58 protein-coding genes and 1 pseudogene (2 of these 59 running past the window's edge) are annotated in these 57,671 nt (G+C 43.8%); 7 read left to right on the top strand and 52 right to left on the bottom strand.

What is annotated here, in order from left to right; all coding sequences use genetic code 11:
* The 46 genes and pseudogenes from AC08OG_RS02920 to flgB form a co-directional block, all read right to left on the bottom strand.
* On the bottom strand, positions 1–123 hold the start of the coding sequence (locus AC08OG_RS02920) for a ParA family protein (protein WP_292411633.1). 501 nt of this gene lie to the left of the window's left edge; only the first 123 of its 624 coding nucleotides appear in the window; the start codon lies at positions 121–123; the stop codon falls past the left edge of the window.
* Positions 124–218: 95 nt separating this feature from the next.
* A complete protein-coding gene (locus AC08OG_RS02915) occupies positions 219–683 on the bottom strand; it encodes a chemotaxis protein CheW (RefSeq protein WP_292356285.1) in 465 nt (154 codons plus the stop codon).
* Positions 680–2,572, bottom strand: a complete 1,893-nt coding sequence (locus tag AC08OG_RS02910; protein ID WP_292356283.1) for a chemotaxis protein CheA — start codon at positions 2,570–2,572, stop codon at positions 680–682. Before AC08OG_RS02910 ends, AC08OG_RS02915 begins: the two co-directional genes overlap by 4 nt.
* 68 nt (positions 2,573–2,640) lie before the next feature.
* Positions 2,641–2,946: a response regulator gene (locus AC08OG_RS02905; RefSeq protein WP_482930035.1), complete on the bottom strand. Its 306-nt coding sequence runs from the start codon at positions 2,944–2,946 to the stop codon at positions 2,641–2,643.
* Between the two features lies 1 nt (position 2,947).
* Complete coding sequence (locus AC08OG_RS02900) at positions 2,948–3,265, bottom strand: STAS domain-containing protein (protein ID WP_292356279.1); 318 nt, start codon at positions 3,263–3,265, stop codon at positions 2,948–2,950.
* A 136-nt stretch (positions 3,266–3,401) separates the two neighbouring features.
* A complete protein-coding gene (fliJ, locus tag AC08OG_RS02895) occupies positions 3,402–3,845 on the bottom strand; it encodes a flagellar export protein FliJ (protein ID WP_292356277.1) in 444 nt (147 codons plus the stop codon).
* A gap of 37 nt (positions 3,846–3,882) precedes the next feature.
* The gene (gene fliI, locus AC08OG_RS02890) at positions 3,883–5,301 is read right to left on the bottom strand and encodes a flagellar protein export ATPase FliI (RefSeq protein ID WP_292356275.1); all 1,419 of its coding nucleotides are present in this window, start codon (positions 5,299–5,301) and stop codon (positions 3,883–3,885) included.
* On the bottom strand, positions 5,288–5,974 hold the full coding sequence (locus tag AC08OG_RS02885; protein WP_292356273.1) for a flagellar assembly protein FliH: 687 nt from the start codon (positions 5,972–5,974) through the stop codon (positions 5,288–5,290). The genes fliI and AC08OG_RS02885 overlap by 14 nt, the downstream gene beginning before the upstream one ends.
* Entirely contained in the window at positions 5,961–6,971 is a 1,011-nt protein-coding gene (gene fliG / locus AC08OG_RS02880; protein WP_292356271.1) for a flagellar motor switch protein FliG, read from the bottom strand. Before fliG ends, AC08OG_RS02885 begins: the two co-directional genes overlap by 14 nt.
* Positions 6,971–8,662 carry a flagellar basal-body MS-ring/collar protein FliF gene (fliF, locus tag AC08OG_RS02875; protein WP_292356269.1) on the bottom strand — a complete coding sequence of 564 codons (1,692 nt, stop codon included), beginning with the start codon at positions 8,660–8,662 and terminating at the stop codon, positions 6,971–6,973. The genes fliG and fliF overlap by 1 nt, the downstream gene beginning before the upstream one ends.
* 29 nt (positions 8,663–8,691) lie before the next feature.
* Positions 8,692–9,024, bottom strand: coding sequence for a flagellar hook-basal body complex protein FliE (gene fliE / locus AC08OG_RS02870; RefSeq protein ID WP_292356267.1), 333 nt, complete (start codon positions 9,022–9,024; stop codon positions 8,692–8,694).
* A 41-nt stretch (positions 9,025–9,065) separates the two neighbouring features.
* Positions 9,066–10,450: pseudogene (locus tag AC08OG_RS02865) on the bottom strand (sigma-54-dependent transcriptional regulator).
* On the bottom strand, positions 10,447–11,634 hold the full coding sequence (locus AC08OG_RS02860; protein ID WP_292356263.1) for a sensor histidine kinase: 1,188 nt from the start codon (positions 11,632–11,634) through the stop codon (positions 10,447–10,449). Before AC08OG_RS02860 ends, AC08OG_RS02865 begins: the two are co-directional and overlap by 4 nt.
* A 127-nt stretch (positions 11,635–11,761) precedes the next feature.
* Positions 11,762–13,249 carry a sigma-54 dependent transcriptional regulator gene (locus AC08OG_RS02855; RefSeq protein WP_292356261.1) on the bottom strand — a complete coding sequence of 496 codons (1,488 nt, stop codon included), beginning with the start codon at positions 13,247–13,249 and terminating at the stop codon, positions 11,762–11,764.
* Positions 13,250–13,389: 140 nt separating this feature from the next.
* A complete protein-coding gene (locus tag AC08OG_RS02850; protein WP_292356259.1) occupies positions 13,390–13,707 on the bottom strand; it encodes a flagellar protein FliT in 318 nt (105 codons plus the stop codon).
* 6 nt (positions 13,708–13,713) lie between these two features.
* Positions 13,714–14,103 (bottom strand): flagellar export chaperone FliS, encoded by a 390-nt coding sequence (fliS, locus tag AC08OG_RS02845; protein WP_292356257.1) that lies wholly within the window; start codon positions 14,101–14,103, stop codon positions 13,714–13,716.
* A 29-nt stretch (positions 14,104–14,132) separates the two neighbouring features.
* On the bottom strand, positions 14,133–15,494 hold the full coding sequence (gene fliD, locus AC08OG_RS02840; RefSeq protein ID WP_292356255.1) for a flagellar filament capping protein FliD: 1,362 nt from the start codon (positions 15,492–15,494) through the stop codon (positions 14,133–14,135).
* Between the two features lie 47 nt (positions 15,495–15,541).
* Positions 15,542–15,943, bottom strand: a complete 402-nt coding sequence (locus AC08OG_RS02835; protein WP_292356253.1) for a flagellar protein FlaG — start codon at positions 15,941–15,943, stop codon at positions 15,542–15,544.
* Positions 15,944–16,010: 67 nt separating this feature from the next.
* Entirely contained in the window at positions 16,011–16,844 is an 834-nt protein-coding gene (locus AC08OG_RS02830) for a flagellin N-terminal helical domain-containing protein (protein ID WP_292356252.1), read from the bottom strand.
* Between the two features lie 186 nt (positions 16,845–17,030).
* Positions 17,031–17,867: a flagellin N-terminal helical domain-containing protein gene (locus AC08OG_RS02825; protein ID WP_014707546.1), complete on the bottom strand. Its 837-nt coding sequence runs from the start codon at positions 17,865–17,867 to the stop codon at positions 17,031–17,033.
* Positions 17,868–18,028: 161 nt separating this feature from the next.
* Complete coding sequence (locus tag AC08OG_RS02820; protein ID WP_292356248.1) at positions 18,029–22,204, bottom strand: glycosyltransferase; 4,176 nt, start codon at positions 22,202–22,204, stop codon at positions 18,029–18,031.
* A gap of 42 nt (positions 22,205–22,246) precedes the next feature.
* Complete coding sequence (locus tag AC08OG_RS02815; protein ID WP_292356246.1) at positions 22,247–23,041, bottom strand: cephalosporin hydroxylase family protein; 795 nt, start codon at positions 23,039–23,041, stop codon at positions 22,247–22,249.
* A gap of 34 nt (positions 23,042–23,075) precedes the next feature.
* Complete coding sequence (locus AC08OG_RS02810) at positions 23,076–24,179, bottom strand: FkbM family methyltransferase (RefSeq protein WP_292356244.1); 1,104 nt, start codon at positions 24,177–24,179, stop codon at positions 23,076–23,078.
* Positions 24,180–24,207: 28 nt separating this feature from the next.
* On the bottom strand, positions 24,208–25,371 hold the full coding sequence (locus AC08OG_RS02805) for a class I SAM-dependent methyltransferase (protein WP_292356242.1): 1,164 nt from the start codon (positions 25,369–25,371) through the stop codon (positions 24,208–24,210).
* A gap of 5 nt (positions 25,372–25,376) precedes the next feature.
* Positions 25,377–26,396: a radical SAM/SPASM domain-containing protein gene (locus tag AC08OG_RS02800; protein WP_292356241.1), complete on the bottom strand. Its 1,020-nt coding sequence runs from the start codon at positions 26,394–26,396 to the stop codon at positions 25,377–25,379.
* Positions 26,386–27,591, bottom strand: coding sequence for an FkbM family methyltransferase (locus AC08OG_RS02795; protein WP_292356239.1), 1,206 nt, complete (start codon positions 27,589–27,591; stop codon positions 26,386–26,388). The genes AC08OG_RS02800 and AC08OG_RS02795 overlap by 11 nt, the downstream gene beginning before the upstream one ends.
* 91 nt (positions 27,592–27,682) lie before the next feature.
* A complete protein-coding gene (locus tag AC08OG_RS02790; RefSeq protein WP_482930034.1) occupies positions 27,683–28,870 on the bottom strand; it encodes a glycosyltransferase family 4 protein in 1,188 nt (395 codons plus the stop codon).
* Entirely contained in the window at positions 28,870–29,892 is a 1,023-nt protein-coding gene (locus AC08OG_RS02785; protein ID WP_292356237.1) for a radical SAM/SPASM domain-containing protein, read from the bottom strand. The genes AC08OG_RS02790 and AC08OG_RS02785 overlap by 1 nt, the downstream gene beginning before the upstream one ends.
* 24 nt (positions 29,893–29,916) lie before the next feature.
* A complete protein-coding gene (locus tag AC08OG_RS02780; RefSeq protein ID WP_292356236.1) occupies positions 29,917–30,762 on the bottom strand; it encodes an NAD-dependent epimerase/dehydratase family protein in 846 nt (281 codons plus the stop codon).
* Positions 30,759–31,985, bottom strand: coding sequence for a class I SAM-dependent methyltransferase (locus AC08OG_RS02775; RefSeq protein ID WP_292356234.1), 1,227 nt, complete (start codon positions 31,983–31,985; stop codon positions 30,759–30,761). The genes AC08OG_RS02780 and AC08OG_RS02775 overlap by 4 nt, the downstream gene beginning before the upstream one ends.
* The gene (locus AC08OG_RS02770; RefSeq protein ID WP_292740786.1) at positions 31,982–32,539 is read right to left on the bottom strand and encodes a dTDP-4-dehydrorhamnose 3,5-epimerase family protein; all 558 of its coding nucleotides are present in this window, start codon (positions 32,537–32,539) and stop codon (positions 31,982–31,984) included. The genes AC08OG_RS02775 and AC08OG_RS02770 overlap by 4 nt, the downstream gene beginning before the upstream one ends.
* Positions 32,536–33,159 carry an NAD-dependent epimerase/dehydratase family protein gene (locus tag AC08OG_RS02765; RefSeq protein ID WP_482930518.1) on the bottom strand — a complete coding sequence of 208 codons (624 nt, stop codon included), beginning with the start codon at positions 33,157–33,159 and terminating at the stop codon, positions 32,536–32,538. The genes AC08OG_RS02770 and AC08OG_RS02765 overlap by 4 nt, the downstream gene beginning before the upstream one ends.
* On the bottom strand, positions 33,060–33,599 hold the full coding sequence (locus AC08OG_RS02760) for a GDP-mannose 4,6-dehydratase (protein ID WP_482930033.1): 540 nt from the start codon (positions 33,597–33,599) through the stop codon (positions 33,060–33,062). The genes AC08OG_RS02765 and AC08OG_RS02760 overlap by 100 nt, the downstream gene beginning before the upstream one ends.
* Positions 33,599–34,366 carry a glucose-1-phosphate cytidylyltransferase gene (gene rfbF / locus AC08OG_RS02755; protein WP_292356229.1) on the bottom strand — a complete coding sequence of 256 codons (768 nt, stop codon included), beginning with the start codon at positions 34,364–34,366 and terminating at the stop codon, positions 33,599–33,601. Before rfbF ends, AC08OG_RS02760 begins: the two co-directional genes overlap by 1 nt.
* Positions 34,367–34,402: 36 nt before the next feature.
* Positions 34,403–35,308 (bottom strand): flagellar hook-associated protein FlgL, encoded by a 906-nt coding sequence (gene flgL / locus AC08OG_RS02750; protein ID WP_292356227.1) that lies wholly within the window; start codon positions 35,306–35,308, stop codon positions 34,403–34,405.
* A gap of 14 nt (positions 35,309–35,322) precedes the next feature.
* Positions 35,323–35,895: a FlgK family flagellar hook-associated protein gene (locus AC08OG_RS02745; RefSeq protein ID WP_482930517.1), complete on the bottom strand. Its 573-nt coding sequence runs from the start codon at positions 35,893–35,895 to the stop codon at positions 35,323–35,325.
* A complete protein-coding gene (flgK, locus tag AC08OG_RS02740) occupies positions 35,892–36,713 on the bottom strand; it encodes a flagellar hook-associated protein FlgK (protein WP_482930032.1) in 822 nt (273 codons plus the stop codon). The genes AC08OG_RS02745 and flgK overlap by 4 nt, the downstream gene beginning before the upstream one ends.
* Positions 36,714–36,744: 31 nt before the next feature.
* Positions 36,745–37,716 (bottom strand): flagellar assembly peptidoglycan hydrolase FlgJ, encoded by a 972-nt coding sequence (flgJ, locus tag AC08OG_RS02735; protein WP_292356223.1) that lies wholly within the window; start codon positions 37,714–37,716, stop codon positions 36,745–36,747.
* Between the two features lie 6 nt (positions 37,717–37,722).
* A complete protein-coding gene (locus AC08OG_RS02730; protein WP_292356221.1) occupies positions 37,723–38,820 on the bottom strand; it encodes a flagellar basal body P-ring protein FlgI in 1,098 nt (365 codons plus the stop codon).
* Positions 38,821–38,830: 10 nt separating this feature from the next.
* Entirely contained in the window at positions 38,831–39,538 is a 708-nt protein-coding gene (flgH, locus tag AC08OG_RS02725; RefSeq protein ID WP_292356219.1) for a flagellar basal body L-ring protein FlgH, read from the bottom strand.
* Between the two features lie 150 nt (positions 39,539–39,688).
* On the bottom strand, positions 39,689–40,474 hold the full coding sequence (gene flgG / locus AC08OG_RS02720) for a flagellar basal-body rod protein FlgG (RefSeq protein ID WP_292356217.1): 786 nt from the start codon (positions 40,472–40,474) through the stop codon (positions 39,689–39,691).
* A 33-nt stretch (positions 40,475–40,507) separates the two neighbouring features.
* Positions 40,508–41,251 (bottom strand): flagellar basal-body rod protein FlgF, encoded by a 744-nt coding sequence (gene flgF / locus AC08OG_RS02715; RefSeq protein ID WP_292356215.1) that lies wholly within the window; start codon positions 41,249–41,251, stop codon positions 40,508–40,510.
* A 45-nt stretch (positions 41,252–41,296) separates the two neighbouring features.
* Positions 41,297–42,580, bottom strand: coding sequence for a flagellar hook protein FlgE (gene flgE, locus AC08OG_RS02710; protein WP_292356213.1), 1,284 nt, complete (start codon positions 42,578–42,580; stop codon positions 41,297–41,299).
* A gap of 12 nt (positions 42,581–42,592) precedes the next feature.
* A complete protein-coding gene (locus tag AC08OG_RS02705) occupies positions 42,593–43,276 on the bottom strand; it encodes a flagellar hook assembly protein FlgD (protein ID WP_292356210.1) in 684 nt (227 codons plus the stop codon).
* An 18-nt stretch (positions 43,277–43,294) separates the two neighbouring features.
* Positions 43,295–43,708, bottom strand: a complete 414-nt coding sequence (gene flgC / locus AC08OG_RS02700; protein ID WP_292356208.1) for a flagellar basal body rod protein FlgC — start codon at positions 43,706–43,708, stop codon at positions 43,295–43,297.
* Between the two features lie 6 nt (positions 43,709–43,714).
* The gene (flgB, locus tag AC08OG_RS02695) at positions 43,715–44,116 is read right to left on the bottom strand and encodes a flagellar basal body rod protein FlgB (protein ID WP_292356206.1); all 402 of its coding nucleotides are present in this window, start codon (positions 44,114–44,116) and stop codon (positions 43,715–43,717) included.
* 329 nt (positions 44,117–44,445) lie between these two features.
* Here flgB and AC08OG_RS02690 point away from each other — a divergent pair, with 329 nt between their 5' ends.
* From AC08OG_RS02690 to AC08OG_RS02660, 7 genes are read left to right on the top strand one after another with little or no spacing between them, the layout of a single operon-like run.
* Positions 44,446–44,997: a GspH/FimT family pseudopilin gene (locus AC08OG_RS02690; protein ID WP_292356204.1), complete on the top strand. Its 552-nt coding sequence runs from the start codon at positions 44,446–44,448 to the stop codon at positions 44,995–44,997.
* Positions 44,991–45,461: a type IV pilus modification protein PilV gene (gene pilV / locus AC08OG_RS02685; protein WP_292356202.1), complete on the top strand. Its 471-nt coding sequence runs from the start codon at positions 44,991–44,993 to the stop codon at positions 45,459–45,461. The genes AC08OG_RS02690 and pilV overlap by 7 nt, the downstream gene beginning before the upstream one ends.
* A complete protein-coding gene (locus AC08OG_RS02680; protein WP_292356200.1) occupies positions 45,458–46,522 on the top strand; it encodes a PilW family protein in 1,065 nt (354 codons plus the stop codon). Before pilV ends, AC08OG_RS02680 begins: the two co-directional genes overlap by 4 nt.
* An 8-nt stretch (positions 46,523–46,530) precedes the next feature.
* Positions 46,531–47,058 (top strand): pilus assembly PilX family protein, encoded by a 528-nt coding sequence (locus AC08OG_RS02675; protein ID WP_292400911.1) that lies wholly within the window; start codon positions 46,531–46,533, stop codon positions 47,056–47,058.
* A gap of 2 nt (positions 47,059–47,060) precedes the next feature.
* Positions 47,061–50,600 (top strand): pilus assembly protein, encoded by a 3,540-nt coding sequence (locus tag AC08OG_RS02670; protein ID WP_292356196.1) that lies wholly within the window; start codon positions 47,061–47,063, stop codon positions 50,598–50,600.
* Positions 50,601–50,618: 18 nt separating this feature from the next.
* Positions 50,619–50,915: a hypothetical protein gene (locus AC08OG_RS02665; protein ID WP_292356194.1), complete on the top strand. Its 297-nt coding sequence runs from the start codon at positions 50,619–50,621 to the stop codon at positions 50,913–50,915.
* A gap of 14 nt (positions 50,916–50,929) precedes the next feature.
* Positions 50,930–51,319 carry a type IV pilin protein gene (locus AC08OG_RS02660; protein ID WP_292356192.1) on the top strand — a complete coding sequence of 130 codons (390 nt, stop codon included), beginning with the start codon at positions 50,930–50,932 and terminating at the stop codon, positions 51,317–51,319.
* Between the two features lie 77 nt (positions 51,320–51,396).
* On the opposite strand, the gene AC08OG_RS02655 is transcribed toward AC08OG_RS02660, so the two are convergent.
* The 6 genes from AC08OG_RS02655 to AC08OG_RS02630 all read right to left on the bottom strand — a co-directional run.
* Positions 51,397–52,668, bottom strand: a complete 1,272-nt coding sequence (locus AC08OG_RS02655; RefSeq protein WP_482930031.1) for a type I secretion C-terminal target domain-containing protein — start codon at positions 52,666–52,668, stop codon at positions 51,397–51,399.
* Positions 52,644–53,429, bottom strand: coding sequence for a retention module-containing protein (locus AC08OG_RS02650; protein ID WP_482930030.1), 786 nt, complete (start codon positions 53,427–53,429; stop codon positions 52,644–52,646). The genes AC08OG_RS02655 and AC08OG_RS02650 overlap by 25 nt, the downstream gene beginning before the upstream one ends.
* 195 nt (positions 53,430–53,624) lie before the next feature.
* Positions 53,625–54,083, bottom strand: coding sequence for a hypothetical protein (locus tag AC08OG_RS02645; protein WP_292356187.1), 459 nt, complete (start codon positions 54,081–54,083; stop codon positions 53,625–53,627).
* The gene (gene slmA, locus AC08OG_RS02640; protein WP_292356185.1) at positions 54,044–54,658 is read right to left on the bottom strand and encodes a nucleoid occlusion factor SlmA; all 615 of its coding nucleotides are present in this window, start codon (positions 54,656–54,658) and stop codon (positions 54,044–54,046) included. The genes AC08OG_RS02645 and slmA overlap by 40 nt, the downstream gene beginning before the upstream one ends.
* The gene (gene argB / locus AC08OG_RS02635; RefSeq protein WP_292356183.1) at positions 54,655–55,560 is read right to left on the bottom strand and encodes an acetylglutamate kinase; all 906 of its coding nucleotides are present in this window, start codon (positions 55,558–55,560) and stop codon (positions 54,655–54,657) included. The genes slmA and argB overlap by 4 nt, the downstream gene beginning before the upstream one ends.
* A 114-nt stretch (positions 55,561–55,674) precedes the next feature.
* Positions 55,675–57,671 carry the 3' portion of a phosphomannomutase/phosphoglucomutase gene (locus AC08OG_RS02630; protein ID WP_292356181.1) on the bottom strand. Its footprint extends 313 nt past the window's final position, so 1,997 of the gene's 2,310 nt are visible here — the last part of the coding sequence; its start codon lies off the right edge, out of view; the stop codon is at positions 55,675–55,677.

Raw genomic sequence — 57,671 nt, 5'->3', positions numbered from 1 at the left:
ATCATCTTTAAAAGAAAGTAAAGCATCCATGCCAATTTGAGTTTCAGCTACCCCAAATTGTCGGGTGAGATCAGCCTGGGGATCCAAATCCAGCATCAGCACCCGATAACCCATTTCTGCCAGAACACACCCAGGTTTGCCGTGATGGTGGTTTTACCGACGTCATGGGTCTGATTCATCACAGCAATAATTCGTTTTGTCCCTTGCCCAAGCATGGTTTAATTCTGTCCCTGTAGCAATTGCTCAAATAAATTAGCTATATCAAGTAAATGAATCTTTTGTGAATCATCATTCACACTATTTATCAGACACTGATGTGTGGATGAGCTGGATGCCATTTCAGCAAGCTCTGAGTGGTACATTAGAATCGTCACGTCGGTAACACTAAGCCCCAGTAGTCGTTGTGAATCCAATGGATGATGTAACAAAACCAGTAATGGACAGTTAAATTGATGATGGGTGACGTCAACTTCAATCAATTTATTCATATTAACGACCGGCACAATCGCATTGCGAACATGCACAACACCAGATAACCATGAGTTCGTTCCAGGCAGTCGTAATACATTTTCCAACGCCAGAACAGTCGTAATACAATGGACCGGCAGCGCATATTGCTGATCTTCGATAACGATCAGCTGGTAAAGATCATTGTCCAAAGGCGAATTAGCAGACGATTTCATTGCTCACCGGCAATCGTAAGGGACATCAACAGCTTGCCAGGCTCGAGCAGTAAAGCAATATTTCCATCATTCAGTATTGCGACGCCCTTGACTCCATTTACATGACGATAATGCGGAAGTAAGGACTTAACAAGCAGTTGAGCCTGTTCAGCCAAACTGTCTACCTTCATTGCAAAAACATTGTTTTCAGTAGTCAGTAAAATGATAAAACCGGACTGATCATCTGTTTCCTGTAAAGGCAACTGCAGGAATTGGCGAATATCAATCAATGGTACTTGCCGGTTATCATCTGTGATAAACCACTTTTTGCCTCGATGCCAGACTAACCTGCTGCTATAAGCAGCATAGCTATCCAGCACACTTATTAATGGCAATGCCAGCGTTTGTTGATCAACATTAATGAGTTGTACATCCATTAACGCCTGATGAACAGGTATGTACAGGGTAAAACAGCATCCTCTGCCATGGCTCGAAATTAACTCAATTCGCCCTCCCATATCGGTAATATGTTGCTTCACAACATCCAATCCGATACCTCTTCCGGAGATTGCATCTGCTGATACTGCGGTGGAAAAACCTGGTCGAAATACCCAGTCACTGAGCAGTTGTTGATCAAGCTTACTCCCCTGCAAATTGACCCCGAGCTGTTTTGCTTTGGCCAGGATCTTTTCTTCAGCTAAACCAGCTCCGTCATCACTGAATCGAATGATTAGTTGCTCATCAACTTGTTCAGCAATAATATGGATTTGACCTTTTACAGGTTTGCCGGACTGCTGGCGAAGCTCGGTGGGTTCAATTCCATGAGCGAATGTATTTCGCAAAAGATGGGTTAATGGATCTATCAACGAATTGACGATCATGCTATCCACCTCAATGGGCGCGATATCCATATTCAACTGGATTGGTTTATCGGTTTTATTCGCCAGATCAAATGCCATCCGGGGTAATCTTGCAAAAGCATCGGCCAAGGGACGCATCGAAATATGTAACAGCTGTTGTTGCAATAATTGCTGTTGATGCTTCATCGCCTGATTACGACGCGTTAAACGAATTTTATCCGTTTGATTTAACTGGTTAGTAAGTGCAAACGTCTGCTTTAACTGTGTCTGTAATGTATGCGAAACGGTTAATAATGCTTGCAGATTGGCCTCGCTCATTTTGTATCGATTTGGCTCATTGACTCTTTTGGTCTGCGCTAAAGCCAATACTTCTACCGTGAAATCACAGACATGTTTTACCCAGTCAAACTGCGAAATAATTTGTTGGTAACTCACTTCCGCGGTAAGTGTTATCTGCCAGCGCAGGTAACATTTATACAGGTCAAAATCTGCAAAATCGGGTAATTTATCAGTGAAGACGGAGACCTTTACCGGACCAAACTGGCGTAATACTTTGATAATTCGTAATGGATCATGGCCGTTTTCAAAAAACTGTGGATGTGGGGCAAAATCGATTTGCCAGACCGAACCATTCATTTCCGGCACAATCGGTGGTTTACCATTATTCTGTTTCGGCTTATCCAGACGATTTATCCCAGCAAGGCAATTTGCCAGTTCTTCGTCCTGTAATACTGGATCTGCATCAGCTCCACTTAAGCATTGCCGGCAAAAGTCAATTGCCGCCAGTAGTCCGTCCCTGTCATGGCGGGTAAGTTGGCGGTTTTCCGTCAGAATATTCTCGATGGCATGACAAACTTTTGCTATTGCTTCATTTTCGAAACTGGCGGCAGTCCCCTTGAGAGAGTGCAATAGTCTGAGAGTATCTTGCCAATGGGCATCGCCGCTGGTGGAACTCTCCAATGACGTTAAGAGCCAATCCTCTATTTGGTTTAATGTTTCCAGAGCTTCCTCATGAAAAGCAGCTGTGGCAGAGGATAAAAGCGGATGCATGGCAATCGAAAATTAATTAAGCAGTGAGTTGATAGTGTCGACCAACTGTTCAGGATCAAACGGTTTTTTTAACCATCCACTGGCGCCTGAAACACGGCCAAGATTTTTTTGTCTTCATCTGTTTCCGTTGTTAACAACAGTACCGGAGTAAAGCGGTATTGCGGTAACAGGCGCAGCATCGTTATGAATTCAGGTCCTGTCAGTTGCGGCATATTAAAATCACTTAATACCAGTTCAAATTGCTGCTCAGTTGCCATATCAATGGCCTGTTTACCATCTTCTGCGCACACCACATCATGGCCTGAATTCTGCAAAATAATCTGCAACATCTGTCTGAGCGAGGGTGAATCATCGACGACTAGAATCCGGGCCATGTTAGTTATTCTCCATTGAATCATTTTCGGCAACTGATGGCTGATCGGTCATTTTAAAAGATAGACCGGAAAGACTTACGGCATCCTGAAAGCTATCACTCATCACAGACCAGTGAACCTCAATATCATATTTCTCTGCCTGTTGCTGAAATTGGTAGAGTAATTGTAACGCCGCGGTATCAATACGTTGCAAACGACTGACATCAATAAATACGTTATTTCCTGCCAGCAGAATTTTTAAACAGTGCAAATACCATGACTCCAGCTGAGTAATGTTTAACTGTTCTCCACAATCAAGTTTTTCCGTTGTATTCGTCATATTTATAGCTTTTTTAATTACATTTTTTGCCGCAATACAATAATGACCGGACAAAAATGTCCGCTTGTGAGTTTATACAACCAATGTCGTATGCAAATTACCACATAACAAATCTAAGCAGAGACTATGCCAGGGTTTATTTATGTTTGCGTGCCCAGAGCATAGCGGTATGTTCATCTGCCAGTCGCTGCTCCAGTTTATGCTGACGTTGCTCGTCTTCTTTTTGATAGCGTTCTTTGAGGGATTCAATAGATCGTTGTTTATTTTTGGCTTCCAACCATAACTGCCGTTGTTTTTGGGTCTGCATAAAACACTGTTCGACGTGGCGCTGTTGCATTCGAATAGCGTTATCTAACTGGGCAAGAAATGATCTTAAGTCAATTGCTTTGCGAGCACTCATCTGTAAAGCATCGCCTTGTCGGAATTGCTGCAGGTACTCTTCGCGATAACGCAGTAAATCATTAAGCTGATGTTTTTCTTGCTCAAGCACGTTGTTGGCCTGAACCAGACTCTGCATGGCTTTATCGGTCTCGCGACCGGCCATTTCAATCACCGGTATCAGTTTGCTTGCCCGTGTCATATTGCTTTAGCACCCGAATCCGTCTTGTTATCCAAAATTAGAATTTACGTTGCTCCGCTGTCATCAGTTGTCCATTTAGTTGCTGTGAATTGCTCATCTGGCCAAAAGCCAGTTTTTGCAATGACTGCAGGCTACTGTTCCAATCATGCGCCACATGCATGTCCTGTTTCAACATTGCTGATAACGCTGGAAAACGATTAATCGCTTCATCAATTTGCTGATCGCTTCCTACCTGATAAGCACCAATGGTAATTAAATCCTGATTCTGCCGGTAAGTGGAATAGATTCGCTTGAATTGCTGGGCCAGCTGCAGTTGTTTGGCATCGACAACCTGTGGCATGACACGACTGATCGACGCTTCAATATCAATCGCCGGATAATGCCCGGCCTCAGCTAATTGTCGGGATAAAACAATGTGTCCATCAAGTATGGCACGAGCAGCATCGGCCACTGGATCCTGCTGATCATCACCTTCGGTAAGCACTGTATAAATTGCGGTTATTGCTCCACCACCGACTTCACCACTGCCAGCACGTTCAACAAGTTGCGGCAATAACGAAAAAACCGACGGAGGATAACCCTTGGTGGCTGGCGGTTCACCAACTGCCAAGGCAATTTCACGCTGAGCCTGGGCAAACCGTGTCAATGAATCCATTAATAACAAAACCTGCTTACCCTGATCGCGAAAGTATTCTGCAATACTGGTTGCCAACATGGCGCCATGCAAACGCATCAAGGGTGAGTGATCGGCTGGTGATGCGACAACCACGGCACGCTTTAAGCCTTCTTCACCCAGAATATCTTCAATAAACTCTTTAACTTCACGTCCCCGTTCACCTATCAGGCCCACCACGATCACATCGGCTTCAGTAAAACGCGTCATCATACCCAGCAATACACTTTTGCCGACGCCGCTCCCGGCAAACAGCCCCATCCTCTGACCACGTCCAACCGTCATTAATGTATTTATTGCTCTGACGCCTACATCCAGATGTTGTCTGACCGGTGCACGGGATAGTGGATTAACTGTTTTGCCATGTAGAGGGACTTTATCTTTTACGTTAAGCGGCCCACGTCCATCAAGCGGTTTTCCGGCACCGTCGACAATTCTACCCAGTAAAGCGTTACCAACGGGTACCTGAGAATCACTACGGATCGGCCTGACCCGGGCATTAGGGACTAAACCACGAATGTTGCCGGTAGGCATTAAATACAGTGTTTCATCATGAAACCCTACCACTTCCGCTTCGACAGGCTCTCTGCCAGGAGCATGAATTTCACAACGACTGCCAATTGAGGCTTGAAATCCAACGGCCTCAAGCGTCAAACCGACCATTCGGGTCAATCGTCCTTCCACGGTAATAGGTGTTTCATGATCGGCTGTGAGTCGCTCCAGCTGATGTTGCAACCTGTCATGCAAAGGTGTTGATTGGTTTGGCGATTCAGCTGGGTTCATGATGGTTGTCTTGACTTAATAACCGTGAAATTAAATTATTGAGTCGGGTTTCAACGGTGGCATCAATGGTGGTATCTGCCGTCACCAACTTGGCTCCCCCACGGCTTACTAGCGGATCCTCGTACCATTGCCAGCCGGTATCTTCATCCAGTTTCAAGCCGTTTTTCACCAGCTCCATATCTTCAGGGTTCAGATAAACTTTTAGCTGGCGATCACTGACGGGTAATACTGCAAGCGCTTCGCGCACAGCAGTCAAAACCAGTTCAGGGTTTTGCTGGAGTTCGTGATAAACCATTTGCCGCACCAGCAGACTGATCATCGACAGCAAATCTTGTTCAACAATTGAATCAACGCTCTTAAGCGGATTATTCAGAGTGTCAATCAAGGCTTTCCATTGTTGAGCCTGTTGCAGAATATCGGCTTCCCCGGCTTTCAATCCTGCTTCATGACCTTGCTGGTAACCTTCATCATAGCCCAGCTTAAAACCTTCTTCCTGTGCGGCCTGCTGAACAGCTTCCAATGCTTCAACAGTTAAAGGGTTGGTATTTTCAGCTTCAACATCCGACACCGATACCACGCGAGGAACTTCCCATCGCTCATAGGCATTGGCGAGTTCTTCGGCGGATAAAACGTTGGCATGTTGGGTGGTATAAAGATCATCAGATGAAGTCATCACCACCACCGCTACCTAATGCAATATCACCTTTATCGGATAACATCCGTGCGGTAGACAAAATGGATTTTTGCGCGGCCTCAACATCACTGATACGCACGGGTCCCATCGCTTCAAGATCATCACGTAGCATTTCTGCTGCACGCTGGGACATATTTTTAAGAAACTTCTCTTTGAGATTATCATCAGCGCCTTTAAGGGCAAGCTGAAGCTGATCGGTTTGAATTTCACGCATTAATGTTTGCATGCCACGATCATCCACATCAATCAGATTATCAAAGACAAACATCAAATCCTCGATATTCTGACCGAGATCCGGTTCGGATTCTTTGATTTTTTCCATAATGGCTGCTTCACGACTACCCTCAACAAAGTTAAGAATATCGGCAGCTGTTTTAGGCCCGCCAACGGTGGCAGTTTGTCCGCCAGCGTTACCGCTGAATTGTTTTTCCAGGATTTCATTCAGTTCATTCAGCGCTGCTGGCTGCACACCATCCAGTGTTGCCACCCGCAGTAAAATCGAGGCCTGATCACGTTCCGGAAACATACCAAGTACCTGAGCAGCCTGATCGGGATCCAGAAACGAACAGACTATCGCGACTATTTGGGGATGTTCCAGTCGTATTACTTCATAGATAGCACGAGCATCCATCCATTTTAACTGTTCCAGACCATTGGTATTACCACCGGAAAGAATCCGGTCAAGCAAACCTCCGGCACGTTCTTCACCCAGGGCTCCAACCAGCATTTTCCGCACATAGTCATGAGAACCAATGCCCAGACCGGTTTCTTGTTCTACCGTGGTGACAAAACTGCCTAAAACAGTCTCCACCTCACTACGCGTTACATTGTTCAAAGTCGCCATGACCTGACCGATTTTCTGAACTTCTTTCGGCCCCATATGCTTAAGCACCTGCGCAGCATCTTCCTCACCTATTGAGCGAAGAAATACTGCGGCTTTTTCAGTACCGGTTAATTTACGGGGTTGTTCGGCCATTATGCATCACTCGCTGCCCAGTTTTTTACGACCTGCGCTACCAGCGCAGGATCCTGCTGTACTAAACTGCGAATATTAGTCAAATGCTGTTCAACACGCTCAGAACCAGTCGTCAGTTTAGCAATATCCTCACCGTTTTTACTACTTGCTGCCAATACTTGCTCTGCTGACATTTCATCAGTATTTTCACCGCTCTGGTTGGCTAACTGTTTACTAGGAGATTTATTCAAATCTCTGAAAGCTGGACGTATCAGACCAAATATCAGGAATAACACGACCAATGCACCCAAGACTTGTTTACCCACGTCCCATACCCATGGTTGCTCCCACAGAGGGATACCTGGAAGCGGCTCGGCCTCAATCGGAGTAACAAATGGTGCGCTGACAACATTTAAACTGTCGCCTCGGGCCATATTGAAACCAATTGCGTCCATGACCAGCGTATTAATACGTGCCATTTGTGCATCGCTCATAGGTGTGGCGACAACATTACCCTCAGCGTCGGTAGTGGTCGGTTCGTCGACCAGTACAGCAACGCTCAGCTTGCGAATGTCGCCAGGTGCCAGACGGCTATGACTGATGGTGCGATCAAGTTCGAAATTACGTGTACTGCGACGAGTACTTGAGCCGGGTGTGACCGTTTCAGCTACCACTTCTCCATCTTCACCAACATTTTCCTGTGCTGCTTGTTCCGGTGCGACCCCACCACCAGGAGGTTGATTGGCCAGTGCTCCCGGCACACCCATAGGACCAAGTCCGCCAACGCGCTCTTCTTCAGCAAGTTGTTCGCTGCGTAATGCCGCCAGATCCGGGTTATAACTTTCCTGTGTTTGCTCTGTGACTGTAAAGTCAACATCTGCAACTACCTGCGCACGCACACCGTTCATCCCCACAATAGGCGTTAGGATATCTTCGATACGGCTGATATATAACTGTTCAAGTTTTTGCGTAAATTCCAGCTGCGTATCACTCAACGCCATACTGCTATCACGCTCTGGCTGACTCAATAAATTACCACGCTGATCAACAACGGTGACATCTGAGCTTTTCATATTGGGTATGCTGGCCGCCACCATATGAGTAACAGCGGCAATATGGCCACGCTCCAATGTTCTGCCTGCATAAAGATTGACCACAACCGAAGCAGTAGGTGGCTTACGTTCACGTACAAATACCGATTGCTTGGGGATCGCCAAATGCACACGGGCGCTGCGGACATTCTGCAACTCGCTCACTGAACGGGCAAGCTCCTGCTCCATTGCACGCTGATAGCGAGCCTGCTCAATAAACTGACTGGTGCCAAATCCCTGTTCCTGACTGAGGATTTCCATGCCTTGTGCGCTACTGCGCGGTAAACCTTCAGCCGCCAACCGTAAGCGTAATCCCTGAACTTCTGAAGCCGGAACCAGCAATGCCCCCGTAGTAGGGTCTAACTTATAATCAATTTGCATCTGTTGCAGCACATTGGCTACTTCAGAGGGTTCTTGAGCTTCCATTCCGGAAAACAACACCTGATAAGAAGGTGTTTGCGACCACATAAACACGTAACCGCCAACAGCAATACTGGCCGCGATCGCCAATAAAAACATGATCTGCTTGGTTATGGGTTGGCGGGAAATATTATTTTGCATAACTGCCAACGGGGTGTTTGCAGCAAATGTGTTCGTTTTTGTAGCAGGTGCATTTTCCATATTCAGGCTCTTCAATTAAACCAACGCCATTAAATCGACATTCTCATGACTTCCTGATAAGCCTCAATCAGCTTATTGCGGACCTGGACCGTGGCATCAAACGCCACACTTGATTTTTGGGAGGCAATCATGACATCGGTTAAATTGACTTTGGGATCACCCAATTCAAAAGCCGTTCGTAACTGACCTGCTGTTTGTTGTGTTTCATTTACTTTATCCACAGCATTTTTCATCAGATCACCAAAATCCACCCTGCCACTAGATAAATTCTGCTCAGCTGGCATTGGCATGGCCTGATTAGCCTGAGTTTGCATGGCCCGCATCTGCGTCAGTAACTGGTTAGGATCAATTGCTTTTATCATAATTATCTTCTCGCTTTGTATTGCTTGGTGGGCTGATTTGTTTATGCAGACTTCTTGCCAAATTTTCCGGGAATGGCAATGCCCTGTTCACGAAAACGTGAGATTTTGTAGCGTAAGGTGCGTTCACTTATACCTAATTCTTTTGCAGTCTCCCGGCGGCTGCCACGATGCTTTGCCAGGATGTCGAGAATATGACGCTGTTCGTGGCTGCGTAAATCATCTGCATTATCGAGGGGGCTAACAATCTCGCTATGCTCTGTAATTGGTGCCGGGGTTACCTCGTTAGTGGTTTGCTGAGTTCCTGACATGGCTTCATATGCCAAATCATCGGCGTTAATTACTGAACCGGTTTGTAAAATTAACGCCCGCTGCAGAACATTATCGAGTTCCCGAACATTTCCCGGCCAGCTGTGTTGCGACAGTTTTCTTTGTGCTTCACTGTCGAAATGCGGTGCGACCCGTCCACCATGCTGACAGTGACGTTCAAGTAACTGTTCGGCAAGTGGCACGATATCCTGAGGTCTTTCTCTCAAAGGCAATAACTGCAACGGAAAAACATTCAATCGGTAAAATAGATCCTCGCGGAAACGGCCGGCTTTGACTTCATCACGTAAAGTGCGGTTGGTAGTCGCCAGCACACGAACATCAAGAGAGAGGGTTTTTCTGCCCCCAGACGCTCCACTTCGCGCTCTTGCAATACGCGCAGTAATTTGGCCTGCAATGAAATATCCATCTCGGTAATTTCATCCAGCAAAATCGTGCCTTGATTAGCCTGCTCAAACTTACCAGCATAGGCTTGAGCTGCCCCAGTAAACGCGCCTTTTTCGTAACCAAACAGAGTGGCTTCAAGCATGGACTCCGGAATAGCTGCACAGTTAATGGCAATGAAAGGGCCGTCCTGACGTGGTGAATGCCGGTGAATAAAGCGTGCTAACACTTCTTTACCCGTACCACTTTCACCATTTATCAGAACGGTTGCGTCAGTCTCAGCAACACGTCTGGCCAATGCCTGTAAATCCACTGATGATTTGGCTGCTGCGACCATGTCATCACTGGCTGGCAGTATTCGCACGTAGCGTTGTACCCGCTGCAATAAATCATCAGCTTCAAACGGTTTCATTAAATAGTCGCAAGCCCCTTCGTGCATGGCTTCTACCGCACTTTGTACAGAACCATAAGCCGTCATCAGAACAACAGGTAATGAAGGCAACATCGCCCGGGCTTTTTTCAATAATGTATGACCATCCATCGGTTGCATCTGCAAGTCGCTGAGCAATAAGCCGATCGGTTCATTAGCCAGTTTATCCAAGGCCTTTTGCCCGTGATCGGTCGACGTAACTTTATAGCCCGCAAGTTCCAGCGTGTCACATAAAGCGGTACGTAAATTGGCATCATCTTCCACTACCATAATCATCGACTGATTCATGATTTCACTCCTGCTTGCATTTGTTCCTGAGAGGTATTAGATGGACGGTAAACAGGCAATCGCAGACAGAATGTGCTGCCTACACCCTGCTCGCTATCGAGCCAGAGCATACCTTTGTGAGCTCTGGCAACAGACTGCACCACAGCGAGTCCTAACCCGGTTCCTGAAGAACGCGTGGTATAGAAAGGCTGCAGTATCTTGTCGTAATCAGCTTCGGCGATGCCCGCACCATTATCTTCAATACTGATTTCAATAAACTGTTGTTGACCTTCTTCAGCATAATCAGCATGAATGGTTATTTTTCCTGTTTCCCCACAGGCCTGCCGGGCATTGTTGAGTAAATTATTCAGTGCACTGACCAAGGCTGGCTGACAGCCATAAATATAACCATCGTTCACCAGATTAATGACATGAACATTGAGCGATTCACTTTCCGGTTGTGCCACAAATTGCTGTACCAGTTCATCAATTAATGCATTCACACTTACCGGCGCAGTGCTATTCATATCACCCCGTGAAAATGCCAGCATATTGCGAACCAGCTGTTCCATATGGCTCAGGCTGTCATGTAAACGACGGGCAAATTTTAATTGTGTAGTTTGTTCAGTCTCAGGTTTGAGAAGAGGCGCCAGATATAAAGTGGCAGACGATAAAGGCGTACGAATTTGATGCGCCAGACGTGCCGCCATTTCCCCCATAGCTGATAATCGTTGCAGATGCGCAACCTTACGTTGTAATTGACGAGTCTCAGTAACCTCCTGCAGCAGGATAATCTGTCCAGGCTCTTTATCCAGCGGGCTGGTTGAAATATGTACCAGTCGACCATCTGCCAGTGAAACATCATGCCCATCATCTTCTCTGGGCTTGAACGCACGTTTGATAACATCAATCCAGCGTTGACCTGTCAACGGTTCGCCTAATAAATTAATCGCTACCTGGTTACAATCCTGAACCACACCCATTCCATCAATGACCACGACACCGCCAGGAATGACGGCAAGCAAACTGCTGAGACGATCTGCAATGCGGCTCTCTGAAGCGGATGTTTTTTGGGAATTTACCGGTGGTGTCCACAAAGGCTTATGTTCAGCGATATCAACCACATTACGTTTTGTTGGTTGTATTGCCTTTAACGCAACTTTATTTTCACTGTAAGGTGAGGATTCAGGCCATTTGAGGTTCATCTAATTTTGCTCCACTAAAGGGTTTCCAATAGTGAGCTAGCAAAATATATGCCCTATTTTTTATTCTTTATTTTTCAATATGTTATATTAAATAACTTTATTTCAGAGTCAAATTTCAGGCGCTATTTCAGCTGATTTCAATATCCCGTTGAATACCGTATTTTCGCATCTTTTCAACTAACGTCGTTCGGCGCATTTTTAATCTACTGGCTGCATGAGCTACAACCCCAGCCGCTTCATCCAGGGCCTGTTTGATCAGCAGATATTCCAGATTGGCCAGATGTTCCCTTAAATCCAAGCCATCTTCAGGTATGGTATCCATACTTAACAGCGCATCATCAGATTGCTGAAAACCATTCGCTGAAGCTGAAGCATCACTACCATTCGCTTTGGAGGATACTTTAAGCGCAGTGGGTGAGTGTGGCTGGGAATCAATTGCCGATGTAATAACTTCCGGGAGTGGTTCACCCTCAATCTGGTATTTCTCTGGCAGGTCATCAAAGTCTACCGTGCCGTAGGGATATAAAATGACGAGTCTTTCAACCACATTTGCCAGTTCCCGAACATTGCCGGGCCAGGTATAGCGGCATAATGATGCGATGGCCGTCGGAGTAAAGCGTACAGCTCCCCGGTTCTCATGTTCTATTCGCTGTATAAGCTCATGAATCAATAATGGAATGTCTTCAGGCCGCTCGCGTAAGGCAGGCATCTCAATAGGAAAAACGTTTAAGCGGTAAAACAGGTCTTCTCTAAAGCGGCCATCACCTATATGAGTTTCGAGATTACGATGGGTCGCGGCAATCACTCTGACATTGGCTTTTTGGGTTTTATTACTGCCTACGCGTTCAAAGGTTCTTTCCTGTAAAACTCTTAATAACTTAACTTGCATAGGCAGGGGCATATCACCAATTTCATCAAGAAACAGTGTTCCGCCTTCGGCCATTTCAAAACGACCTTTACGAGCAGTTATCGCACCAGTAAACGCACCCTTTTCATGGCCAAATAATTCGCTTTCCAGAAGTTCGCCGGGAATAGCACCGCAGTTTACCGGTACAAAAGGTTTATCGCGACGTGAGGAAAAATAATGCAGGTTGCGGGCAACCACCTCTTTACCCGTTCCAGATTCTCCTAAAATCAATACATTGGCTTCTGAATCAGAAACCTGATGTATCATTTTCTGAACCCGTTTCATCTTTGTACTGTTGCCCACCAGCGAACGAAATAACGGTTCTGTCTCAGCTTGATTATCAGCCTGGTTCCTGTAAACCGAAGCTTGTTGGATTGCATTGTTTAGCTGAAGGTATTTGATGGGATAATTTAAGCTGCCGATGGAGCCGGGAAATTCTCTGATTAAAGCTTCTGGATAATCGAGTGTAAACACCGGGATCCTTGCTTCATGATTAATAAGCTCACGTAATAACTGTTTTGTCGGGCTAACACCACCACAATCACCAACCAGCGCTAAAGCAATATCATTCAAATCATTAACGCTATCAAACCAGTTTTCCATATCATTCACCACGACAGCGTGGCAATTTACGAACGCAATAAGCGTGGAAAGTGTTTCTCGGCGTTGTGGGTCAATATCTATCACCAAGATATTACACGCATTCATAACTGCTCCTGAAGGCAAGCTCTTTCTGAACCTGCTGGTATTACGTTAGGGATTTAGTTAATTCAAGTTAAGCACTTTGCAGTTAGTTGTCAAAAAAATGACACTGTAAATGGGAACTTTTTCAGAAACAAGCGCGCTAACTAATTGGATTGATAAGCCGTTACGGCTTTATGGGTGAATTTTGCATTACGCATTTGAAGTTGTAGAGACTGTTTTCCTTCCTGGCAATGCGCAATCAGTTCATTGTTGGTGTCGATAAGTGTTTGCAGCAATGTTGCCTGGCCTTCAATTTCTGGAGAATCGTCATCTAATGGAAATATCGACTGCAACAGTATTTGCCTTTTTTTATCAATTTCTGGCAATTCATTCCATTGTTTCTGCTTAGCCATAGCCAGCATATTTTGAGTAAGTTGCACCGCTTGGTGCAGGGAGTTAAGTTTATCGCTGAAATGTGTCATAAATGATTAGTGATAATCAGCCGGAATATTATCCCAACCAGCTTTCACTTCCATTAAAAGGCTGCTGACTTCATCCAGAATTGCAACATCATTACTAACATTTGCTTCAAGCAAACGTCGCCCCATATATTCGTACAAGGCATCCAGGTTAGCAGCAACTTCACCACCTTTTTGAGCATCAAGGCTGGTTCGTAAGCCTTGGATAATATTCATGCCCCAAGTAATCTGCCGACTTTTTTCAGCAATATCATTTCGGTCGATACATCCCTTGGCGGTAGCAATTTTAGATAGCGCCCCCTCCATTAACATCTGAATAATACGATGCGGTGAGGCAAAGTTAACTTCTGACTCTACGGCTCCTCGACCATAACCTTCCAGTGCTTTTTTATTGATCATGTTTTGCATCATCCTAATTTCGCTCTGTGTTACTTATTATTATTCAATGAAGCTAATTGTTGCGTTAAAAAGCTCGACGTATTATTAAGGCTGCTCACCAGAGTATCAAGCGCAGTAAATTGAGCTCGGATTCTGGCTTCTACAGAAATCATTCGATCTTCCATTCGTAAAATCTGGTCATCAATTCCCTCGACTTGAGTCTTCAGACCGTCTTCACGAGCATCAATCAATCCATCGCTGGCTAACCAACCATTGGCAAGGGTTGATAGTTTTGCTGCAAACCCACCATTCTCTGAGGCAAATAAATTGGTAAAAGATTCAAAATCGGTATTCATAATTTCAGTAATACGATCCGAATCAACCTCCATAACGCCCTGTTTATTGATTGAGACACCCGCTTCTATCAGATAACTAAAAGAGGAACCGTCAATTGATGAACCAGCATTTAAAACATCAAAAATTTGCCGTTCTAACGATAAAAGAGTGCTATCAGCTTCCAGCTGTCCATCGCGTTGCTTGTTAATTTCTGTTCGTAAAGCATTGAAGGCAGCTGCAAAGGCTTCAACAGATTCGAGAATTTTCTCATCATCCCGAGTTACACTTAACGTTGATGAGCCTATAGAAGCAGCATTGATAGTCACACCATCAATAGCGCCCGTAATTGTATTGGTGCTACTACTGACATTAAAACCGTCTATCCGGATAAGGGCATTTTGAGCTGAAGAAATGGCCGCCCGAAATTCCACTCCGCCTTCTGGATTATAGGCTAAGGCAGATAGACCAGCTTCATCAGTATTGCCACCATCACTGTCTGTTACACTTATCCGCAGAGCATTATCTGTTCCGGTTTCTTTAGAAGAGAGAACCAGACGAGCACCATCGTCACCAGTAACAATTGTCGCAGAGACACCGGTGTTATCAGCTGCATCATTAATTGCATCACGTATACCAGCCAAAGTGTTATTGCTACTATCAATTGTTAACGCAAAACTCTCAGATCCAATATTGATATTAAGCGTACCCTCACCAACGACGGTGTTGGAATCGGTGTAGGCTTGGGTAGCAATTTTATCCCTTTCTGCCAGCCTAACCACCTCAATATTGTAATTTCCAGCAACAGCACCATTTGAAACTGAACTGGTAAAAACAGAATCACTTCCACTAGTGGCTTGATATACCTGAAACTTCTCAGGTGAATTAAGATTAGCCATTGCTGATTGAAAATCAGCAACTTTACTCTTTAGCGAGCCATAAGCACTTATCTGAGCATTAATAAATGACTTTTTAGACGTTAAGTTGTCGATAGGCTGACGCTCAATCTCCATCAACTTAGTGACAATATCGTTTACATCTAAGCCAGACCCGATGCCTGGTGCTTGTATTGTAGCCATGATAACGCTCCCGATTAGTGTGTAATTTTAAGCAAATTACACGCCAATCAAACTCTCATCTCCAGCAACATGCCGCGATATTCTTCCAAAGAGCTACGAACGACTAATAACTCTTCAGCGGGTATTTGTCTGATTAATTCATCCGTTTCAGAATCAATCACTTTAATAACCGTATCGCCACTTTTATCATCTACTGAAAATTGTAAAGAACGATTCAAGTTTTGCATGTAGCTATTAAGCTCAACTACTCTCTCCTGAATCGCTGCTAATTGCTCTTCCGTGGCTTCCAGCTGTTTGGATAGCATCTTCGGTTGAGCCAATGGATTGACTCGTTGTGTTGAAGCAAGCCCTGAAACAACTTCAGCAGGAACATTACTGCCCTGCTGAATATTGCCAGAATTTGGTAATGACAACGAATCAGTTTTAACTGTTAAATCGTTGGTAGTCATTCCTTCATCCTCCAAGAATATCGGGTAAGCTTTTCCCGGCTATTTGCCGGGAAAGCCTCCCGGTAACTTATCCGAGTAATGAAAGTGCTGTCTGAGGCAGGGTATTAGCCTGCGCCAGGATTGAAACACCAGCCTGTTGCAAAATTTGCGAACGCGTCAGGTTAGCTGTTTCAACAGCAAAGTCAGCATCTTGGATACGGCTCCGTGCTGCAGTCAGGTTTTCTGCATAGTTTTGCAGGTTAGAGATAACCGCTTCAAAACGATTTTGCAGAGCACCGTATGTGGCACGTGATTGGTTAACAGTATCCAGAGCGGTACTCAAGTTAGCAAGTGCTCCAGAAGCCGCACCAGCAGTACTTACGTCAATTGTACCTGTTGCCGCCAAATCAGCTGAATAGCCGGCAATAGCAGTCATACTAACAGTTGATACCGACAATTGATTTGTTGCAGCACCACTTGCACCGACTTGGAATGTCAATGAGTTGGCAGCACTCAGCAGACCATTACCGGCAAATTCAGTAGTCTGAATAATACGTGAGATTTCTTGAGTTAACTGGTTAACCTCAGCTTGGATACCTGTACGGTTACCGGTGGTGGCGTTGGCAGACTGTACCGCTAGCTCACGGATACGTTGCAAGTTATTACCAATTTCACCTAATGCACCCTCAGCAGTTTGACCGAGGGAAATACCATCAGATGCATTACGAACTGCTTGGTTGGTACCACGAATATCACGAGTCAGCTGTTCAGCGATGAACAAACCGGCTGCATCGTCTTTCGCGCTGTTGATACGCAGACCAGATGATAAACGTTGCAGTGATTGATTCAGACTGCCTTGTGATGCTTCAAGATTACGCTGTGCATTTAATGATGCCAGATTCGAGTTAACAATAACCGCCATGAGAATTCTCCTAGGCTTTTAAGGGCATTTTGCCCCACTAAACATGGCGGACAGACTGTGGAAAACCCAGTATTTACCGCCTCCGAAATGTTTAGCGACCTGCGATTATTTTTCTTTAATCTTTTTTTCAAATAAACCAGAATCCACCCAAAGCATGTCTTTCCAGGAACTTTGAAGCCATCATAATTAGCCCTGCAATAGGGTTAATGCACTCTGTGGCAAACTGTTGGCCTGTGCCAGAATTGATGTACCTGCCTGCTGCAGTATCTGAGCACGAGTCAATCGGGCTGTTTCAGCCGCAAAATCGGCATCTTCAATCCGACTACGTGCAGCAGTCAAATTCTCGGCATAATTCTGCAGATTAGATATAACGGCTTCAAATCTGTTCTGCAAAGCACCGTAGGTTGCACGAGTCTGGTTAACCGTATCAATATCAGTTGATAATCCTGATAATGCTGCAGAGGCATTTGACGCATCACTAACATTGATTGTTCCGGTTGCAGTTAGGTCTAATGAATAACCACCAATACCGGTAATATTAACCGTATCCAGAGTCACTTGGTTATTTGTTGAACCACTGGCACCAACCTGGAAGACCAGAGAGGTTGCCCCACTTAATAGCTTGGTTCCACTAAACTCAGTGGTTTGAACAATACGCGAAATTTCCTGGGTCAACTGATCTACTTCTTTTTGTAAACCGCTGCGATCACCAACCGTTGCGTTTGACGCCTGGATAGCAATTTCACGAATCCGCTGAAGATTGTTGGCTACCTGGCCTAACGCACCCTCAGCAGTCTGTCCTAATGAAATACCATCTGCTGCATTACGAACAGCTTGGTTTGTTCCCCGAATATCTCGAGTAAGTTGTTGAGCCACAAAAAGACCAGCAGCATCATCTTTGGCGCTGTTAACTCGCAAACCAGAGGATAAACGTTGTAAAGCTGTATTCAGATCATTTTGCGAAGTGCTCAGGTTACGCTGAGCATTCAAAGATGCCAGATTACTATTGACGATTAGTGCCATAACACTCTCCCTAATTGAGCGATTCTATTCAGAACCTGCCGGCGTTCCGAACAGGTATGAATTCAACTAAGCAGTGTTCGTGCCAATAATCTTTATTTTTTCAATATGGTAAGCGTAAACCTAGAAAAATAAAGGGCCAAACTGGCCCTATAGATTTGGTATTAATTTCTTGTCAGAGCCTCAAGCCATTCATCCAGATGATCCTCAAGCATGTAATGCTTGAGAACCCATGCCTTTAACGCTGAACCGGCATCAGCTAATGCCGCTTTATCGGCCAATATTTGCCGGATTGCCGCCACCCATTCATCTACTTGATTTTGCACATAAATAACTGGGGGATTGTTGGTACGATACGGATAAATATCGGTACAGATAACCGGCCAGCCTAATACTCCATACTCTAATAACCGTAGATTACTTTTTGATTCATTAAAAGGATGTAGTTCCAGTGGCGCGATAGCCAGATCCAGATTCAAGCTGGCAAGTTTTGCAGGGTAATCGGCAATTGGTACAAAATGATGATACTCATGGACATAAGGCTTAATATTTTCTGGACACATGCCCATAAATATCCAATCCACCTCATCTGCAGTCGCCTTAACTACTTCAAACATTATGGCCAGATCACCTTGATGCTGCTGCGCGCCAGCCCATCCCACACGTGGCTTGATACCTTGGTTAGATAGTGAACTAAGTGATAGCCATGGTTCTTTTGGTAGTCGATTAGGAACCACTCTTATATCATCAATCATTCCAACACAAAGGTCTGCTAAAGGTTGTGTAGAGACAATTAAACGATCTGAGGATTGTAATGCACGGCGCATCCTAGATTTTGCGTCAGCAAAATGACGCTTTATTTCTTTATAGGCTGAACTCTGCTCCGGCACGTTAGTAAGTAAATCATCAATACTATAAACCCGGAAAACCTCGGGTAAAAATTCTTTAAGCTGGTCTAATTGTTTAAGTTGGAGATCATTTAAAGCGGCATGAAACACCACTGTCTCCGGTGCAATGCGAGCATATTCCGAGATCATAATCGGTTTGGTGAAATTATGATTAAATCGATAATATTCACATTGTGCCAATGCTGCATGACTAAGAGCACTAAAAGGTTGAATCACTCTGTAATCACCACTTCCACCAGCTAATGGCAGCCCAAGCACACGATTTCTATCATGAAAATTGGTATCCCAATTAGTGGGCATTTGGGCTTCGATTTGGATTTCTCTGGTTGCAAGAGTCAAATGACGGTTAAAGTAAGGATCATTGGCTATCTGAGGAAGCCACTTTTTCAACATAAATGTTTTTTCACGCAGAAATCTTCGGGAATTTTCGTCAGCTCTTGGAGAAAATTCGCTTATTTGACTGACACTTCCGTGATGGACTAAGACTGTATAAGGAGTCCAAGTCACTAAGTATCCCTTTTCCCGTACCTCTAGACATAAATCAATATCGTTATAGGAAATAGCCAGATTTTCCTCGTCCATCCCCCCGACATCATCATAAATAGATTTTCGAATCATCAAACAGGCAGCTGTTACAGCAGAAAAGTTTTGATCTAAATGTGCGCGGTCCATATAGCCTGATTCGTGTATATCCCGCACTCCTAAGAAAAGATGATCCGCAACACTATCCATGCCCAAAATAACACCCGCATGCTGCACTAATCCTGACTCGGGGTAAACTAAACGTGCTCCGACAATGCCAACATCCGGCCGTTGTGCATGTCTGACCATTCTATCTAACCATTCGGCGTGCAAAATTTCCGTATCATTATTTAAGAACAGTAAATATTCGCCGTTTGCCTCTTTTGCGGCTAAGTTGCTTATTGCTGCATAATTAAATGGGTAGGGATATTCCAGTCGCCTAACCCGCTCACCGTAGTTTGCTTGAAGCACATTAATATATTCCAAAATATCTGGATCTTCGCTTTGGTTATCGACAATAATCAGCTCAAAGTTTGAATAAGTCGTTTTCAGAAGCAGAGAATCAACGCATGGTCGGAGATACTCAATTTTATCTTTTGTTGGAATAATGATAGAAACTAGAGGTGATACAGGCCACTCATACTCTACTCGAACGCTATTTTGTGCCAGCCCTGGTTCTAGGTATGCATTTATACCCAAACGCTTTAAATGCTGTTCTACAGCCATCTGCATTGTGGGTTGGTTCATTTGCCCTTGAATCGTTTCTGGAAGGTGAATCAACACATCACTAATATGACCTATTGCAGAAGATCCTAACAATTCAAAGGCTTTAAACGTGAGGCCATAATTTTCATGCGCAGGCAACATGTCAAATCCGCCTAAACTTCTGAACAGGTTACTCTCGCACAGCACTAAACCTGCATAATCTTTGCTTCTCAACATATCGAGATTAAAGTCCGGCTTAAACCGTGGAGTGTGCCTTGTTCCATTAGCGGAAATTAAATCATCATCGCTGTAGAATAATTTTTGCTGTGGATATTGATCAATATAGTCTCCCATACTCAAAAATGTATGCGCTTCAAACTGCACACCTGCCGGTACAAACATGGCCCAACCATCTGACTGCTTCATTATCAAATTATTCAGAAAAACGTATGGGTCTTGTTCAGCAGGGAAACTTTGCCACTCCAACACATCCAGCTCATCAAACATCACATCGGGTGCAAGTCCATCAGCAATAACCGTTAGCTTCCAATTGTGATAGAACTGTTTTGCAAGTGAGTCAATGGTATTCGCTAAAAGATTTTCCTCCCCCTCAAACATAAACATATACAAATGGAATGTTGGCTGAACTGACCAACTCATCATTCTTTCTGCATGAAGTTGGGCATCAATTTCTAGTAAGGCATGATTTTTAATCCAACGTTGATAATCAATATTTAACTGCCACTCATAAATTTCTGATCGGAGTTGAAGTGCAAGGGCTTTTTGCTCGACGATCTGTTTGTGATCAAGCAGGGCTTTCATTAAATCATGGAGCTCAACGGCATCCTCAGGACTGATTGCATTTTTATAGCGCTGAACAATTGCATCGAAGGCCGCTTTACACACAGTGATTAAAAACAGTTCTCTATCTTCTGCAGAAGAGAAAATATTTCTCCTCTTTTCCAACATTGACCGTGCAAGTGACAGTAATGGTAGTCCCGTCTGATTCTGTACAGGAAAAAGTTGACTGTTAATCAGGTCACGGATTTTTTCCGCTTGAGGGTTGATATGCTGCGGTTGAATATTTTTAAAACAAAACTGACAAATTTGCTCAATTTCCTTTAGATTCAGCAGCTCCTCACCTTCAGTGGATAAAATATCAAACAGCAATTCTTTCAATGCGGATTCAGTGAATTCATAGCCTAACGATTTCATCCAGTTGACTAAATCAGCCTCTTGAAACAACGTCAACTGAGCATAGGTAGCCACTTTAAGTAAGACCACAAGCACGACGCGTTTAATGTTGTCTCTTTTGGCTTCAATGGGCACCCCAAAGCTCTCTGCATAACGTTGACCTTCTGTATGGGTCAACCAGTCAGCCGTGTTCAATAAGCTCCCCGGAGAAAGTTTGAACATGGAGGTTGCAAGTGCCATAAACACATTTATATAGTTGGGATTGGGGGTTGTTTTGATATACCAATGACGTTCAGCTGGCTCTTCCAAAAAAGCCACACTGTTTTGCACATGTAAGGCTGTCATTTGAGCGTCATGTCGTCGCCAGACACCACCCATTGTGCCGGTATAACAGCCGATACCATATTTATCTTCTAGTAGTTTCAAGACAAATTGTTCACCTACTTGCTTTAATGGTGACGCCACTAAAGCCTCATATCCATATTGCAAGCATTCGGTTCGGAACGCCGCCATATGCAAGGGAACAAAGTTGAATATAGTCAGGAAAGGACCGATAAAAAGAGGGCCGGAACGATCCGGGGAAAACGGAAAACGATTGTGATCGTATCGCGTTTTGGTTTGCTCTATATATTGTTGCCAGTTAAAAAAAACAAACGGACTTTCAGGATGAATTTTAAATTGCTCAAGTGCATCCTCAACAAAGTTATGCTCTAGAAAATCATCAGCCTGAAGGAAGGAAAAATATTGGCTATTCGCTTGTCGAATTGCATAAATGCTATTTGCCGTACCACCAATATTTTTTTCATGGACAAACAATGACACTCGAGGATCTTCAAGATAGGGTTCGATCACCTCAAACGTATTGTCGGTTGAACCATTATCGTAAATCATTAACTTCCAATGCGGGGAAGTTTGATTGATAACCGACTCAAGTGCCTCACCTATAAAATGTCCATAGTTATAACTGGTGATGCCGATGGTTAATATTCCGTCCTGCTTTATTGTTGTCATTGTTTCTTCCTGAGGTGGTATCTGATGTTGGACTATATGAGTTTACTTTCTCAACAGATAACCATCTGGCGATCCTGTCAGCACCACTTTATGTTCTAATTCTTTATCCATTTCAAACATCAGTCTTTCTCCATCTGCTGCTTCAACTGATTCCGTTTCAAGTTTTTTCAGATAGGCCCAAACAGCCGTTTTGGGATTATTTCCCTTTCCCCAGGGGCGTTGAGACGTCATATCGTCTGGAGCATCCTCTATTACCGTATCACCTACCATGCAATAACTGCCCGGACTCACTAAGGGGGCATAAGCTTCAAGCTCGGCTAAAACATGATCATGCGTATGATTACTATCAAGACACACCATGATCCTTTTGTAATCTTTCGCAAACTCTTTTACCTGAGCAATAATGCTCTCATCAATGCTTGAGCCTTCTAGCATGGTAATTTTTTTACTCAAGGGATGACTGGCCAAAGCGACTTTATTATGGGGTCTGATTTCAACATCTATTCCCAGCACATGGCCTTTGTCTATTTCGTCACATGCTTCCAGAATAGCGAGCATTGATGCACTATGGATCAAGGTTCCTCCCCAAGCGATACCGGCTTCGATTATCAAGTCGGGTTTCACCTTCCAGATAATTTCCTGAAGAGCATATAAATCCTGAGGTATCTGGATTATCGGCACACCTAACCAGGTAAAGTTATAAACATAATCTGCTTTTCCAATGCCAATCTGGTTAAAAAACTCTTGAGAGGCTGATTGTAATGGTTGATTGTCAGGATATTGACGGACACGATCGGTAATATCTTGTTTAAATTGTTCTAACGGCGTTTTTTCCATGCTTTTTTTAACCTTTAATTACAATCGCTATCGTCTATACGTGACAGTACAAAACAAAATCACCAAAAAGCGGGGCATGCTGACGTAAACGGAATTGATATTCTGGAACAAGTTGTCTGACATACTCAGCAATCTCATAAAGATCGCTTGGATAGTGATATACACACAATGCCATTTTGGGTTTATATTTCTTGATCGTTTCTTCAGCGCCCCTGAGGAGAGGCATTTCCATCCCTTCAACATCCGCCTTTAAAAATGTAATGGGTTTTCCTGCAAGATAAGCATCTAAGGTCCATACTGCTGAGCTAATACGCTCATCAATTTCTGTAGCCTCATCTGGAGCCTCGGCTAAACCATGGCGAAGCGGATCATCATTTACAAAAGTACAATTCATACGTCCTTGTTCAGAGGAAAGACCGGCTTTTACTAATGAAACCTTGCTTTCATCAATAGCCCATTCCTGCACTAACCTTTCCATTCTTTTGGTCATTGCTACAAACTGTTTATAGCCTGGCTCAAACGCATAAAGATGTCTGAAAGTCCCCAGGTTTTCCCAAATAAACCTTTCTACACTATCGCCAACAAACGCACCTGCATCGACAAATATTTCATCAAAATTGCCAGAAAATTCAGGCAAGCCAAAATACATGTCTTTTTCCATCACTTGCAGGCAACTATCAACCGAACCGGTCAACATGGCGATGAGCAAGGCATTAAAGGTTTCGATGGACTTTTCATCCTGAAAAAAATTATCTCTAACACTCGCTAATCTAGCGTAATTTTTTACCACAAAATACCCATCAAATGACATGACAGGGAAATCATAATTGCTCATTTCATCAGCAACCTGTTTCACTACATGTCTTGCTGCAATAAGCATGGCGGGGACTTTTTCTATTTCTGCTTGCTCAGGGTACTTAACTAAAACGTTATGTATTTTTGAACCTGTTTTTCTAGTATCTCTATCTAAAAAACCGTCCACTTTCACCCCAAGGTTCTGCAGATGCTCACACGCCCATGTGCCTACAAATCCAGCACCATAGATCACACCACCATTGATAAAATTTTGATCTATTTCATCCACTAGAGGGGCCAAGTTTTTAACTAGTTCAAGAACACCTTCCGATTTATATTTCATTTCATATTCCATTCTTGGCTTTTAGCATTTATTGCAATCGATAAATAGACCGAGGGGACCAACCCAGGGACAAAGCAGCATTTTCTATTTTTTCAGCATGTAAATATGGAGCGATAACCAGTAATGCTTCCGGCTGAATCTCATTCGGATCGTATATAGATTGCTGCTGAAAATGACTTTTCTGTTTTTGTTTACTGGCATCACACAACCGGTAGTCAATTCCGTTTAATTTCGGCAATAGACTGAATAATTGCGTTGAAAGCCCCCATATTGTCAGTTGAGAATGCTGCTTCGCTAAACTGATAAGTGTCTCTGCCTGGTCGTTCAGCGCACGCTGTGCAGAAGACACATAGTTTGCAATATTATCGGTTAGCTCAAATACAGCCGGGGAAGGACGCTCAGTTTTTTTGGCTAAAATCATCAGCGAAGGATACTCAAATTCCGGCGTCGGCAACATCGCTCTTTGACAGGAAACAATTTCAAAACCATGCAGGTTTAACGCGGTATTCAATGATTGTGCTGAATAATGGTAGATATGTTCACGAATGCCCATCCAGAATGCTGTGCCTATCGGTTGTTGGGCATAGTTTTCTGCATCTGGAACCTCAATCAATATATGTCCCTGGTCCATTAAAACGTTATGAGCATTTTTAAGAACAGAATCTAAATCATGAATATGTTCCAAGACATGAAAATACGTCAATAAACGCTGACTGCTAACGGTAAATGGCAACGATAAAGCGCCGCCAGTTTGAAAACTAATGGGTGAATTATCACTGTTATCCTGGCTAACAGGCATGCTTTTTAAATCCACATCCACCCCAATGCAGTTGGCTTGCCAACCTTGTTTATTTAGCCATTGCAAAAACCCGCCCCGACCACACCCAATATCCGTAATAGGTGTGTGTTCCAAACCAGCCTTCGCTAAAAAATCATAGTAGTGCTGATATTTAGTCACATTTTCGGGCGAAGTAATATCAAAATGGTCATTTTCAAAATAACTACATTCATTGGCATAAAATTGAGCCAGAGTCTCATCATCAATATTTGCGACATAGACTAATCCGCAGTTATCACAGCTATGCCATTGTGCGGTATAGTTAAAGATTGATGCATCAAGACCACTATATTCCCAATCGGTCAAATGATGGGTCTCTGCCAGGCAAGCTGGACAAATTTCATCTTTTCTCACGTACTTTACCTACTTGCATTTAACTTGGTTAGCAGCACTTCTTTGTAGCGATCGATATTATCCACCTGGGCGTATTTAATATGGCCACAGTTACGACAAATCGGGTTGGTCTTTCGCTGACCTTCCAAATGCAGAACTCTCAGCTCCAGCATTTTTTCAGAATTCCAGATTTGCTTTATGGTTTGCTGCTTTAAGTCGCCAATGACCAGTTTTTGATCCCAATCGGGACAGCACGCACTGATGGTTCCATCGGCATTCACGGCCATGGCGTAGAAAAGATAACTGCACACACTTTTTTCTTCGAGACTTTGCTGATATTGGCCTTGATCCATCTGCACCTCAAAGCCACTTCTTTCTTCAATATCAAATTCAGGCCAAATTGGGGCGATGCTTTCCACAAAAATTCGATCGCAATACTCGCCAAAAGTATCGTAAAACTCGCGTTGCTGCTCAGGGCTAAGGTAGTTACCAGGGACTTTTATGGTTACTTCACAATCACCTTTATTCGCATAAAGCCATTTGATTTTTCTGACGAATTCTGGAAAGTCTATTTTTACTTTTGCGTGTTGCAGATATTGCTCAGCATTAATGCCTTCCAATGAGATATTCAGACGGTCCAAACCCGCTGTAATCATTTTTGTCAGCAATTCTTCCGTAAATAAAGCGCCATTGGTGGCAAGATCAATATGTTGAACCCGTCCACTGTTTTTGGCTAAAGCAATCATTTCTGCAAGTTGTTTATTTAATAAAGGTTCACCGATCTTATTCATCCGCATGACTTTCAGTGGCTGCGAAAATTCGGCGAGCTCATCAATTAATTTTTCGAATAACCCCAACCCCATCAAACTTCGTTTGTAATCTGAGTTTTTAATCAAATCAATGTGACCAGTCGGACAAAACTGACAACGAAAGTTACAGGCACTGGAAGGATCGACATACAGCAGGAAAGGTGTTTCTAACGGAATCACATTCTGCAATTCAACCCTGTCTTCTGGATTGAGTTTTGATTTAACTTCAGCTTTCATTATTGACTCCAGCATTATTGGTTCGCTGATAACGTTCCGATGGTATCGCGTAAATTACAGCGCCTGTGCCACAACCACTATGTAGACGAAAAAAGAACTGGTAATTGTCTAATGTTTTAATTAACCACGCTGCCATTTTGTATAGTCCTAAACGGTTGTGATACGCCGTGCTTGTCACAATGGGTCGATGTTTACGCAATGTTTTTTCAGCCCCTTGCAACACATTCAACTCTTCCCCTTCCAAATGTAATTTCATGAAGGTTACCGGCACGTCAAAGGCATCAAATGTCTTAACACTAAGGCTAGTATCACCGATTTCGCTAAGCTGACATGCATATCCCGCGCCAGCAAAAAATTGACGCATCCCTGAAACATTTGACAAGGCTGTACCATACAGATGAACTTGGTCATGGTCTCGACTGATGAGTTTTGCCAGCTTCGACTTTATCAGGGACAGATTTTCAGGATCAGGTTCAAATATCCATAACGACTTATAGTGATAATTGAAAGCATCCAGAAGCAATAAAGACGTTTCTCCCTGGTGAGCACCAATATCAGCAATAACCTCTTGCTGATGCACGACGGACTTCACTTCTGGAATCAAATAGCGGTTCTCTGGTTGCATTTCAGCCCCAGCAAACAACCAATCTTGGCGAAGGTGCCGCCAGGCAATGAACTGAAGGTGGTAAGCACGAGACTGAGGATCATTCCACTGCTCCATCACAGTCGAAATCTGTTCCGCCTCTTCCGTTGATAGCTGAGCGCAAAACCAACCATTACTAAGTGGGTGCTTATCGCGATAAGCTTCGCTAATATCATAGAAGTGCACCACATCTTGCCACCCCTGTTCAGTCAATGTTTCCTGTAAATGAGAAAACACCGCATTAGCAACACATATAGCTAATAAAGATGAGTGTTTTAACTGTAATGGTACGTCTTCGGGAAGAAGTAAGGTTACATCTTGCCAAAAGGGATCCTGCTGATGCTGATCCGCTTGCTGATCCACCACAGCTTCAATTTTAATGCCCAGTCGATCACAATAAACTTTAGCCATCCTGCCCAAATTCCCGGCCCCGTAAAACACAAGTGGCTTATCCACATGACGGCTTGGATCGGCAAGCGTTTGCCTTACCAGTTGTTGCAGCAACTGTTTGACCATTGCCATATCGGGTAATGCATCAAATCGCCTCAGCATAAGGAAGCGACTCCTCCAGCCCATTTCGCAAGCAATTCATCCTGCGGAAAATATCGATGAAAATGTATTGCAGAGCCTTTGGTCTCCTCCATCATACTGGGACGCAAAAAATCATCTTCTGGGCGCTCAACAAAGCCATCATTTTTAAACAATTCTGCTTGCTGTTGACAGGATAAGAACCATTGAGCGGGGGTTTCGCCAAAAACGTTATCAAAAGCAATTGCCTGCTTTTGCATTTGCATTTGCATAGCCAAGTTGTATTGTTCATCAAAGGCTCGTTGCATTTTCCCTGATGCATGTCGGTCACGAACAAACGCCGACGCGTTTCCCCCATTTCTGTTCGTTGTTGAGGATGCTGGTGTAGCCATAGAATGGCTTCAGCAAAACTCGCCTGATCATTGACCACCAGTCCGGTTTTACCGTGTTCCACAATTTCACATTCAGCCGGATTATTTAACACCACTGGCACGATGCCCATTGCCATTGCTTCCAGCAAGGCATTTTCATTCGTTCCATAGTGTCTCGGATTTTGTAGGTACGCCAAAACATTAATTTTATCTAAAGATTTGGCGACATCATGGATGTAACCAGTAAACATTAACAAATCAGTTCGGCCTAAACGCTTCGCTTGTGCCATCAACGTGTCGGCATTAAAGTCGTCGCCAATCATCGTCACTGTGAACGGTGTTAATTCAACCTTAGCCAGATAATAAATGTAGTCTGGATGCAATTTAGCGAAGTTAAAACTTCCAAGATAACCTACTGACAAGTTTTTTTGGGGATGACAGGCCGCCGATATAGGCCAATGTTCCAGACCATTATTACTATGAATAACTGCCAACTTCTTGTTATTTACTTCTAGCAGAGACTGTATTGATTCAGTCTGATAAGTGCAGGCTGACGTCATAATAAAGCGTGAAGATATTTCAACTAGTGCTTCAGGAATAATTTCATTATACAAACCGGAAACATGGCACCAAACCACCAGCCTCATTGGCAGATGACAGCATTTCAATAAAGCCGAAATCGTTTTTGGATGGCGCCACCATTCCAATTGTACAATGTCTGCCTCGGTTATCAGGTGTTTTAGCTGTTGTTCATCAGGTTCAACTATCACCTGATGGCCCGAAGCGATAATCAACTTTATAAAGTGATCTTTTTCAGCCTGCTCTAAACAAACAAACACATGTTCCACATGATGTTCCGATGGTTGGAGCAACCCTGATAATGCCCGTCCAACGCCTCCTCCCAGATGTGGAGTGAGGTGAATTACTTTCACTACCGACTCGCCAAATGTGCCTTGAATCGTTCGAGTAAGACAGGTTGGTAAGGATCAATATTGTCAGGCAGACAGTGCGTCAGCTGACCACAATTATTGCAGACAGGATGTTCGTTGCGTCTTCCTTCCAAGTGCTGAAGCCGTAAATCGTTAAACTCTGTCGAATTCCATATTTCTCTTAAGCTGTGCTCACGCACATCACCGACAATCAAGCGTCGCTCCCAATCAAGGAAACAAGAGCTGACCAATCCATCAGCATTGACTGACATACCATAAAATATGTAAGGGCAAGTATCAGTTCGGGTAATCGGTTGGTTATAAATGCCTTCTGTAATCTTTATTCCGGTTTTTTCTTCGACATCAAATTGTGGCCAACAAGGGGCAAAGTTTTCCAAGGAAATACGATCACAGTAATCGCCAAATACATCAAAAAATTCCTGTTGCTGTGCTTCAGTGATCAACTCTTTGGGAATTTTCATCACAATTTCACAATTGCCTTTATTGGCATATAACCATTTGACGTTTTCAACAAACTGTTCAAAATCAAAATTGAAATTGGTGAATTTTTTGTACTGCTCTTTGTTCATGCCATCAACAGAGATATTAATTTTATCTAAGCCGGCTTCAAGGATTGGCCCCATTCGCTCAGGGGTCATCAAAGAGCCATTGGTGGTGGTATCAATATAATCCACAAACGGGCTTTGTTTGGCGTAAGCGACCATCTTCGCCATTTCTTTATTTAATAATGGTTCGCCATCCTTATACATTCTCAGCACTTTTATCGGCTGACTAAAACCCGCCAGATCATCAATCACTTTTTGAAATACTTCGAACTTCATTCTGCCAACAAAACGGCCAGTATCTTTAATCAGATCTTTGTGGCCTGTTGGACAAAAAGTACATTCAAAATTACAAGCACTGGCAGGATCAACAAATAGGATCATCGGCGTAGCTAAAGGGATGACATCCTGTAAAGGAGTGCGCTCCTCCAGATTAATTCTAGGTTTAACTTCAGCTTTCATTTGTTTCCCCTAATCTCAAATAATTCAAGATATTATCCATTGTTTTAATTTGTCTGCATTACCCCAAAAAGCCATAGCTTCGTAATCTGGATATGGGTAATATCCTAGATTAAGTTCTATATTGCTTTGACGTGCAGTTATAAACCGTTTCACTAGTTCTAAAATAGTTATCGGCTCGCCACTACATATATTGAGGATACCGTTACATTCTTGTCGTTCTATGACTTTAAGCAAATAGTGCGCCACCGTTTCAACCGCCAGATAATCTCTTACCTGTTCACCTCCAGACATGTTAAAAACAGGATCGCCATTTTCAATCGCCTTCTCTAATTGAGATAACAGGCTGTTAGCATGTTGACCTGAGCCATACATATAAAACAAGCGACACCATTGCAGTGTAAAAGGTCGCTGTTTCTGCAAAGAAACCAGCCATTGCCGAAGATTATCTTTAGCCTGAGCATACGGAACATCTGGAAATACCGGCATAGATTCCGTGAGTTCTCCTTCTTTTTTGCCATATTCAAGGCAGGTTCCCGTCACCAGAATATGTTTGATTCCAGCCTCAATCATGGTTTGTAAAAACTGCTTATGTGCCGGTAAAACAACGTCCAGATGAAAGCTTTGTTGATAATTTGACAGACCACTCCACGCTAAATGAATAAGTACATCATGACTGGCTATTGTGTCAGGCCACTTAGTCTCGGGGTTCTCTATGTCAACTTCAATAATACCGACCTGATGCCCCCAATCCCTATTGAGAACATTCGATTTATCTCGTGTAATTACCGTAACCTGATGACCTTGTCCAAGCGCTTGAATGATTAAATGGGTTCCAATAAAACCGGTCGCGCCTGTCACCAGTAATTTCATGATGAAACTTGCAGTTCCGGAATTACCGTCACAAATTGGCCACCCCATTCTCGGATATGTGACTGTTGCTGTATCACCTCTTCAGCAATATTCCAGGGTAAAATCAGTACAAAATCCGGTTTTTTTAAGCTGATTTGGTCGGGAGCTAAAATCGGAATGTGCGAACCAGGAAGATATTTGCCTTGTTTTGATGCTGCAGCATCTACAACCAATGGCAGTAAATCAGTTGAGATACCAGCATAGTTGAGTAATGTATTACCTTTTGCTGCTGCACCGTACGCTATCACCGATTTATTCAATCGCTTTTGTTCGGTTAAAAATTCAATTAACTGTTGTTTAATGTGTTCGGCATACCCTTGGAATCCGGTATAGGTACTCAGGTTGGATAAACCAAACGTTTTTTCTTTTGCTAATAAATTGCTGACAGCCGTCTGTGTACTGCGTTTATCACCTGCATGGCAGGCATAAATTCGTAAGCTACCGCCATGGGTTGGTAGTGTTTCTACGTCAAAAACTCTTAATCCTTCCTTGTCAAAGATCTGACATACAGTGTTAAGAGAGAGGTAGGAAAAATGCTCATGGTAAACCGTATCAAACTGTCGATGCTGAATGAGCTGGAGCAAGTGTGGAAACTCTAGAGTAATGGTTCCATCATTTGTCAGCAGAGTCTTCAATCCCGCTGTGAAATCGTTTATATCCGGTACATGTGCATAAACGTTATTACCAACGATCAGGTCAGCCTGTTTACCTTGTTCAGTGAGTTCTTGTGCCAGTTGCTGACCAAAAAACTCACGAAGGATGGGGATCCCCAATTTTTCGGCATGGTCAGCAGTACTGTCAGTAGGCTCAATACCTAAACAAGGGATCGCTGCAGCCACGAAGTTTTTTAATAAATAACCATCGTTCGCCGCGACCTCGACAATCAAACTATTCTGATCCAGCTGCAGGCGTTGGATAATCTGATGACAGTAGCGTTCAGCATGCGATAACCAGCCCTGAGAAACTGAAGAAAAATAGGCGTAATCATTTGTAAACAATTTATCAGCCGCCGTGACATCTTCTGTCTGAACTAACCAACAGCGATCACACACATACAGTTTTAATGGAAATTTTGTTTCTTGCTGGGTGAGTTGCTCAGCCGTTAAATAGGCGTTCGAGGGTGGGGCAACGCCAAGATCCAGAAATATATGTGTTAATGGTATTTTACAATGCCGGCAATTCATCCAGATAAATCCTTTAACCACTTCGCCACTGTAGGTAATTCGGAATCTCTTACCGACAAGTTATTTACCGGCAGCGGCCAATCGATCGCTAAATCAGGATCTTGAACATGAACCCCCGCTTCAGCCGTTGCGGAATAAAAAGCGGTATGAAAGTAAATCAATTCACTTTCTGCCGCTAATGCCTGAAAACCGTGAGCACACCCTTCCGGAATGACGATCATCGTATCGTTTTCCTGACTTAATTCTTCTGCATGCCATTGGAGAAATGTTGGTGAGTCAGGCCGTAAATCCACCATCACATCCCATACAGCACCTTGAATACAACGGATAAACTTCATTTCCGCTTCAGGAGAGCGCTGATAATGCAGTCCCCTAACAGTCCCTCTAGTGGTTGTCCTGCTGAAGTTCACTTGTTTGATTTCGCGCTGGCCAAGGATAGGGGCCAATATTTTCTGACAAAACAATCTGGAAAACTCACCTCGCTGATCTGTAAAAGACGTTTGTTTGATTACAAAAGCGTCAGCTATATCCAGCGATATCCATTGCATTGTCATAGCCAGCAAACACCAGCTTTGTCGGCATCCTCAATGTAGTGTTGCCATTGAATTGCTGTAGCCACCAAACCTTCTTCAACTAATTTCTTGTACCAAAGCGCTGTATTTTCTGTGGCTTTATTTAAGTCCCAGACGGGTGTCCAACTTAATTGCTTACGTGCTTTGTCACTATTTATCCCCAGACAGATAGTCTCATGCTGTGCGTCTTGCTTTGCAATATGCCATGTAAATGCTGGCCAGTGAACATGAATAGACTCCAACACATCACTCACTGTGGCAATTTGCCCGGAAACCGGACCAAAATTCCAGGCCTGAGCACTAGATTGCTCTCCCTCCCATAATTTTTGTCCTAGTAACAAATAACCACTCAAGGAATCCAAAACATGTTGCCATGGTCTTGAGGATTCTGGAGACCGAACTTCTAACGGAATTTTTTTCGTGACACTTCTGACCGCATCAGGGATCAATCGATCTACCGACCAGTCTCCTCCACCAATAACATTCCCTGCCCGGGCAGAAGCTAATAAAACACCTTGCTGCTCAAAATAAGATTTTCGGTAGCTGTCAACCACCAGTTCTGTCGCCGCTTTGGAAGCACTGTAAGGATCATGACCGCCCAGACGATCGGATTCCGTGTATCCATCTTTTTTTCATGATTCTCATAACACTTATCACTGGTGATAACCACAATGGCTTTCACCGAAGGTACGTGACGACATGCCTCTAACAGGTTAACCGTACCCATTACATTGGTTGACCAAGTATCGAGAGGCTCACTATAAGATATCCTGACAAGGGGTTGAGCCGCCAAGTGAAAAACCATGTCAGGCTGCCAGGCCGAAATAATTTCTGATAAAGTTTGATAATTACGGATATCAGTGAGCTTTTGTTCAATATCGAGCTTTAATAAAGCCCAATGATTGGGCTCAGTATCAGGCTCCAAAGCAATGCCATATAATTTGGCCCCCATTTGGGATAACCAAAATGTCAGCCAACTTCCTTTAAACCCGGTATGACCAGTGATTAATACTTTTTTATTACGATAAATATCAGCAAACATTACTCCCAAACCTTCCATGGAGCCGTGGTTTGCCATAAATTTTCCAGGCTGACTTTATCTCGGAGCGTATCCATTGCTTTCCAAAATCCCGTATGGCGATAGGCCATTAACGCCTGCTGATCTGCCAGTTTTTTTAGCGGTGATTCTTCCCATGCTGTCGTTGGACCTTCAATAAAATCCATAACTTCTGGTTCGAGCACAAAGAAGCCGCCATTGATCCATGAACCATCACCTGCTGGCTTTTCTTGAAACTGTTCAACTCTCTCACTATTCAAATTAAGTGCGCCGTATCGACCCGGCGGTTGAATAGCTGTAACTGTGGCTAATTTGCCGTGTGATTGATGAAACTCAATCAATTTTTGAATATTAATATTGGAAACGCCATCACCGTAAGTGAAGCAAAAGGTCTCATTGCCAATATAATCTCTTACTTTCTTCAAACGTCCACCCGTTTGGGTGTCTTCCCCTGTTTCAATCAACGTGATTTTCCAGGGTTCTACATGCTTTTCATGGACTTGCATTTCATTATTGGCCATATCAAAGGTCACATCTGACATGTGCAGGAAATAATTGGCGAAATATTCTTTTACGACATAGCCTTTGTAGCCCAGACAAATAATGAACTCATTCACACCGTAATGAGAATACTGTTTCATAATATGCCAGATAATCGGTTTGCCACCAATGGTAATCATCGGTTTGGGTTTTAGATGAGACTCTTCACTGATTCTGGTGCCTAATCCACCGGCAAGAATGACTGCTTTCATAGTTAATCTACTGTGATTAAGTTGCGTCTAAGTGTTTCACAAAAAGTTAAACAAAGATAACCCCTGCACTTTGACATAAACTTGCTGTGCTGCCTGTAAACCCACTGATTTTAAATTTAATTGTGTAATTGCCTCAGCATAGTCGAGATCTTCTATTTGAGAAAGCGTTGTGGTCATACTGAACTGTGAACTGTCATTGATTTCACGTTGTTGTTCTACTGCATTTTGCCGCGTACCAATGCGGGTACGGGCATCGAGAGAAGCATCCATGGCGTAGTCCATATTTGCGAGAAATTCGCCATCATTCGGTGCGGTACCTACCGTTCCGCTGGAAAGTGCAGCGGTAAAATCCTCAATGGTTTGGAAAATGGCCTGATTGGGCCCAGCGACTGTCTGAGTAATAAATAAATCATCGCCAGGTTCATTGATCGCAACCAGATAACCATCACTGACACGTAATTGTCGTTGTCCCCCATCCCCGTTATAGGCATAGGTTGTGGTATCAAATGGTTGCACATCAGATTGATAACCGGAAAACAGATATTCCCCATTTGAATCTGTCGTATTAGCCAAAGCGACCAGTGTTTCATTTAATTGATTTATTTCTTCGGCAATACCCCGACGTGATTCAGTACTATTGGTATCATTCAGCGCCTGCACTGCCAGCTCACGAATACGTTGCATGATATCTCCGGCGCTTTTTAATGTGCCATCTGTCGTGCTCAAGCGGCTATCAGCGACATCAGCATTGTCTTGATACTGCTGCGACAGACCGATTTGTCTTTGCAAATCCAGCATTTTGACGGCGCCAATGGGATCATCCGACGGTGTTTGAATCCGCTTACCTGATGAAACTTGTAATTGGGTTTTAGCCAATTCACTCTGTTGTCTCAGCATGGCCTCTAAGCCTTGTTGAGTTATGCTGTTTGTGGAGATACGCATGGGTGGTTAATCTCCTAAAATGCGTTAATTAACGAATTAAACACGGTATTCGATACTGTGATTATTTGCGAAGCCGCTTGATAGGCTTGCTGAAACTTGATCAGATTGGCCGCCTCTTCATCCAGATTGACCCCAGATACACTCTCAGAACGTTGACGGATCTGACTCACCAGCCCCGCTTGTGTTTCCTGAGAGACAGTTGCTTGATTAGTGCGAGTTGCCACTTGAGAAACGATTGAGCCATATTGATCATTGAATGAGCGAGAAATCACAGGAGGGCCGGGATTGAGTATCACGGTGGTCTTATCGGTTTGCAATGCCGCCATGGCCAGTGCATTTTCATTATTACCCACGCCTGGATCGGTGGTAGAGGATGCGGCAATTAATCGCGTATCCGTAATGTTCATACTTATAGTAGCGGCTGTCGTACCAGTAGCATCAAAGAAATCTGTGCCGGCATTGCCGTTTAGATCGACACCATTACTGTGAGCAGTATTAAATGCGGTCACGATCGATTCGGCTAATATGTCCAGTTCGGCACGCGTACTATCCACGACATCCGTTCTTGCCAGTATAGCACCGCCTATTTCACCGCCACTAAGCTGCTGGGTAATATTAATTTGTGAGGGACCATAACCGATAGCAATACGGGGGGATTGGTACTATTGTCGGCAATCGTTGACAGTTCAACCCGGCTATTACCGACCACAAGCCCTTGTCCATTACCGATAAAGACATTTACTGCACCGTTATCCTGCTCGACTACATTCACCGAGACCAATTCCGACAAGTCGCCAATCAATTTATCGCGTTTATCCAGCAAATCATTGGGGTTGTAACCAGCAGCCAGGGACTCAGAAATAGAGAGGTTTAAATCCTTTATCCCCTGAGAAAGCACATTGATGTCCTTGACTGACGCCGAGAGAGTGTTATCAATCTGTCTGTCCAACTCGCCCAGTTGACTGTCCATCGTATTAAACCGGTTGGCCAGCAAGTCACCTTGTGTAAGCATAACCTGTCTGGCGGCAATCGACGTTGGATCATTGGCAACTTCCTGAACAGAATTGAAAAACGCTTCCAACCCGCCACTGATACTTAGTGAAGAAGAGCCAAGCAGATCATCAACCTGTTTGGAAAATGTCAAAAAACCGTCTTGCTGAGATTCAGCAGAGGTATAGGTGCGTAGTTGATTGACCAGAAATTGATTGAAGATACGATCAACTCCGGTGACGCCAACACCATTGCCAATGTAGTAACCACCTTCAAAATTGGCTGGCTGTGTACCTTGATCGGTACGCTGACGCGAATACCCAGCCGTATTAACGTTACTGATGTTATTACTGGTGGTCGCTAATGCATTTTGGGCGGCTAATAACGCCGAACTACCGATATTCAGCATGCTCATTTAGATAATCCCCTGCGAGCTGTTTTCTAGGTTAATACCCCAGATTCTGAATATTTTTATGCGAAATCTGTGCCAGTGTATCGCCATTCATAATGCGTTTAATCTTGTCAGCATATTGCGGATCGGTTGCATAGCCGGCTTCATGCAATTTTTCTACAAAGGTTTCCGGATCACCAACATGTTTTAATGCTTCTCGGTAGCGGGGTTGCGACTGAAGGAAGCTGACATAATCCTCAAAACTTTGAGCATAATCATCGTAAGAACGAAAACGTGATTGCTCGGCTATGGGTTTACCATCACGATATTCAAGCGCATTTTTAGCAACGAAATCCCCATCCCATCGGCTATCCGCTTTAATGTTAAACAGGTTAAAACTGGATTGTCCCTCACCATCTTTTAAGACATATCGCCCCCAGCCGGTTTCAAGTGCCGCCTGAGACAAAATAACTTCAGGTGTCGTCCCCATTTTGTCGGCTGCCTGTTGTGCCAGTGGCCACAGGTGGTTAACAAACTCTTCAGGCGTTTTAAAGCGCTGGGGAAAGTTTTTGTGTTCCGTGCCGGATAAGATCTCTTTGCTATCTGCATCCTGAGCATTTTCATGAATTTCTTTCACTGCACGTCGTAAATCCTGTCGAATAGTCACCGTATCAATGCTAAACGTTTGCCCTGGCAAGGGCATATTCGCATTGGTATTTGTCTGACCACCTAATTGCCGAACAATGACATCCTGTAAACCAAGCCCTCCCCGTTGCGACAAATCCATTGCCAATTGCTGGTCGGCCATTTCACGATAGGTTTTGCTATGATTGGAATCGAAAATACCTTCTGCCAAACTCGCCTGACGCATACTTTTCAACATCATCGTCGTGAAGAGCGCTTCAAACTGCGCCGCCACCTGTCGCAGAGTACTTGCCTCATTCCCCGGTTTAATGGCGGATTCACGCAGTTGATTCAAACCATGAAAGTCAACTGCATTTTGCGAAATATTAGAAGGAATCGTCATGACAGATTAGATGATGACCAATTCAGCACGCAAGGCACCAGCCTGTTTTAATGCTTCAAGAATTGCCACTAAATCACCCGGGGCAGCACCCACCTGATTCACTGCACGGACAATTTCATCCAGTGACACACCAGGGTTAAATACAAACATCCTGCTATTTTCTTCTGTTATTTCAATATCGTAGTTGGGTGTGATAACAGTCTGCCCAGCAGAGAAAGCATTGGGTTGGGACACTTCAGGATCTGCTGAAATGGTGACAGATAAACTGCCATGGGTTACCGCAGCAGGACTGACACGAACATTCTGACCAATCACCACGGTACCACTACGTGAATTGACGACGACTCTAGCTGGAGCCTCACCAGGGCTCAGTTCGAGGTTTTCAATTAACGATAAAAATGGAATACGTTGATTAGGATCTCTCGGCGCATTGACCCTGACGGATGCTGCATCCATAGAACTCGCTGTGCCGCGTCCCAATGTCTGATTGATGGCATCCGACAATCTGCTCGCTGTGGTGAAATCTGCCTGATGTAAATTCAGGATGATATGGTCACCAACATTTAGGGCATTCTGAACGGTACGCTCGACTGTCGCGCCATTGGGGATTCGCCCTGCACTAGGTATATTGACGGTCACACGAGACCCATCGCCCGCTTCAGCACCAAAGCCTCCCACCACCAGATTACCCTGAGCCATGGCATATATTTCACCATCAGCACCTTTTAACGGCGTCATGATCAAGCTGCCGCCACGCAGACTTTTGGAATCGCCCAGTGATGACACAGTAACATCAATGTTTTGGCCAGGTTTAGCAAAAGGCGGCAAATCAGCATGGACAGAAACTGCCGCTATATTTTTACTTTTCGGATTAACACCAGCGGGTAAGGTCACCCCCATTTCACGCAACATACTTCTCAGTGTCTGCCCGGTAAAAGCCGTCTTGTCACCGGTTCTACTAAGGCCCACCACCAAACCATATCCCACTAGCTGGTTATTCCGTACCCCGCCGATGGAGGCCAAGTCCTTGATTCGCTCAGCCTCAGCGGTCGTCATTATCAACAGCAAAAAAGCGGCAAAAAAGGTATTTAGAAGAGTTTTCATTTTGCTAACCTCAAAAAGGCATTAACGCGCTGATGAAGAACCGGCTAAGCCAGCCCATCGCATTGGAATCATTTGCCGGTCCATCGCCCACATAAGTGATTTGAGCATCGGCAATTCGAATAGACGAAATGGTATTGGTGGCATCAATATCACGGGGGCTAATCATGCCGGTTAACCGAACATACTCATTGCCCTGATTAATAGTGACCACTTTTTCACCACGCACAATCATATTGCCGTTTGACAACACCTCCACTACAGACACACTGATATCACCGGTAAGGAAGTTGTTTTGTTCGCTTTCGCCCTCCCCTTCAAAACTGCTATTAGCACCTGTGCTAAAAGCAAGATTGTTATCATCCGTATTAGCCAAAGGGAGGCCGCTGGGAAGACTGAATTGAGGGGTAGTACCAAATATCGTTGGATTGTTAATATTATTGGAGCTGGTTTTATCAACTGTCGTGGTGGCCTCTTTTTCCGCATCGGTCCGTTCTTGCAAACGTACTGTCAAAATATCGCCGACCCGACGAGCTTTATAATCTTCATACAAGGTAATATTGCTACGCGTGTCAAAAATAGCACCATCGTTTCGTTCTACTGGAGCAGTAGCCACCGGCCGCACTGCAGCATAGGCCGGGTCACGTTTTACTTCATTACTGACACAGGCGGAAAGCAAAATCAGCGAAGTGATTCCCAATAGTCGGTAAATGAATTTCATATGGATCTCCGGAACAAACATATCTATAAAATTGAGCTTGCAGAGTCCATGCCACAATTGTGTTTTAATCCAAGAAAACTGGATCTCCCTACCAGACATATAAAAGCCCCGAACTACATCAGCTGTAATGTCGGGGCGCTTACAATATTGTTATAGATTTTGACTAGCGTACTGCAGCATTTGATCGGCTGTGGAAATGGCTTTTGAATTCATTTCATACGCACGTTGGGTTTCGATCATATTAATCAGCTCGGTCACGACATTGACGTTTGAGGTTTCCAGAGCTCCGCCAATGACTCGTCCCAAACCATCCAGTGTGGGCGTACCGACAATAGGCACACCACTTGCACCGGTTTCTTTAAACAGATTTTCACCAACGGGTTGCAAACCAGCAGGATTCACAAAGTCAGCCAATTCAATTTCGCCAATGACAGTCGGTTCATTATCCCCGGGCTGCGTTACGCTGACAGTGCCATCGGCACCAATGGTAACGCTTTGCACGTCATCTGGAATATTGATGCCGGGATCCAGAAGATAGCCGTTAGACATCACCATATCGCCATCGGAATTAATTTGGAATGTCCCATCACGGGTATAGGCGAGATCGCCATCAGGCATCAGGATCTGAAAATAGCCCCGACCATCAATGGCGACATCCAGGGCATTATCTGTTTGGATAATGTTGCCTTGAGTATGCAATTTTTCGGTGGCAACTGTGCGAACACCGGTACCAATCATTAAACCGGAAGGTAGTTGATTATCGGTAGTCGTTTGCGCGCCGGGTTGGCGAATTGTCTGATACAGCAGATCTTCAAATACTGCACGATCCTGTTTAAACCCTGTGGTGTTCACGTTCGCCAGATTATTTGAAATCACCGACATCCGTGTTTGCTGAGCATCAAGCCCGGTTTTCGCAATCCATAATGCCTGGTTCATAAAGTTTCTCCTAAAAACACTATTGCTCTGTTACTAACCATTTAGTTGCAACAAGCGTGCCGATGCGGCACTGTTTTCTTCTGCGGTGCTCATCATTTTGACTTGCATTTCATATTTACGCTGAAGTTCAATCATATTGACCAAAGCACCCACAGCATTCACATTGCTGCCTTCAATGGTTCCAGAGGCAACTTTAACTGTGGCATCCAACGGTGCTTCGGTGCCATCCGACATACGCAGCAAACCATCCTGATCTTTAAAAACGTTTTGCAGGTCAGGCTTGACCAGCTTGATTCGATCGATCACTGCCAACTCATTTTCAGCACCACCAATCGGGCGAATGGAAATTGTGCCATCAGCACCGATATCAATTTTTTCTGCTGGTGGAATGGCAACAGGTCCACCCTCGCCCATTACCGGCAACCCCGTGCCGGTAACTAATTGCCCCAGCTCGGTAACATGTAAGTCCCCTGCACGGGTATAACCTTCACGACCATCTTTGCCCATGACAGAAATAAAGCCTTCGCCTTGAACAGAAATATCCAGTTCACGACCGGTTGACTGTACGCTGCCTTGCTGATAATCAGTTGCTGGACGCTCTGTCATTGAATAAACACGGGTGGGCAAACCCTCGCCAAACACCGGCATGGAACGGAACTGTTCCAAGTCAGCTCGAAAGCCCGTGGTATTAACGTTAGCCAGATTATTGGCATTGGTCGCCTGCGCCAGCATGGTTTGCTGAGCCGCATTCATTGAGATAAACAGCATGCGATCCATAGTTAGCCTCTTTTTTCTATATGCATATCAAACAACTCAGCGAGATTAACGCAGGTTGATGATGGTCTGGGTAATGGCATTATTAGTTTCTATCGCTTTTGAGTTTGCCTGGAAATTACGCTGTGCAGTAATCAAGCCAACCAGCTCTTTAGTCAAATCGACATTTGAGGTTTCCAGTGCACCTGACTGAATCAAACCAAAGCTGCCTGTGCCTGCTTCACCAATCCGCACATCGCCTGAATCCAATGTCGCTTCCCAGGCAGTATTACCAATCTGTTTTAACCCTTGAGGGTTAGGAAAGTCCGCCAATACAATTTTGGCAACGTTAGTGGTTTGACCATTTGAATATTGGGCCTGTACCAAGCCGGTATCATCAATATCCAAGCCTGTCAGCCGGCCGGTGGGAAAACCATTCTGATCGGTATCCAACACGGTAAAGGCGGCTGAGTTTTGGGTTGAACCAGCAAAATTAATTTCAAAACTCAAATCAACTGCACCACTACTCAACCCGGAAAACGTATAAGTTTCCGTTGGTGTTACCCCACCATCCAAAGCCCCACCTAAAGCCGGGTCAAAGGTCAGTGTTTTGGTATCCTGGCCTGGAGCAAATTCAAGTATAGTCTGGCTGCCAGTGGGTTCATTAATATAAACCTGTACGTTCCATTCATTAGCAACATTGGTTTTCTGATAGTAATAGGTCAATGTACTTTCATTACCTAAAGAATCAAAAATATTACTGGAGGTAGAATTGGTATAGGTTTCTGGATCATTAGGATCAATGGGTGTCGCGACTGGATCAATATCTGTAGCAGTTGAAGGAAGATTTGCTGCAATATCCACTTCTGTTGTGGCTTGAGGGACACCCGCAGCAACCGGCAACCGAATCGGATCCGTTCCACCCAAAGCGGTAGACGAAACACTGCCATCAGCATTGACCGGAAAACCTAATAAATATTGTCCAGAACTATTGGTGATGTAGCCATCGCGGTTAATATTAAATGCACCAGCTCTACTATATAAAACCTGTTCAGTATCCAGAGCGGGTTTCAATGCGTAAAACCCCTGCCCATTACCACTAATCGCCAAATCCAGCGAATTATTGGTCACTTCCAGATTTCCCTGATTGAATTGTTGTGCCACATTGTTCAGCACGACACCCGTACCGATGGCCGTATTACTGTTCCCGAATGTTGACAGGGCATAAACATCACCGAATTCTGCTCGTGAACCTTTAAAGCCAATGGTATTGATATTGGCGATATTGTTTGATTTCACATTCAAATCGGCAGTGGCGGCATTGAGGCCTGTTAATGCTGTACTAAATGACATGATGTTTACCCCTTAAATAATTTCTTGAACTTCACTGAATGGCACCGAACCGATACCGGCCAGATTTATGGTTAATCCCTGACCATTAGAGCCAACTAATACGCTATCGACTTTGGCCATGACAGCCGTGGCAAATGCCGTGTTTTGTCCATCTACAGTGCCCGTGGCGGTAAATTGATAGACGCCTTCAGGCAACGCTTCACCATCGTTATTCAAACCATCCCACTCAAAATTGGTATAGCCTGAAGCGGCCCCCATCGGAATGGTTCTGACTAATTCACCAGTTTCGCTGTAAACCTTGAGTTCCAGATTAGAAACAGGATCTGCCACATTAATTTGTCCGCGCATCGGTGAGTCAGCAGTCATCACACCAATTGACGAAGGAACCAATACCGAACGCCCTACAAGAGAAGAGCCCTGCAACGCCTGGTCTGACTGCATCGCATTAGCAAAATTAGCAAATGAATCTTGTAAATCACTGATACCACTTACCGTACTAAAGGAAGCTATCTGTCCGAGGAAGTCTCCGCTTTCCATTGGCTTAAGCGGATCCTGATTCATTAGCTGCGTGGTCATCAAGGACATAAAATCCTCCATTTGCAACTTGCCAGGATCATTTTTCTCTTCTGTAGTACTTGTTGTACTTTTACTGTTGAGAAAAGCATAGGGATTGTCGCTCACACCATTTATTGCCATTTCTATGACTCCCTGCGGTTATTTGCCAAGCTGCAATGTCTGTAGCAGCAATTGTTTGGAAGTGTTGGCAATCTCAACATTGTTCTGGTATGAACGAGAAGCCGACATCATATTTGCCATTTCTGCAATGGCGTCCACGTTTGAGTGATAAACATATCCGTTGTCATCTGCCAGAGGATGAGACGGGTTGTATTCCTGGCGAATCGGAGCCTGACTTTCTGTTATCCCTAACACTTGAACAGAACCGGCCTTATATCCTTGCTGTGCATCATCCAGTACCGTGGAAAAAACTGGTTGCCGGGTGCGGTAGGTTTCATTCACGCTACTACTGACACTGTCTGCGTTAGCCAGATTACTGGCTGTGGTATTGAGGCGCAGTGATTGTGCACTCATTCCACTACCTGCAATATCGAAAATGTTAAATAATGACATGGCAGATTATTCTCCTTTAATCGCTTTGGTCAGGCCTTGGAAACGTCCGCCTAAAAATTCAAGACTGGCCTGGTACTGAACGGCATTTTGCATAAACTGTGCCTGCTCCACTTGTTCATCCACAGTATTACCGTCCAATGAGTCTTGCATCGTTGTCCGGTACTGGGTTACGGCTTCAAATGGATTTTCGTTGTTACCGGCAATATGTTTCTGATGAGTCGTACTCAAAGCGGCAGATTTTTGTCCTGCTGCCGCCATTTGCAATGCCGATTGAAAATCCATATCTTTCGCTTTGAAGTTTGGCGTGTCTGCATTGGCCAGATTAGTCGCCAGCATTTCTGCCCGCTGTGTCCTGATACGCAAAGCATCGGCATGAATCCCAAGAGCAGAATCAAAATTTATCGGCATGCTGTTTCTCCACAACAATCATTTACTTGAAATCACCTAAGCATCTTGCATGCCACAATTTATTATCAATATTAATCAATCACTTAAACGTTCTGCGGCAAGCTATAAAAAGCAAAGCGGCAAGCTGTTGCCACTCCACTGAACCAGCGGAATACTGCTGATATAATCCATGGCTTGTTTAGGTATTAATTGAAGAAAAACCTGTCAGGGACGATACATTTGCCAACTGGCTCACGTATTTAAAAAATAGATGGCGGGCAAGCAGCATAAGTGCTTGACCCACAATAGTTTTAGCGTTAAAAACAAAGACCTACAAGGAGCGTCAACAAGTGAAAAAGTTTGCAGCAAATAATGGTTTCACACTGATCGAATTAATGATCACACTGGTTGTTGTCATTATTTTGGTTTCAATTGCTGCCCCAAGTTTTAATGCAATGATTCGTGATAATCGTCTGGCCACTGAAGCCAATAATTTTTTAGGTTCATTACAGCTCGCCAAAAGCGAAGCAATACGTCGGGGAGTTCAGGTCACCATGCTCCGTAATGGCAATGCTGCTGGTGAATGGCATGGCGGTTGGAGAATTTTCACTGACTGGAATCGAAATGAAACATTTGATGGTAACGCAAATGCTACCGACTGCAGTGTAGAGGGACAAGACTGCTACCTGAGAATTTATGATTCTTTGGGAAACAATCTCACCCTCACCGGAGACGCTAAATATCAGGATTGGATAGCCTTCAGCCCCTCTGGAGAGGTTTTAAGCTCTGGTGGAGGATTACCAATGGGAACTTTTACGCTGTGTACTCCAAACGCAAATCAGCGAAATATTGTTTTCAATAATGCGGGCCGCATGCAAGTGCGGGAGGGAGCAGCATGCTGAAAATAAAACAATCTGGCTTTACTTTGTTGGAAGTAATGGTTGCCGTATTTGTTTTATCTGTGGGTTTGCTAGGTTTGGCCCATTTACAGATAACCGCTTTAAAAACCAATCAAAGTGCGGATCTTCGTACTCAGGCATCCTTATATGCATCTGATATTCTGAATCGTATGCGAGCAAATCGAGTAGCGAGTCAAAATGGTCTTTATGTCATTGCCACTACAGATGGTATACCCAACGCTGGAGGTAATGTTTCTAACCAGGATCTTCATGAATGGAGAACAAGTCTCTCCAATGCTTTACCTGGAGGTACAGGCGGCATTAACTGTCCAGCATTTAATAACTTAAATGAGTTCATTTGTACTATCACAATTGAATGGCGTGACATACATATAGGAGATAATGCCAACAATATCAACTACAACGAATTAGCGACTAAAACATTAACGATGGAAGGAGCTTTATGAATAATCAACGCGGCCTTTCCCTGGTTGAATTAATGGTAGCCATCGTTTTGGGACTGATCTTAGTTGCGGGCGTAATTGAATTGTTCGTTAATAATCGTCAAGTATATCGTGTTCAGGAAGCAAAAGCGCGAATGCAGGAAGATGGCCGTTTTGCACTGCACCATATCAGCCGAATAATGCTTAATTCAGGCTATAGAGGATGTGATTCTTTACAGAACCAAAATGCCAATGTGGAACAGGACAAACGCCCCTTAGAAAATGTATTAAATGGTGCTAACGCTTATTTATGGCGTTTGGATATACCCATTGAAGGTAGTGAAGGTACAAACGGTGCATTTAATCCGGCACTTGATGCAACGATTAGTGGTAATGCTCTCGCTGGGTCAGATGTCATTACAATTCGCACTGTTAGTTCTGGTCATGCAAATATTATCGATCATGATGGCACTGACTTTACTGCGCCACTTGAAACCGGTACCGACAATACTTTTACACCATGTGACCCTGATCCTGCCAGTCCAGACTATGAAGCTACTTGCAGCAATATTGCTTTGGTTACGACCTGTGATAGTGCCGCCATCTTTCAAATTACCAATGATCCTTCTTCAGGAACAATAGAACATGCAGCTGGTGTGGGTTCACCCGGCAATTCTTCAGCTAATTTAGGTGATAACTTTGGTGGTGGTTGGCTAAATACTTATTCTGCAAATACTTTTTATATTCGACAAGGCGCTTCGGGTCCTTCTCTTTATCAAAAAGTGCTGGATAACGCATCTCAGGAGCTTATTGAAGGCGTTGAGAGAATGGAAATTCTCTACGGTGTTGATACTAATCAGGACTTTTCTGTAGATGATTACAGAACAGCAAATGCAGTAGGAAATTGGGCAAACGTAATCAGTGTTCGTATAAGTCTTTTAATGGTGAGTCTGGAAAACAATCTGGTAGTGGATGGACCCCAGGATTATTACTTCAATGGTGCCACTATTACTCCTGCTGCTAATGACCGCCGACTGAGACGCGTCTTTACTCAAACTATTGTTCTACGCAATCGCACATCATGAATAAACTAATGGCAACCAATCAAAAAGGTGCGGCGTTAATCGTCAGCTTGATTATTCTGGTGTTAATGACCTTGTTAGGTCTATCCAGTATTAGCACCAGCTCACTTGAAGAGAAAATGACCGCCAACCTTCGGGATCATGAATTAGCTTTCCAGGCAGCTGAAATTGCACTACGTGATGCTGAGAAAAGAATCTCTGCATTTGTCACTGAACCGATTGCAACCCAAGACGGCAGTAATGAAAACACTTGGAATACAAATGCCATGGATCCTACTCCAACGAATGCAGCACCATGGTGGCTGGAGCGCGATGCAGCCTGGTGGAGCGCCAATGGAGTTGCTTCAGTAAACGTCGCTAACGTAGCTACACCTCCCAGATATATTATTGAAGAATTAGTTTTTGACAATGATGATGAAAACAAAGGAACAGGTTCCCCAGTTGACGGCATTGTCCATTATCGTATTACAGCTCGCGGTACCGGTGGTTCTGACCAGGCCAGAGTTTTATTGCAAAGCACTGTTATTAAGAGGTACTGATAATGAAAAATTTCATCTTAAAATACGCAGTGGGATTTATTTTATTAATAAGTAATGGTGCTTTTGCTACAACATTAAATATCAGCAATGTTCCACTTTATCTGGGTGGTAGTATTGAGCCGAATATCATGTTTACACTTGATGATTCGGGATCTATGCAATGGGAAGTAATGCCTGATGAAAATCGAAATTTCAGCAGCTATATTTTCCCACGACCTAGCAATTTATATGGTGGGGTAACCTACGCAAATCAAATTGCAAATTTTGATGATGATAACGTTCATAACTTTTTTACACGATCGTCAGCTAATAATGCGGTTTTTTATAATCCCGATGTAACCTATGTACCATGGAGTAATGCCGACGGTACCAGCATGGGAAACGCAAATGTCAACAATGCTTTATATAACCCTGCTATTCCAGCCCTTGGGGGCATTGATTTAGTAAATCAACAAACCCAGTTTGCTTGTTGGTTTAGGAATACCAGTGACCTCACACAGGCATTCGGGGATCCATGTAACGGTAATCACAGCTTCTGGCCAATCACTTATTACAAATATAATGGTGGCAGCCGTACAGCTAGAAGCAGCTATACCAGAGTTCAAATTACTACTTCAACCTCATCCTCTACTACTTTCACCAGCCCTAGTGGCATTGTTAGAACCAAAGCAGAAGAAATTCAAAACTTTGCTAATTGGTTCCAATACTATCGCTCGCGAGTTTTGACTGCGAGAGCGGGTGTCGGCAGAGCTTTTGCCAAACAAGGTTCGAATCTACGTGTCGGTTTCGCAGCAATTAATCAGGGCAGCAAAACGATTGACGGTGTTACTAGTAATCGGGCGGTTATTGAGGGGTTGAGACAATTCTCCGGTTCAAACCGAGCAGATTTTTTTGACAACCTTTACGAGCGTGTAATTAACAACTCAGGAACTCCTCTTCGCTCCGCCACCAATAGTGTTGGCCAATATTTCGAAAGAACTGATAACTCCGGTCCGTGGGGAAATACACCGGGTACTAACAATGATGCAGAACATCTTTCATGCCGTCAGAGCTATCATATTTTAACAACTGATGGTTACTGGAATGGCTCTAGCCCAGGGGTTGGCAATACTGATGGTACGAGTGGAGAAGTGATATCAGGTCCAGATAATGATGATTATCAATATACTCCAGTAAATCCATATACAGATGCGTGGGATAACACCTTGGCGGATGTTGCAATGGAATATTGGAAACGCGATCTTCGGGAAGATTTAACTAATAATGTCCCTACAAATCAGGAAGATCCTGCGTTCTGGCAGCATTTAGTGAATTTTACAGTAGGACTAGGGGTTAATGGTACGTTAGATCCTGATACAGATTTCGAAGCATTAGCGTCTGGAAGTATAGGTTGGCCAGAACCCTCGGCAGATGCAGAGGAAAATATCGATGATCTTTGGCACGCTGCTGTTAACAGCCGTGGTTCCTTCTTTAGCGCGACAGACCCTGATACTTTTGCTGATTCTTTAGCAGCTATTCTGTCAAATATTTCATCAAGGACTTCTTCGGCTGCCTCTGTTGCATTAAATTCTGGTTCCGTATCTGGTGACAGTAAAATTTATCAAGCACGATTTGATAGTGGAGACTGGAGCGGTCAGTTGTTAGCCTTTAGCATTAACGATGATGCCACACTTGGGGGCGTTGCTTGGGATGCTGGAACACTGATACCCGCTGCGAATGATCGTGTTATTGCAACTTATGATGGAAATTCTGGACAGCCTTTCCGTTGGGCATCAATTTCAGCTAGCCAACAAACTCAACTTGGTAGTCAATCAATTTTAAATTATATCCGTGGTGACCAATCCAATGAAGCCAGTAATGAAGGTGGTACGCTTAGAAATAGAAATCGTTTACTTGGCGATATTATAAATTCTGCCCCAACTTATGCAGCAACCCCAGGTTCACGTTATCAAGATAACTGGGGAAATTCTCAACCTGAAACAGCAAGTCCTTATTCAGCTTATGTGGTGGCAAATATTAATCGGCAAGGATTAGTTTTTGTAGGTGCAAATGATGGAATGCTTCATGCTTTTGATGCCGATACTGGGGTTGAAAAATTTGCCTATGTTCCCAATGCGGTTTACAACAATTTAAATAATTTGAGCAATACCAGTTATACACACAAATACTATGTGGATGGCAGCCCGACAATAGTAGATGCCTTTATCAATGGTAGTTGGCGCACCGTGCTCGTTTCAGGACTAGGTGCAGGCGGACAAGGTATGTTTGCATTAGATATAACTGATCCAACAAGCCTTAATACAGAGGCAAATGTTGCTAGTAAAGTTTTATGGGAATTTACAGATCAGGATGAAAGAGATCTTGGGTTTACATTTGGACAAGCAAGTATTGTTCGACTAAATAATGGCGAATGGGCAGCTCTAGTTGGCGGTGGCTATAACAATACTGCAGACAATAATTTAGACAGTAATGATGCTCAAGACAGCCAGACTGGTAATGGAGTCATTTATCTTATAAATCTTGCAGATGGTAGTTTGATTAAGAAGTTTGACACATTGGTTGGTACTAATGATGATCCAACCGGTGCTCAACGACCAAATGGTATCGCTTCCCCAACAGCAATTGATATTAATAATGACAATATAGTAGACGCTATTTATGCTGGGGATTTATTCGGAAACGTTTGGAGTATAAATGTAACCGGCCAGGATGAGGATAATTGGGACTTTACCTATCTTGATTCCGATAATCCTGAACCACTCTACACGGCTTGTGCAGGAGAAACTTGTACAGGGGCGAATATTCAACCTATAACAACTCGCATTCAAGTTGTAAAACACCCTAGGGAAAATGGCTATTTGTTATTATTTGGTACGGGTAAATACTTTGAAGTAGGGGATAATTCTAGTGAAAATCAAGTCACTCAGAGTTTTTATAGTATTTGGGATAAAAGACTGTCAGAGCTGATAGCTTTTGACCGAAGCGATCTTTTACAACAACAAATTCTGCAACAGGTATCTGTAGATGGCTTCAATTATCGTATTACTTCTGATGAGCTGATTAATTGGACAGAACATTCTGGTTGGTACATTGATCTTGTTAATCAGGATGTAAATTCAGGTAACCTGGGAGAAAGACAAGTAAGTAATGCCATTATTCGTAATGGGCGGATTATATTTACTACTTTAATTCCATCAGATGATCCTTGTGCATTCGGTGGATCTGGTTGGTTAATGGAAATGAATTATGCTACGGGTGCAAGATTATCCTATTCGCCCTTTGATGTTAATGGAGATGGCGTTTTTACATCTGAAGACTTCTTTATGATTGATACAGATGGGGATGGTGACCCAGATACTGAAGTTCCATACAGCGGAAAAGAATCAAAAGTAGGTATTATTCCAACGCCAAGTATCGTCAATCAACCCGGTGGACAACAGGAAATTAAATATACCAGTGGTGCTGATGGCAATATTGAAGTAACGATTGAAAATCCTGGTCCAGGATATGAGGGACGTCAATCATGGCGTCAATTGCAGTAATTTACTAAGGTTACCTGTATGAAAATATTTTCTATTCTGGTTTTTATGTTATTTAGTGCAAATGCATTTTCTGGTGCTAACACCAGTTTTACCCAGACTGGAGTTATCAGTGAAGAATCAGGCCATTCAAATACTATAATAATTAATGACACCGCCTATCGGATAGATAGTAATACAAATGTTCATGCATTGGTTCGTCATGGTGAGTTAGGTCCTCAGCTTCCTGCAGGCGAACTAATCGGTTTCAATACAAAAAATGAAGAAAATAGTGAGCTGCCATATGTCACTGAAATTTGGTTACTCAATGCTAATTAACAGGAACTGAGAACATGAACACTACTCCTCAGAGAGGTTTTACGCTAATTGAGTTGATGATAACGGTTGCGATCATTGCTATTATTGCTGCAATTGCTTACCCATCCTACCTGGAGCAAGTTAGAGAGACTCGTAGATCGAATGCACAGGCTGATTTACTTGAACTGGTAAGTTTTATGGAAAGATATTATGGGGAAAACTTCACTTATGCAGGTGCCAATTTACCTTTCATAAATTCACCAAAGCAAGGTAACAGTTTTTATAACTTAAGTTTCACGGCCGCACCATCCGCCACAGCTTATACAATCCAGGCAGCTCCTACAGGGGGGCAAGCAGCTGATCGTTGCGGAACAATGACGATTAACCATAATAATCAAAGAACACCAGCTAATGATTGTTGGTAACTTAGTAAGTTAGCAAGAAGTTTAACCCCATAAAAAAACCCGCGTTATGCGGGTCTTTTATGTATAGAGTTAACTAGTTAACTATCAACATTCACATGACCATCCTGTACGAGCTTGTTAATAATCTCAGCCTGTTGCGTTGAAGTATCAAATCCACCAAGCCCCATATCAGCAAGAGTCGTACCTTGCAAAGTAATAGTTTGTTTGACGTCGCCACCAGCACCCTCGGGCTTGAGCTCGATAACGGTATCAACACCATTATCTTCAATATGAATATAATCAGCTAAATCCCCGGACTCTTCACCAACAAGAATATCTGCAAAATCAAGTACATCACCTTGCTCAATATTAAAATCAGTAACGGTATCCTGGGCGGAGATATTGGAAAGATTAAACTCATCCCCTGCCTGCCATACAAATAAATCAGCCCCATCTCCACCTGTCAGAATATCATTACCAGCTCCACCAATAATGACATCATCTTGATCGGTACCAATCAATTCATTATTTCCACGTCCATCTTTGATAATATTAGGTTCGCCAGAATCAGGGTTTTCCAAAACCGCATCACCTGAAGTAATAACCGCCTTAACAGTATCACTTTCATTGCCAGCCGCATCAGTCACGGAATATTGGAATTCACTATCAGGAATTTCACTTACGGTCACTTTTTGGATGTAGTAATCACTACTGTCTGATGTAGACTTTTTACCATCAACATAATTAGTAGCAGTAAATTCAAGTGAATCAAATATTACACCATCAGGCAGGGTAAAAGTCGCATTACCTGAGGATCCAGCAGGATCAACGGTCAAATTATTCTTTGCCAGAGAAAAATCTACCGGTTCTCCGTTCAGTAATGGATTACCGTTCGCTGTGGTAAATGTCCAAACACCAACTGACTCACCATTCAAAAAAGCTTCGACTTGCCCAACCTCTTTTTCATTGGCAATAAGTCTACTGACAGTTATGGTGGCTGCTAATGATGGATTCTCAAATCTCATTGTTATTTTTTCTGAGGCTCCACCTCGGTGTTCCAGCTGATTTGGTACAATTGTCCCTCCAGCAACGCCAATGCCATCTGAATCAAATGCAATTTTAGCAGACTGACCATTAAGATTAGTCGCTTCAAGAGTAACCCCCTCCCAGGCTGAACTCCCTGTTTTAATACCGCCATAGGATTTCGATGTTAGTTCTGAGTTAAACTCAGCAAGAGTTGCACTCCAAACAATCGAATCGCTTGAATTAAATGTATTGCCTTCATTCAATTCAACCCAATTATCACCATTTTTTATAAAAAGCTGACCGAAACTAGGCGGTGCCTTTAACGTAAAAAGCAATCCTGCCAAGTCGGTTTCATTATCATTCCCCCCAGGGATGCAATATCCTCAAACGTACTAGGATTGGACTTATCTTCACCGCTATCAACAAAACCATCCACAGAAAATTGTTTAAATACATAAGCATCTTGGGGTAATTCTATTTCAGTCTGACTTGCAAACTCATAACTGGTTAAAACAGGATCCGCAACTGGCTTAAGATCATCTGGCTGATTAGGATCTGTTGGATCTGTTGGATCTGTTGGATCTGTTGGAATAATGGGATCCAAATCATCCGACTCATCAACTAAAAACTCAAACGGTGGAGGATCAGGGAAAGCAATACCCGGCCCTGTTGTTTCAAAACCTGAATCAGGTGTAATTCGTGGAGCAAGGTAATCTACAACAACCGCTTCGCTGCCACCTTCACTGGTGGGCTGTGCGCCTGGACCAGCAGCAGTAGGATCAGCAACTTGTGTTGGATCTTCACCTGCGAGTAAAGCCTGTTGAATGGCGTCTATATCATCGACCACATCAGCTGCCGGTGGTGTATCAGCTTCTGCAACATCCAATTCAAATGCTTCACTGTCGAGAACAGCTTGAGAATTACGTCCCAGATCCATTACCCCGCCATCTGGAAATTCAATTTCGATAGCACCGGCAATACCCGTGGTAATAATTTCGTTGGGATAAACTTTGTCACCAACTTGTAAATTTCTCACAGTACCGTCGACTGCTGTGGCAGTTGCAGTGCCAATTAAGGCTGAAATAATTCCGGCTTCTGTGGCCATAAAATTCTTCTCCGATGAAATGCTGCTTCCCAAGGCCAACAAAAACCACTTGTGACCATATTTGCAGATAGTCTCCCATGACTACACAAAGCTATCTACTGTACATTGGTACTAAAAAAACAAATATTTTAAAAAATTTATTTTTTTGTTAAGCAAAATTCCAGCCAGATAAAATTAATTCTTGTCCAGGTTTGATTATTGCCCCATATCACCTGCAGCGAAATGATTCAGCATATCGGCGACCAGACGTCTTGGTAACCATGCCTCACCATCATGTACGGCTCGAATAGCTTTGACTAACTTGTCATGCTGTGATGGTGTGATGTAACCCCGTGCTCTGAAGCCAGTTGCTTTGAGTTGATTAAAATCCGGTGTTTTATCCGACATAATCAGGGTCTGATTATGTTCGTAATTTGTCGCCAGAACCAAACATAGAATATCGGCATTAATCCGTTCATTGTTTTGTTCCAACACGGTAATATCAGCTTCAGCAGCGATTATTGCCAAAACTGCTGTATCAACAGTTTCTGGGTCGATAACGGTAATCTTTAAGTCATCATGTTCAGCCAGATTAATTAAACTGGCTATTGTTCGACCAATCAAAACTACGTTAATCACGCGTAGACCTTCAGAATCGTATTGATGAGTTGCCATTGTTGTTCCCATCCCTGAAGCGGTGACTGACGAAATCCACTACGAACAAACTGTTGAAGTCTTCCTTCAACAATACTGAGTAATAAGTTAGCCGTTTCATTCACTGGCCGTCCGCCAGCTTGAGTCAAGGTTAACTCGCGTTCCCGCAGAATTTGTCGGAATTGCGTCTCCAATCGGTCAAAAAATTGACTCACGCGATGACGAAGCCGTTCTGTTTCACCAGTTAACGCTGTTCCAACGAGGACACTGCTAATACCTGGATTTTTGGCACTAAACCCCAGCATTAATGCCATAATTTTTTCACATCGAGAGACCGCATTATCATCTTCATCAACAATTCTACGGATCAAGCCAAAAACGGTATCTTCGGAAAATTCGATAAGCCCCTCAAACATTCTCGCCTTACTGGGAAAATGGCGGTACAAAGCCGCTTCAGATACTCCGAGGCTTTCAGCCAATTGCGCTGTTGTGATTCGCTGTCCGGGATGTTTTTCAAGTTGCGTCGCCAAAGCTTCCAATATCGCTTGATGACGCGACTGTTTATTCTGCGCGCGCGTTGATTGTTGCTCAGTCATCGACCGCCTCCACGAATAAGCGTACCAACGCCCTCATCCGTAAACATTTCCAGTAATACCGCATGCTGTACACGACCATCGATGATGTGTGAGCTGGTCACCCCCGCCTGAACGGCATCTAACGCGCAGCCAATTTTAGGTAACATTCCGCCATAAATGACACCCGAGGCAATCAAATCATTGACTTGTTTCGCATTCAGACCAGTAAGCAACGTCCCGTCAGCATCTAGCAGTCCGGGCGTGTTTGTCAATAGGATCAGTTTTTCTGCCTGCAACACTTCAGCAATTTTACCAGCAACAAGATCGGCATTAATGTTGTAGGACTGTCCATCCTGCCCCACCCCGATAGGTGCAATTACAGGAATGAAGTCACTGTGAATCAACATATCAATCACGCTGGTATCAATACTGGTTACGCGGCCTACATAGCCCAAATCAATCATTTCCGGTGCATCAACGCCAAGTTCTTCCTGTGAAGCAAATTTCATCTTTTCAGCAAATATCAGACTACCGTCTTTCCCCGTCAAGCCGACAGCTCGTCCACCATGGTTATTGATCAGATTAACAATGCTTTTGTTCACTTGGCCGCCGAGCACCATTTCAACAATATCCATGGTCTCGTTGTCTGTGACCCGCATACCATTAATAAATTCGGACTCTTTTCCGATCTTTGCCAAAAGCTGGCCTATTTGCGGACCACCACCATGAACAATGACAGGATTAATACCAACAGCTTTCAACAACACAACATCGCGGGCAAAACTGTTTTTCAACGTTTCATCAATCATGGCATTACCACCATATTTGATGACCAGTGTCTTACCGGAAAAACGTTGGATATAAGGCAACGCTTCAGTCAGAACCTGAGCAATATGTGACGCTTTTTGTGTATTCAAACTCATTAAAAATTTCTTCCTTGTCCCGCACAGTCTGTTTAGTGCAAGCTTTTTTTATTGTTTTTGCTTATGTAAAATAACGACCAACTATAATTCGTTTTTGTCGTTAACAGCGTAAGATTAAAAATTAAGACTTAGATTAGGTTTCACCTGCAGCATCTGCTGAATAAATTGCTGTTTTATCTGTTCCAGATCTTCTTCAGTTTCTGCTTCAAATCGCAACGTGAGACCGGGAACAGTATTTGATGCTCTAACAAGTCCCCAGCCATTGCTAAAATTCACCCGCACACCATCAATGGTGATAACTTCGCCATCATCGAACTGTGCATTTTGTGTAAATTGTGTCATAAACCGACGGCATTCTGCTGTATCTAAATCAATTAAAATTTCTGGAGTGCTAACACTTTGCGGTTGTGCAGCAAAGATTTCTGTTGCGCCACGACGTTGTGGATCATCGGCAATCAGCGCCAGCAGGCGGCAGGCGGCAAATAAAGCATCATCAAAACCATACCAGTTATCGGCAAAAAAGATATGTCCACTCAGCTCACCCGCTAATTTTGCCTCATGTTTGAGCATTTCGGCCCGTATTAATGAATGGCCCGAAGCGCACATCATTGCCTTACCACCTGCCTTGGTAATAACCTGCCTCAACAAGCCCGTACTTTTGACATCATAAACAATGGTCGAACCTTTATGGCGTTTCAGAATATCGCTGGCAAACAACATCAGCAAACGATCCGGCCAGATAATTTCACCCTCTCCGTCAACCACTCCCAGTCTATCGCCATCTCCATCAAACGCCAGTCCAATATCAAGATGTTTCTCACGAACCAGTTTAGAAATATCCTGCATATTTTGCGGTTGGGCCGGGTTGGGATGATGATTGGGAAAGTGACCATCAACTTTGCAAAACAGTTCATGCACCTCACAGCCTAATGCGGTTAGCAACTGCGGAACCACTTTACCAGCAATACCATTTCCACAATCCACACCGACTTTTAGCGGGCGGGATAAAGGAACAGTCTGTTTTACTTTTTCAATATAACTAGCAATGATATCTGCCTGTCGTAACTGGCCCTCCCCACTATAAAGTCGAGAATGCTGTATACGATGATAAATGCCCTGAATAGCATCACCAGACAATGTTTTGTCATTGATAACAATTTTCAGACCATTGTAGCCCTGTGGATTATGACTGCCCGTCACTACTACGCCACAATGTGTCCGCATGTGCTGCGAGGCAAAATAAACAAGAGGGGTTGGTACCGCTCCAATATCAGTAACATCACAACCACTGGCCAGAATACCTTCGATTAATGCATCACTGAAACTCTCACTGGAAAGCCGACCATCCCGCCCGACGATAATCCGGGTCTGCTCCTGATGCTGTGCCTCCGTACCTATGGCAAGCCCCAAGACCCGCATAATGGGTTCACTTAATTGGGTGCCGACAATACCCCGAATATCATAGGCCTTAAAAATAACCGGTTTAATATCTACTGGCCTGACTCTATCTACTGACTCGGTTTTACTCACTTTGGGAGCGGCTGCGCGTATTACCGCAGGAGGCGGCGTATTATCGATATTAACTTCATTTTCTGTATATTCTACTGGCCGTGGGCGTGCTCCAATTTGCGCCTGTTTTTTTGGTTTTAACGTACTGAACCGGTTTATCACCAGCCAGCATAAGGCACAAACAATAATGGCTAACATGAGCAATGCAGGCCAGGCTGCTGTTTTAGCCACCCCTTCAGCAGGCCAGAATGCCAGGCGCCAGTAAGCTCCGGGTAATGCCTGAGTAAAAACAGGACTGGAATGCTGAGCTTTACCATCGCCTTGTTCGATCAAAGTCAGCCAGTTTTGGGCCCCTTGCTGTAATGCCAGACTACCTGTACCAATCGATAAATAACGTTCACGCAGCTTATCCTCCAGCTCAGTCATTTGCAGGCTAAGCACCAGATAGCCTGCTGCATCCAGCTTCTTGGTCAGTAAAATATGCGCCTGAGGCGTATTTGGCTGCATAACAGCAATATCAGCCATACCTTGCATGTCTGCCTGGCGCAGACTATTAATAGTGCCAAAACTGACCGGAATACACGCGTCGGATGTTGGAGCAG

The sequence above is a fragment of the Methylophaga sp. F7 genome, assembly GCF_056863975.1.
The sequence above is the reverse complement of the archived record's forward strand: the minus strand, read 5'-3'. Positions and strand labels throughout refer to the sequence as shown.

Bases quoted from the DNA above. Each gene is read 5' to 3' on its own strand.
- AC08OG_RS02915 (WP_292356285.1), bottom strand. From the start codon at position 683: ATGAAATCGTCTGCTAATTCGCCTTTGGACAATGATCTTTACCAGCTG.
- AC08OG_RS02910 (WP_292356283.1), bottom strand. From the start codon at position 2,572: ATGCATCCGCTTTTATCCTCTGCCACAGCTGCTTTTCATGAGGAAGCT.
- AC08OG_RS02905 (WP_482930035.1), bottom strand. From the start codon at position 2,946: ATGGCCCGGATTCTAGTCGTCGATGATTCACCCTCGCTCAGACAGATG.
- AC08OG_RS02900 (WP_292356279.1), bottom strand. From the start codon at position 3,265: ATGACGAATACAACGGAAAAACTTGATTGTGGAGAACAGTTAAACATT.
- fliJ (WP_292356277.1), bottom strand. From the start codon at position 3,845: ATGACACGGGCAAGCAAACTGATACCGGTGATTGAAATGGCCGGTCGC.
- fliI (WP_292356275.1), bottom strand. From the start codon at position 5,301: ATGAACCCAGCTGAATCGCCAAACCAATCAACACCTTTGCATGACAGG.
- AC08OG_RS02885 (WP_292356273.1), bottom strand. From the start codon at position 5,974: ATGACTTCATCTGATGATCTTTATACCACCCAACATGCCAACGTTTTA.
- fliG (WP_292356271.1), bottom strand. From the start codon at position 6,971: ATGGCCGAACAACCCCGTAAATTAACCGGTACTGAAAAAGCCGCAGTA.
- fliF (WP_292356269.1), bottom strand. From the start codon at position 8,662: ATGGAAAATGCACCTGCTACAAAAACGAACACATTTGCTGCAAACACC.
- fliE (WP_292356267.1), bottom strand. From the start codon at position 9,024: ATGATAAAAGCAATTGATCCTAACCAGTTACTGACGCAGATGCGGGCC.
- AC08OG_RS02860 (WP_292356263.1), bottom strand. From the start codon at position 11,634: ATGAACCTCAAATGGCCTGAATCCTCACCTTACAGTGAAAATAAAGTT.
- AC08OG_RS02855 (WP_292356261.1), bottom strand. From the start codon at position 13,249: ATGAATGCGTGTAATATCTTGGTGATAGATATTGACCCACAACGCCGA.
- AC08OG_RS02850 (WP_292356259.1), bottom strand. From the start codon at position 13,707: ATGACACATTTCAGCGATAAACTTAACTCCCTGCACCAAGCGGTGCAA.
- fliS (WP_292356257.1), bottom strand. From the start codon at position 14,103: ATGATCAATAAAAAAGCACTGGAAGGTTATGGTCGAGGAGCCGTAGAG.
- fliD (WP_292356255.1), bottom strand. From the start codon at position 15,494: ATGGCTACAATACAAGCACCAGGCATCGGGTCTGGCTTAGATGTAAAC.
- AC08OG_RS02835 (WP_292356253.1), bottom strand. From the start codon at position 15,943: ATGACTACCAACGATTTAACAGTTAAAACTGATTCGTTGTCATTACCA.
- AC08OG_RS02830 (WP_292356252.1), bottom strand. From the start codon at position 16,844: ATGGCGGTTATTGTTAACTCGAATCTGGCATCATTAAATGCACAGCGT.
- AC08OG_RS02825 (WP_014707546.1), bottom strand. From the start codon at position 17,867: ATGGCACTAATCGTCAATAGTAATCTGGCATCTTTGAATGCTCAGCGT.
- AC08OG_RS02820 (WP_292356248.1), bottom strand. From the start codon at position 22,204: ATGACAACAATAAAGCAGGACGGAATATTAACCATCGGCATCACCAGT.
- AC08OG_RS02815 (WP_292356246.1), bottom strand. From the start codon at position 23,041: ATGGAAAAAACGCCGTTAGAACAATTTAAACAAGATATTACCGATCGT.
- AC08OG_RS02810 (WP_292356244.1), bottom strand. From the start codon at position 24,179: ATGAAATATAAATCGGAAGGTGTTCTTGAACTAGTTAAAAACTTGGCC.
- AC08OG_RS02800 (WP_292356241.1), bottom strand. From the start codon at position 26,396: ATGAAAGCTGAAGTTAAATCAAAACTCAATCCAGAAGACAGGGTTGAA.
- AC08OG_RS02795 (WP_292356239.1), bottom strand. From the start codon at position 27,591: ATGCTGAGGCGATTTGATGCATTACCCGATATGGCAATGGTCAAACAG.
- AC08OG_RS02785 (WP_292356237.1), bottom strand. From the start codon at position 29,892: ATGAAAGCTGAAGTTAAACCTAGAATTAATCTGGAGGAGCGCACTCCT.
- AC08OG_RS02780 (WP_292356236.1), bottom strand. From the start codon at position 30,762: ATGAAATTACTGGTGACAGGCGCGACCGGTTTTATTGGAACCCATTTA.
- AC08OG_RS02775 (WP_292356234.1), bottom strand. From the start codon at position 31,985: ATGAATTGCCGGCATTGTAAAATACCATTAACACATATATTTCTGGAT.
- AC08OG_RS02770 (WP_292740786.1), bottom strand. From the start codon at position 32,539: ATGACAATGCAATGGATATCGCTGGATATAGCTGACGCTTTTGTAATC.
- AC08OG_RS02760 (WP_482930033.1), bottom strand. From the start codon at position 33,599: ATGTTTGCTGATATTTATCGTAATAAAAAAGTATTAATCACTGGTCAT.
- rfbF (WP_292356229.1), bottom strand. From the start codon at position 34,366: ATGAAAGCAGTCATTCTTGCCGGTGGATTAGGCACCAGAATCAGTGAA.
- flgL (WP_292356227.1), bottom strand. From the start codon at position 35,308: ATGCGTATCTCCACAAACAGCATAACTCAACAAGGCTTAGAGGCCATG.
- flgK (WP_482930032.1), bottom strand. From the start codon at position 36,713: ATGAGCATGCTGAATATCGGTAGTTCGGCGTTATTAGCCGCCCAAAAT.
- flgJ (WP_292356223.1), bottom strand. From the start codon at position 37,716: ATGACGATTCCTTCTAATATTTCGCAAAATGCAGTTGACTTTCATGGT.
- AC08OG_RS02730 (WP_292356221.1), bottom strand. From the start codon at position 38,820: ATGAAAACTCTTCTAAATACCTTTTTTGCCGCTTTTTTGCTGTTGATA.
- flgH (WP_292356219.1), bottom strand. From the start codon at position 39,538: ATGAAATTCATTTACCGACTATTGGGAATCACTTCGCTGATTTTGCTT.
- flgG (WP_292356217.1), bottom strand. From the start codon at position 40,474: ATGAACCAGGCATTATGGATTGCGAAAACCGGGCTTGATGCTCAGCAA.
- flgF (WP_292356215.1), bottom strand. From the start codon at position 41,251: ATGGATCGCATGCTGTTTATCTCAATGAATGCGGCTCAGCAAACCATG.
- flgE (WP_292356213.1), bottom strand. From the start codon at position 42,580: ATGTCATTTAGTACAGCATTAACAGGCCTCAATGCCGCCACTGCCGAT.
- AC08OG_RS02705 (WP_292356210.1), bottom strand. From the start codon at position 43,276: ATGGCAATAAATGGTGTGAGCGACAATCCCTATGCTTTTCTCAACAGT.
- flgC (WP_292356208.1), bottom strand. From the start codon at position 43,708: ATGTCATTATTTAACATTTTCGATATTGCAGGTAGTGGAATGAGTGCA.
- flgB (WP_292356206.1), bottom strand. From the start codon at position 44,116: ATGCCGATAAATTTTGATTCTGCTCTTGGGATTCATGCCGATGCTTTG.
- pilV (WP_292356202.1), top strand. From the start codon at position 44,991: ATGCTGAAAATAAAACAATCTGGCTTTACTTTGTTGGAAGTAATGGTT.
- AC08OG_RS02680 (WP_292356200.1), top strand. From the start codon at position 45,458: ATGAATAATCAACGCGGCCTTTCCCTGGTTGAATTAATGGTAGCCATC.
- AC08OG_RS02675 (WP_292400911.1), top strand. From the start codon at position 46,531: ATGGCAACCAATCAAAAAGGTGCGGCGTTAATCGTCAGCTTGATTATT.
- AC08OG_RS02670 (WP_292356196.1), top strand. From the start codon at position 47,061: ATGAAAAATTTCATCTTAAAATACGCAGTGGGATTTATTTTATTAATA.
- AC08OG_RS02665 (WP_292356194.1), top strand. From the start codon at position 50,619: ATGAAAATATTTTCTATTCTGGTTTTTATGTTATTTAGTGCAAATGCA.
- AC08OG_RS02660 (WP_292356192.1), top strand. From the start codon at position 50,930: ATGAACACTACTCCTCAGAGAGGTTTTACGCTAATTGAGTTGATGATA.
- AC08OG_RS02650 (WP_482930030.1), bottom strand. From the start codon at position 53,429: ATGGCCACAGAAGCCGGAATTATTTCAGCCTTAATTGGCACTGCAACT.
- AC08OG_RS02645 (WP_292356187.1), bottom strand. From the start codon at position 54,083: ATGGCAACTCATCAATACGATTCTGAAGGTCTACGCGTGATTAACGTA.
- slmA (WP_292356185.1), bottom strand. From the start codon at position 54,658: ATGACTGAGCAACAATCAACGCGCGCGCAGAATAAACAGTCGCGTCAT.
- argB (WP_292356183.1), bottom strand. From the start codon at position 55,560: ATGAGTTTGAATACACAAAAAGCGTCACATATTGCTCAGGTTCTGACT.